This window comes from Endozoicomonas sp. 2B-B (assembly GCF_053470045.1).
In genome coordinates, this window is record NZ_JBLZMU010000001.1 from 1,455,515 (window position 1) to 1,513,185 (window position 57,671).

The 57,671-nt window shown below is 48.2% G+C and carries 32 protein-coding genes (2 of these 32 running past the window's edge); 4 read left to right on the forward strand and 28 right to left on the reverse strand.

Annotated features, from left to right (window positions below):
- The 3 genes from ACOMHB_RS05955 to ACOMHB_RS05965 form a co-directional block, all read right to left on the reverse strand.
- Nucleotides 1-887, reverse strand: the start of a protein-coding gene (locus ACOMHB_RS05955) for a hypothetical protein (protein WP_448215879.1). 1,216 nt of this gene lie to the left of the window's left edge; 887 of the gene's 2,103 nt are visible here — the first part of the coding sequence; it begins with the start codon at nt 885-887; the stop codon falls past the left edge of the window.
- Nucleotides 888-1,057: 170 nt separating this feature from the next.
- A complete protein-coding gene (locus tag ACOMHB_RS05960) occupies nt 1,058-2,701 on the reverse strand; it encodes a hypothetical protein (protein WP_448215880.1) in 1,644 nt (547 codons plus the stop codon).
- Between the two features lie 173 nt (nt 2,702-2,874).
- Nucleotides 2,875-3,246, reverse strand: coding sequence for a hypothetical protein (locus ACOMHB_RS05965; protein WP_448215881.1), 372 nt, complete (start codon nt 3,244-3,246; stop codon nt 2,875-2,877).
- Between ACOMHB_RS05965 and ACOMHB_RS05970 the strand changes: the two genes are divergently transcribed.
- Nucleotides 3,245-4,171, forward strand: a complete 927-nt coding sequence (locus ACOMHB_RS05970; protein WP_422132412.1) for a HipA domain-containing protein — start codon at nt 3,245-3,247, stop codon at nt 4,169-4,171. The two genes, ACOMHB_RS05965 and ACOMHB_RS05970, sit on opposite strands and share 2 nt — an antisense overlap.
- Complete coding sequence (locus ACOMHB_RS05975) at nt 4,156-4,905, forward strand: HIRAN domain-containing protein (RefSeq protein WP_448215882.1); 750 nt, start codon at nt 4,156-4,158, stop codon at nt 4,903-4,905. The genes ACOMHB_RS05970 and ACOMHB_RS05975 overlap by 16 nt, the downstream gene beginning before the upstream one ends.
- An 81-nt stretch (nt 4,906-4,986) precedes the next feature.
- Here ACOMHB_RS05975 and ACOMHB_RS05980 read toward each other — a convergent pair whose 3' ends face one another.
- The 15 genes from ACOMHB_RS05980 to ACOMHB_RS06050 form a co-directional block, all read right to left on the reverse strand.
- Nucleotides 4,987-5,169, reverse strand: coding sequence for a hypothetical protein (locus ACOMHB_RS05980; protein WP_448215883.1), 183 nt, complete (start codon nt 5,167-5,169; stop codon nt 4,987-4,989).
- A gap of 178 nt (nt 5,170-5,347) precedes the next feature.
- A complete protein-coding gene (locus ACOMHB_RS05985; protein WP_448215884.1) occupies nt 5,348-8,461 on the reverse strand; it encodes a hypothetical protein in 3,114 nt (1,037 codons plus the stop codon).
- A 178-nt stretch (nt 8,462-8,639) separates the two neighbouring features.
- Nucleotides 8,640-10,748, reverse strand: a complete 2,109-nt coding sequence (locus ACOMHB_RS05990) for a hypothetical protein (RefSeq protein ID WP_448215885.1) — start codon at nt 10,746-10,748, stop codon at nt 8,640-8,642.
- A gap of 387 nt (nt 10,749-11,135) precedes the next feature.
- On the reverse strand, nt 11,136-13,100 hold the full coding sequence (locus ACOMHB_RS05995) for a hypothetical protein (protein WP_448215886.1): 1,965 nt from the start codon (nt 13,098-13,100) through the stop codon (nt 11,136-11,138).
- 78 nt (nt 13,101-13,178) lie between these two features.
- Complete coding sequence (locus ACOMHB_RS06000; protein WP_448215887.1) at nt 13,179-14,921, reverse strand: hypothetical protein; 1,743 nt, start codon at nt 14,919-14,921, stop codon at nt 13,179-13,181.
- A gap of 143 nt (nt 14,922-15,064) precedes the next feature.
- Nucleotides 15,065-16,861 (reverse strand): hypothetical protein, encoded by a 1,797-nt coding sequence (locus ACOMHB_RS06005; RefSeq protein WP_448215888.1) that lies wholly within the window; start codon nt 16,859-16,861, stop codon nt 15,065-15,067.
- A gap of 141 nt (nt 16,862-17,002) precedes the next feature.
- Nucleotides 17,003-18,799, reverse strand: coding sequence for a hypothetical protein (locus ACOMHB_RS06010; RefSeq protein ID WP_448215889.1), 1,797 nt, complete (start codon nt 18,797-18,799; stop codon nt 17,003-17,005).
- Nucleotides 18,800-19,012: 213 nt separating this feature from the next.
- Nucleotides 19,013-21,367 (reverse strand): hypothetical protein, encoded by a 2,355-nt coding sequence (locus ACOMHB_RS06015; protein ID WP_448215890.1) that lies wholly within the window; start codon nt 21,365-21,367, stop codon nt 19,013-19,015.
- Between the two features lie 198 nt (nt 21,368-21,565).
- Entirely contained in the window at nt 21,566-21,814 is a 249-nt protein-coding gene (locus ACOMHB_RS06020) for a hypothetical protein (RefSeq protein WP_448215891.1), read from the reverse strand.
- Nucleotides 21,815-21,841: 27 nt separating this feature from the next.
- Nucleotides 21,842-23,791 carry a hypothetical protein gene (locus ACOMHB_RS06025; protein ID WP_448215892.1) on the reverse strand — a complete coding sequence of 650 codons (1,950 nt, stop codon included), beginning with the start codon at nt 23,789-23,791 and terminating at the stop codon, nt 21,842-21,844.
- 150 nt (nt 23,792-23,941) lie between these two features.
- The gene (locus ACOMHB_RS06030; RefSeq protein ID WP_448215893.1) at nt 23,942-25,618 is read right to left on the reverse strand and encodes a hypothetical protein; all 1,677 of its coding nucleotides are present in this window, start codon (nt 25,616-25,618) and stop codon (nt 23,942-23,944) included.
- A 150-nt stretch (nt 25,619-25,768) separates the two neighbouring features.
- Nucleotides 25,769-27,862: a hypothetical protein gene (locus ACOMHB_RS06035; protein WP_448215894.1), complete on the reverse strand. Its 2,094-nt coding sequence runs from the start codon at nt 27,860-27,862 to the stop codon at nt 25,769-25,771.
- A gap of 67 nt (nt 27,863-27,929) precedes the next feature.
- Nucleotides 27,930-29,672 (reverse strand): hypothetical protein, encoded by a 1,743-nt coding sequence (locus ACOMHB_RS06040; RefSeq protein ID WP_448215895.1) that lies wholly within the window; start codon nt 29,670-29,672, stop codon nt 27,930-27,932.
- 110 nt (nt 29,673-29,782) lie between these two features.
- The gene (locus tag ACOMHB_RS06045) at nt 29,783-32,401 is read right to left on the reverse strand and encodes a C2H2-type zinc finger protein (protein ID WP_448215896.1); all 2,619 of its coding nucleotides are present in this window, start codon (nt 32,399-32,401) and stop codon (nt 29,783-29,785) included.
- Nucleotides 32,402-32,568: 167 nt separating this feature from the next.
- Entirely contained in the window at nt 32,569-34,821 is a 2,253-nt protein-coding gene (locus ACOMHB_RS06050) for a hypothetical protein (RefSeq protein WP_448215897.1), read from the reverse strand.
- Between the two features lie 126 nt (nt 34,822-34,947).
- Here ACOMHB_RS06050 and ACOMHB_RS06055 point away from each other — a divergent pair, with 126 nt between their 5' ends.
- Nucleotides 34,948-36,225: an IS4 family transposase gene (locus ACOMHB_RS06055; protein ID WP_448218607.1), complete on the forward strand. Its 1,278-nt coding sequence runs from the start codon at nt 34,948-34,950 to the stop codon at nt 36,223-36,225.
- Nucleotides 36,226-36,360: 135 nt separating this feature from the next.
- Nucleotides 36,361-36,681, forward strand: coding sequence for a hypothetical protein (locus ACOMHB_RS06060; RefSeq protein ID WP_422132428.1), 321 nt, complete (start codon nt 36,361-36,363; stop codon nt 36,679-36,681).
- Nucleotides 36,682-36,785: 104 nt separating this feature from the next.
- On the opposite strand, the gene ACOMHB_RS06065 is transcribed toward ACOMHB_RS06060, so the two are convergent.
- From ACOMHB_RS06065 to ACOMHB_RS06110, 10 genes are all read right to left on the reverse strand, one after another.
- On the reverse strand, nt 36,786-39,110 hold the full coding sequence (locus ACOMHB_RS06065) for a hypothetical protein (protein WP_448215898.1): 2,325 nt from the start codon (nt 39,108-39,110) through the stop codon (nt 36,786-36,788).
- Between the two features lie 161 nt (nt 39,111-39,271).
- The gene (locus ACOMHB_RS06070; protein ID WP_448215899.1) at nt 39,272-41,182 is read right to left on the reverse strand and encodes a hypothetical protein; all 1,911 of its coding nucleotides are present in this window, start codon (nt 41,180-41,182) and stop codon (nt 39,272-39,274) included.
- 125 nt (nt 41,183-41,307) lie between these two features.
- Entirely contained in the window at nt 41,308-43,059 is a 1,752-nt protein-coding gene (locus tag ACOMHB_RS06075; protein WP_448215900.1) for a hypothetical protein, read from the reverse strand.
- A 247-nt stretch (nt 43,060-43,306) separates the two neighbouring features.
- Entirely contained in the window at nt 43,307-45,118 is a 1,812-nt protein-coding gene (locus ACOMHB_RS06080; protein WP_448215901.1) for a hypothetical protein, read from the reverse strand.
- Nucleotides 45,119-45,322: 204 nt separating this feature from the next.
- Nucleotides 45,323-47,476, reverse strand: coding sequence for a hypothetical protein (locus ACOMHB_RS06085; RefSeq protein WP_448215902.1), 2,154 nt, complete (start codon nt 47,474-47,476; stop codon nt 45,323-45,325).
- A 161-nt stretch (nt 47,477-47,637) separates the two neighbouring features.
- The gene (locus ACOMHB_RS06090; protein ID WP_448215903.1) at nt 47,638-49,569 is read right to left on the reverse strand and encodes a hypothetical protein; all 1,932 of its coding nucleotides are present in this window, start codon (nt 49,567-49,569) and stop codon (nt 47,638-47,640) included.
- A 177-nt stretch (nt 49,570-49,746) separates the two neighbouring features.
- Nucleotides 49,747-51,954 (reverse strand): hypothetical protein, encoded by a 2,208-nt coding sequence (locus tag ACOMHB_RS06095; protein WP_448215904.1) that lies wholly within the window; start codon nt 51,952-51,954, stop codon nt 49,747-49,749.
- Nucleotides 51,955-52,114: 160 nt separating this feature from the next.
- Nucleotides 52,115-53,977: a hypothetical protein gene (locus ACOMHB_RS06100; protein WP_448215905.1), complete on the reverse strand. Its 1,863-nt coding sequence runs from the start codon at nt 53,975-53,977 to the stop codon at nt 52,115-52,117.
- A 157-nt stretch (nt 53,978-54,134) separates the two neighbouring features.
- The gene (locus tag ACOMHB_RS06105) at nt 54,135-56,204 is read right to left on the reverse strand and encodes a hypothetical protein (RefSeq protein WP_448215906.1); all 2,070 of its coding nucleotides are present in this window, start codon (nt 56,202-56,204) and stop codon (nt 54,135-54,137) included.
- 157 nt (nt 56,205-56,361) lie between these two features.
- Nucleotides 56,362-57,671, reverse strand: the 3' portion of a protein-coding gene (locus ACOMHB_RS06110; RefSeq protein WP_448215907.1) for a hypothetical protein. 742 nt of this gene lie beyond the right edge of the window; only the last 1,310 of its 2,052 coding nucleotides appear in the window; its start codon lies off the right edge, out of view; it ends in the stop codon at nt 56,362-56,364.

Below are 57,671 nucleotides of genomic sequence, written 5' to 3' on the forward strand. Positions count from 1 at the left end.
TCATCAATACCATATACCTGAAATAGTTGGTCAGAAGCCCATTGGAGTTGAATAGCAAAGGGGTCATTTGATGTTTCATTTGCAGGATCAGAATGCCAGATGCAACGATAGCAGAGACAATTATGGGGGCATGAGTTTTGCTCAGGTACTGCTCCTGATAGGCTTGCCAGACTTTCTTCAAAATTCAGCGACCTTTCATCTGGCCCCATGTTTTCGAAAGATGGTCGGAATTTACAAATGCCATGACAGGGGTGGACGAAACAATCTAAACCCAAAGTATGTGCGTGTTGTTGAGGGTCTGCGTAGCCGTCACCGGAGCCAGAAGACAGAGGGTCGGTGAAAGAGCCTGTTTGTTGGCTGGTGGCTTGCGGGGCTTGTTGGCCAGATGACTCTGATAGCTGGCTTTGTTGTTGTGATTGTTGTTGGTCATATCCGGAGCCGTGCATCATAGTGGTGATTGCAAAAGGCTGATTCCCCTGTGTCAACCTCATTTCTGATTGTTCAATCGGTTTAAACAGTGCCGGGTCGGGGTTCCAATAGCTTTCCAAAAGCCAGCCGACAGTGACAATCCCTTCTATTGGTGGCCATGAATAAGCACGGGCACCCACAGAAGAGGCTTTGCTGGTCATGATCAGTTCGAAGACAAGCAACAAATTCGTGGCGTAAAGCAACTGCCGGGAAATCGACTCAATGAGGGTTGCTTTTACTTCGTAACTGAAAAAACTTTGTCGTTTATAATCAGAGGGTAAATCTGATCTTTTAAAGCCATTTTTATCGGTAATATCTGACGGGTTATCCGACAATGCACGTTGGTCTTGATTTATGGAAAAACTCTGCTTTGAAAAAGCTGCATCCTGTTGAAGCTCGACGACATAGCGTCTGGTCAAGGTTTCGGCCTGACAGGCGACAGTCAGCAGAAGTAGCAGCAGAGCTGTCGCAAAGAGTAAGTATTTAATGATTTTATCCTTGCTTCCGGATATACAGAGAGGAAGGATAGATCAAGAAAGCAGGCGTGTTTTTCTGTTAAAAAACCTTCTGCTAAGGGGCGTTACTTACCTTATGGAGGGCTGTGACCGTCTTTCTGGTTGGTATCAACAGGCTTGCGTTTGCGATGTGTTCTTTTGTGAATAGCCAGTGCTTTGGCATTCTTGTAAACTTTTCCACATGGCTGCTGTTGGCCATCCTCGTCGGCCACGATCACATCACAGGTTTTTTGCCCGGTGTGAGTGTTTTTTTTGTGATACCTTAGAGCACTGACATTCTTGTATACCTTTCCGCAAGGTCGCTGCTGGCCATCCTTTCCGATCAGGATTACGTCACAGGTTTTTTGCCCGGTGTGGTGACTGAATTTATGACACGAGAGGGATTGAGCACTCTTGCAGAGTTTCCCACATGTCTGCGGCTGACCATCCTCCCCGACCACGGTCATATCACAGGTTCTTTGTCCGGTGTGGGCGCATTTTTTGTGATTCGACAGGGCGCTGGCATTCATGCAGACCTTTCCGCATAGCCGTTCCTGACCATCCTCTGTGACCATTATGACTTCACAGGTTTGCTGCCCACTGTGGGCCCTTCTTTTGTGATTCGACAGGGCACCGGCATTTTTCGAGACCTCCCCGCATGGTCGCAGTCGGCCATCCTTCCCGACTACCGGCACGAGACAGGTTTTTTTACCGGAGTGGACTTTTCCTTTGTGATTCAAAAGGGTTTTGATACTCCTGTAGACTTTCTCGCAATTCCGTAGCTGGCCATCCTTACCGACTATTGTCAGGTCACAGGTGACTTGCTCTGCAGGGGCGGTTGTATTGACCGGGTTGTCATCAATGCCATCTAACTGAAATAGTTGGCCTGAAGTGCATTTGAGTTCAATGGCAAAGGGATCATTTGATCTTTCATTTTCAGGATCAAAATGCCATATGCAACGAAAGCAGAGACAGTCATGGGGGCATGGGTTTTGTCCGGGTGTTACTTCTGTATAGCTTGCCAGACTTTCTTCAAAATTCAGCCAGCTTTCATCTGGCTCTGTGTTTTCGAAAGATGGTCGGAATTCACAAATGCCATAACAGGGGTATACGAAACAATCTAAACCTAAAGTATGTGTGTCTTGTTGAGGGTCTCCGTAGCCGTCACCGGTGCCAGAAAACAGAGGGCTGGTGAAAGCGCCTGTTTGTTGGCTGGTGGCTTGCGGAGCCTGTTGGCCAGATGATTCTGATAGCTGGCTTTGTTGTTGTGGTTGTTGTTGGTCATAGCCGGAGCCGTGCATCATAGTAGTGATTGCAAAAGGCTGATTCCCTTGTGACAACCTCATTTCTGATTGTTCAATCGGTTTAAACAGCAGTGAGTCGGGGTTCCAATAGCTTTTCAAAAGCCAGCCGACAGTGACAATGCCTTCTGCGGGGAGCCATGAATAAGTAGCACCCAGAGGGGGGGCTTTGCTGGACATGATCAGTTCGAAAGCAAGCAGCAAATTCGTGGCGTAAAGCAACTGCCAGGAAATCGATTCAATGAGGGTTGTTTTTACTTCGTAATTGAGAAATCTTTGTCGTTTATTATCAGAGGGTAAATCTGGTCTTTTAAAGTCGTTTTTGCCGTCAATATCTGACGGTTTATCCGACAGTGAACGCTGGTCTGGCTTTATAGAAAAACTCTGGTTTGAAAAAGCTGTATTCTGTTGAAGCTCAACAACATAACGTCTGGTCAAGGTTTCGGCCTGACAGGCGACAGCCAGAAAAAGTAGCAGCAGAGTTGTCGCAAAGAGTGAGTATTTAATGATTTTATCCTTGCCTCCGGTTGTACAGAGAGGAAGGATAGATCAAGAAAGCAAGCGTGATTATCTTTCAAAAACCTTCTGCCAAGGGTCGTTACTTATTCACATTACCTTATGGAGGGCTGAGACCGTCGTCCATCCTCCCGGACCAGGGTCACATCACAAGTTTGTTGCCCGGTGTGGTGGCGTCTTTTGTGATTCGAGAGTGCCTGGCTATTCTTGAAGACCCTCCCGCAAGGCCGTCGCTGGTCCTTCTCGTCGACCATTATAGCGTTGCAGGTTTGTTGCCCGGTGTGGTATCTGCTTTTGTGGCATGACAGGGCTCGAACATTCTTGCAGACTATTCCGCATGGTCGTGGTTGGCTGTCCTTCCCGAGTATTATAACCTTGCAGGTTTGGTGCCCGGAGTGGCTACTTCCCATGCTAATGAACGGCCAGGTCACCGTTAAATAACCCAAGAAAGCCAGGAACCCCGGCATGACAACACCCTATAAAATCATCGATATCAGGGAGGAGATGGACTCGCCGGAGGATCTCGGCACCAAGGAGAAATCCTGGTATACCTGGCAGAAACAGAAATGGCTGTTTAAAAAGTCACGCCCGTTAACCGGGGAGCACTGGTCGGAAAAGGTGGCAGAGCAACTTTGCGTGCAGTTGGGTATTCCCCACGCCACCTATGAGATGGCCCGCTTTCAGGGCAATATTGGTGTCACCAGCCCAAGCATTATTACTGATCGTACCCGTTGGCGGATGACTTTGGGTAACCAGCTGTTAATGTCCACTGATAACACCTACCCCGGCGATGAACAACAACGGTTTGTCCGGGTCAGAGAACATACGGTGGCACGGGTAATGGGTATTCTTGAAACCGCAAAAAGTGGTATTCTTCCGCCCTTTAAGGAGAAATTCCCCGAGTTTATGGATGCTGCTGGCGTGTTTACCGGCTACCTTATGCTGGATGCACTGATCAGCAATCAGGATCGGCACCATGAAAACTGGGCGGTTTTACTGGACGATGCCAGCGGTAAAAAGTACCTTTGCCCAACTTATGATCACGCTTCCAGCCTTGGCTGCACAGAGCGGGATGATACCCGGCAGAAACGCCTGTCCACAAAGGACCGGGGGTTTTCCGTTGCGGCATACGTCAGGAAAGCCAGTTGTGCACTCTATAGGTCCAAAGCCGACAACAAACCATTGAAAACCATGGATGCTTTTATTATTGCCAAAGAAATGCAGCCCCGGGCTGCAGGCTTCTGGCTGAAAAAACTCAGCTTGCTGTCCGAGGCTGAAATAGGTCAGCTACTACAGCGAATACCAGAGGAGGTAACAACCCCCATAGCCATTCAATTTGCTGAACAAATGATTTTAGAAAATAGAAGGAGTCTACTATGCACACATCGGTAAACAGCGTATTTTTAGCCTGGCAGGACCCGTTAAAAAGAGAGTGGCACCCGGTGGGCAAGTTGACTCGGAACGGCGATCATTACCAGTTTCAATACACTCGGGGAGCTGGCTATAGTGAACGGTTTACACCGTTTACCGGCATGGAGGATTTAACCAAGGTTTATCGGTCTGAACGGTTGTTCCCCCTGTTTGCCAATCGCCTGTTATCAGAACGTCGGCCTGAATATAAGCTTTTATTATCCTGGCTGGGCCTGGAGGGACAAAATTGCCCACTGCTTATCCTGGCCAAAACCGGTGGTACTAAAAGTACTGATAATTTGCAGGTCTTTCCTGAAGTGCAGCAGGATACAACGGGTTCCTTTGAATTCGACTTTTTTGTTCACGGCGTACGCTACGTTACGGACTCCGCCCGTGCTCGTATCAAAACCCTGCAATCCGGCGATCCGCTTCTACTTATGCAGGATATTCAGAACCCGGCAGATCACCAGGCGATCGCTATTCGCACCACCGAGACACCGGAGATTGTTGGTTATTGCCCACGATATCTGGCGAAGGGCATTCATCAATTGATCGGTCAGAGAGCTGATCTCACACTTGCGGTCAACCGGGTTAATGACGATGCGCCTTTGTACTATCAGCTGATGTGCACACTGACAGTGAAGACAGAAGATACAAAACCACAGTGTAAACTTTTTAATGACGAAGGGTTTAAACCCTACTCACCCGCTTTGTGATGATACCGTGAATCATCATGCAAAATATGTGAACTCGACTACCTTTGAAAAAAATGACTTTGGGACTGCAAATACAACCATTTACTGACCACATGTCAGGATGTGGCCGGTCAGCATGATGAGCTTGTTGATAGTTATAAAGCCATTTTTGTCGGCAATATCTGACGGATTATACGACAGCGAACGCTGGTCTGGCTTTATAGAAAAACTCTGGTTTGAAAAAGCTGTATTCTGTTGAAGCTCAACAACATAACGTTTGGTCAAGGTTTCGGCCTGACAGGCGACAGCCAGAAAAAGTAGCAGCAGAGTTGTCGCAAAGAGTGAGTATTTAATGATTTTATCCTTGCCTCCGGATGTACAGAGGGGAAGGATAGATCAAGAAAGCAAGCGTGATTATCTTTCAAAAACCTTCTGCCAAGGGTCGTTACTTATTCACATTACCTTATGGAGGGCTGAGACCGTCTTTCTGGTTTGTATCAACAGGCTTGCGTTTTTGATGTGTTTTTTGGTGCCTGGACAGGGTAATTGCATTCTTGCAAACCTTTCCACATTGCTGCGGCTGTCCATCCTCCCGGACCAGGGTCACATCACAAGTTTGTTGCCCGGTGTGGTGGCGTCTTTTGTGATTCGAGAGTGCCTGGCTATTCTTGAAGACCCTCCCGCAAGGCCGTCGCTGGTCCTTCTCGTCGATCATTATAGCGTTGCAGGTTTGTTGCCCGGTGTGGTATCTGCTTTTGTGGCATGACAGGGCTCGAGCATTCTTGCAGACTATTCCGCATGGTCGTGGTTGGCTGTCCTTCCCGAGTATTATAACCTTGCAGGTTTGGTGCCCGGAGTGGCTACTTCTTTTGTGATTACAAAGGGCTTGGCTACTCTTGCGAACTGATCCGCATGGCCGTCGCTCGCCATCCTCCCCGACCATCATAATCTGGTTCGCATCAACAGGCTTACGTTTTCGATGCATTCTTTTGTGCTTAGACAGGGTATTTTTATTCTTGTAAATCTTTCCACATGGCTGCGGCTGACCATCCTCCCCGACCAGGGTCACATCACAGGTTTTTTGCGTGGTGTGGGTGCTCCTTTTGTGATCTGACAGGACCTGGTAATTCTTGCAGACCCTCCCGCACGGCCTTTGCCGGTCATCTTCGCCGACCAATACAGCGTTGCAGGTTTTTTGCCCGGTGTGGTATCTGCTTTTGTGACATGACAGGGCTCGAGCACTCTTGCAGACTTTTCCGCATGGGCGAGGTTGGCCATTCTCCCCGATCACGGTCGCGTCACAGTTTTGTTCCGGGGTGTGGAAGCTTCTTTTGTGGACCGACAAAGCACTATAATCCTTGCAGAGAGTCCCGCATGGCTGCTGCTGGCCATCTTCATCGGCCACGATCACATCACAGGTTCTTTGCACCATGTGGACGCTTCTTTTATGAATGAACAGTGTTTTAGCGCTCCTGCAGACTTTTCCACATGGGTATGTTTGACCATCCTTCCCGCCCATTATGAAGTCGCAGACTTGTTGCCCGGTGTGACCTTTTTTTTTGTGATCCCGGAGGGTATGTTTATTCTTGTAGACCTTTCCGCATGGTCGCTGCTGGCCATCCTCTGTGACCATTGTGATGTCACAGATTTGTCGCCCGGAGTGCTCTCTTCTTTTGTGATTCGACAGGTCACAGGCACTCCTGCAGATCGTTCCACAAGGTCGTGGTTGGCTGTTCTTCCCGGATATTATAACGTCGCAGGTTTGTTGCCCGGTGTGGGTACTTCTTTTGTGATTACCAAGGTCCCGGTTATTCTTGAAAACCTTTCCGCATGGCCGTCGCTGGTCATCCTCCCCGACCATCATAACGTCACAGGTTTGTTGCCCGGTGTGAGCTCTTCTTTTGTGCTCCTGCAGAATGCTGACACTCTTGCAGACCATCCCGCATGGCCGCAGATGGCCATCCTCATCGGTCACGATCACATCACAGGCTTTTTGCCCGCAGTGATTTCTTTTTTTGTGATCTGACAGGCTATGGGCATTCTTGCAAACCTTTCCGCATGGCCATTGCTGGCCATCCTTCCCGACCATCATAACGTCACAGGTTTCTTGTCCGGTGTGAGTGGTTTCTTTATGGTAGCTCAGAGCGTAGATATTCTTGCAGACCGTTCCGCAAGGTCGCTGCTGGCCATCCTCTGAGACCAGGGTCACATCACAGGTTTTATTTCCGTTGTGTTCTCTGAATTTATGACACGAGAGAGATTGAGAACTTTTGCAGAGTTTCCCGCATGGCCGCTGCTGACCATTCTCCCCGACCACGGTCACATCACAGGTTCTTTGCCCGGTGTGGGCATTTTTTTTGTGATCTTTCAGGGCTCTGACATTCATGCAGACCTTTCCGCATGGCTGTTCCTGACCATCCTCAGTGACCATTATGACTTCACAGGTTTGTTGCCCGGTGTGCGCCGTTATTCTGTGATACGTCAGGGCATTGGCATTTTTCCAGACCTTCCCGCATGGTCGCAACCGGCCATCGTTTCCGACCACGGGCACAAGGCAGGTTTTTTTACCGCAGTGGACTTTTCTTTTGTGATTCAAAAGGGATTTGACACTCTTGTAGACTTTCTTGCAATTCTTTAGCTGGCCATCCTTGTCGACTATTGTCAGGTTACAGGCGACTTGCTCTGCAGGGGCGGTTGTATTGACCGGGTTGTCATCAATGTCATGTACCTGAATTAGTTGGTCAGAAACGCATTGGAGTTGAATGGCAGAGGGGTCATTTAATGTTTCATTTGCAGGATCAGAATGCCAGATGCAACGATAGCATTGACAATTATGGAGGCATGAGTTTTGTCCGGGTGTTGCTTCTGTGTGGCTAGCCAGGCTTTCTTCAGAATTCAACGACCTTTCAGCTGGCTCCATGTTTTCGGAAGATGATCGGAATTTACAAACGCCATGACAGGGCTGGACGAAACAATCTAAACCCAAAGTATGCGCGTTTTTTTGAGGGCCTCCATGGCCGTCGGAGCCAGAAGACAAAGGGCTGGTGAAAGCGCTTGCTGGCTGGCTGGGGGCTTGCTGGCCAGATGACTCTGGTGACTGGCTGTGTTGTTGTTGGCCATAGCCGGAGCTGTGCATCATAGTAGTGATTACAAAAGGTTGATTCCCCAGTGTCAACTTCATTTCTGATTGTTCAATCGGGTTAAACAGTGGTGAGTCGGGGTTCCAATAACTTTTCAAAAGCCAGCCGACAGTGACAACCCCTTCTATCAGTGGCCATGAATAAGAGGTAGTACCCAGAGGAGGGGCTTTGCTGGTCATGATCAGTTCGAAAGCAACCAGCAAATTTGTGGCGTAAAGCAACTGCCAGGAAATCGACTCAACGAGGGTTGTTTTTTCTTCGTAACTAAAAAAACTTTGTCGTTTATCATCAGAGGGTAAATCTGGTATTTTAAAGCCATTTTTGTCAGCAATATCTGACGGATTATACGACAATGAACGTTTGTGTTTTTTTATAGAAAAACTCTGGTATGAAAAAGCTGCATCCTGTTGAAGCTCAACAACATAACGTCTGGTCAAGGTTTCGGCCTGACAGGCGACAGCCAGAAAAAGTAGCAGCAGAGTTGTCGCAAAGAGTGAGTATTTAATGATTTTATCCTTGCCTCCGGTTGTACAGAGAGGACGGATAGATCAAGAAAGCAAGCGTGATTATCTTTCAAAAACCTTCTGCAAAGGGTCGTTACTTATTCACATTACCTTATGGAGGGCTGAGACCGTCTTTGTGGTCCGCATCAACAGGTTTGCGTTTTCGATGTATTCTTTTGTGCTCAGACAGTGCTCTGACATTCTTGTAAACCTTTCCACATGGCTGCTGTTGGCCATCCTCGCCGACCAATATAGCGTTGCAGGTTTGTTGTCCGCTGTGGTATCTGCTTTTGTGACATGACAGGGCTTGAATACTCTTGCAGACCTTTCCGCATGGCCGGGGTTGGCCATTCATTCCGACCACGGTTACGTCACAGTTTTGTTTCACGTTGTGGACGTTTCTTTTGTGGCACAACAAAGCTTTATTATTCTCGAAGAGAGTCGCGCATGGCCGCTGTTGGCCGTCCTGCCCGACCACCATAAGGTCACAGATTTGTTGCCTGTGGGCGTTTCTTTTGTGGTCGTGCAGGATTTTAGCATTCCAGCAGACTTTTCCGCATGGGTGTGTTTGACCATCCTCCCCGACCACCATGAAGTCACAGATTTGTTGCCCGGTGTGGGAGTATTTTTTGTGATGCCAGAGGATCCGTTTATTCTTGTAGACCTTCCCGCATGGCCGCCGCTGGCCATCCTCTGTTACCATTACGACGTCACAGGTTTGTTGCACGGTGTGCTCATTTCTTTTGTGTTCCGACAGGCTTTCGGCACTCCTGCAGATCGTTCCACATACTCGTGGTTGGCTGTCCTCTCTGAGTATTATAAAGTCGCAGGTTTGTTGCCCGGTGTGGGTGCTTCTTTTGTGATCGCAAAGGGCTCGGCTATTCTTGCAAATCTGTCTGCATGGCCGTTGTTGGCCATCTTCCCCGACCATCATAACGTTACAGGTTTGTTGCCCGGAGTGGTCCTGTCTTCTGTGATTGGACAGGGCTTTAGTATTCTTACAGACTTTCCCGCATGTCCGTGGCTGGTTATCCTCCCCGGTTACTGTCTTGTTACAGGTCATTTGCTTGCTGTGAATGCCTCTTTTGTGCTCCGACAGGGTTTTGGCATTCTTGAAGACCTTCCCGCACGGTTGCTTTTGGCCATCCTCCCCGATTAGGGTTAAGTCACAGATTTTTTTCCCGGAATGGACTCTGCCTGCGTGTCCCAACAAGGCTTGTGTACTTCTGAAGACTTTTCCGCAAAGTCGCGACTGGCCACCACGCCCGACCACTATCAGATTACAGCTATATGCAAAATTGCTATCAATGCCATTTGGTTGAAATAGTTGGCCAAAAGCCCATTGGAGTTGAATGTCAGGAGGATCATTCGATGTTTCTTTTGCATTATCAGAATGTCTGATGCAACGATAGCAGTGACTATTGGCCAAATGGGGGCATGAGTTTTCCCAGTGTGTTGCTCCTGCATGGTTTACCAGACTTTCTTCAACATTCAGCGACCTTTGAACGGGGTCCACGTTTTCATAAGATGGCCGAAATTCGCAAACGCCATGACAGGGATGGACGAAACAATCTAAACCCAGAGTGTGTAAGTATTGTTGAGGGTCTCCGGAGCCGTTGCCATAGCCAGAATATTGAGGGTCGAAAAAAGAGCTTGCAGGTTGACTGGTGGCTTGAGGGGCTTGTTGGCCAGATGACTCTGATAGCTGGCCCTGCGGTTGGTTGTTTCCAGAGCCTTGCATCATAGTGGTGATCACAATCGGCTGATCCCACCGTGCCAACATAGATGTCATCTCTTGTTGTTCAATCTGATTAAACATCGGTGAATCGGGGTTCCAATAACTTTTTAAAAGCCAACCGACAACGACAACCGCTTCTACCGGCAGCCATGAATGGGAGGTGGCGTCCACAGGCATGCCTTTGGTGGTCAGGGTCAGTTCATGGGTAGCCAGCAGGTTCGCAGCGTAGAGCAACTGCCAGGATATCGACTCAATAATTGCTGCTCTAATACCGTAACTGTAAGGTTTGTGTCGTTTGACTTCAGGTGGCAGTTTCTTTTCTGAATGGTTGGTTTTATCTGCAATGTCTGGCAGATCATCCGGCAATGTGCGCCGGTGTGTTGTTATCGAAAAGCTCTGGTTTGAAAAACTTGTATCCTGTTGAAGCTCGACAATAAAACCCAATGTCAACGGTTCGGCCTGGCAGACGTCAGAGAGCAGCAACAGCAGCCCCGCAAAGATTGAGTGTTTAATAATTCTATCCCTGCATTCTGGTTTACAGAAAAGAAGGATAGATCAAAATAATAAGTGTGTTTTTCTTTCAAAAATCTTCTCTTTAAGATCGCTAATTAATTCGCTCTAGCAGCCTGTCGGACTTAAGCGTCCGTAGCGAGGATTGCAAGAAATTGAGGATAAAAATCTCTGTTTCTGAGGAGAATAGCGAGCTATTTGACGAAGAAACAGGGATTTTTAGACCAATTTATTGCAACCGCACGACTGCATGGATGCAGGAGCTAGAGCAACGCAGGAGCAGTTGCCGTGTAGGACAGTCTTAAGTCCGACAGGCTGCTAGCTTCTGGAAGGCTGAGGTTACCGTCCTGTTAAAGATCGTTACTTACTCACTTTACCATTTGGAGGACTGAGGTCATCATCCTGGTCCACATCGACAGATTTGCGTTTTAGATGATATCTTCTTTTGTGATCAGAAAGGGTCAGATTATTCTTAAAGACCTTTCCGCATGGCCTCTGCTGGGCGTCTTTTTCAGCCATGATCACGTCGCAGGTTTGCTTCCCACCGTGGACTCTGTTTTTGTGAGCCCAGATGGTATAAGAATTCTTGCAGACCATCCCGCATGGCTGAGGCTGGCCATGTTCTCCAACAATCTTCACGTCACAGGTTCTTTGTAGGCTGTGGTTTCTTTTTTTGTGATCCGACAGGGTTCCAGCACTATTGCAGATCTTCCCACATGGCCGTTGCTGACCATTCTCTCCGACCACTGTTAGGTTACAGGTTTTTTGCCCGCTATGATTCCTTATTTTGTGACTCGAAAGGGCTAAAGCATTTTTGCAGACTCTCCCGCATGGCTGTTGTCGGCCATCTTTCCCAATCACTGTTGCGCCACAGGTTTTTTCCCCGGTGTGGTATCTGGATTTATGAGTCGAAAGGGCTCTAAAATTCTGGCAAACTGCCCCGCATGGCCGCTGCTGACCATCCTCCGCGACCTCTATTTCATCACAGGTTTTTCGTCCGGTGTGGCGTCTGCCTTTGTGATCCGACAGGAAAACAGAGTTCCTGCAGACTTTCCCGCATGGCCGCTGCTGACCATCATTTCCAACCACAGCGACGTTACAGGTTTTTGGCCCACAATGGTATTTGCTTTTATGAGACGTCGGAGATTTGTCGTTTTTGCAAACCACCCCGCATGGTTGTTGCTCGCCACTCTCCCCGACCGCAGTCACCTCACAGTTTTTTTGCCTTGTATGGATTCTTCTTTTCTGATTCGACAGTGCTTGAGTACTTTGAAAGGCTTTCCCGAATTGCCGCAGATGGTCATCTTCCGCGACCACTACCGCGTTGCAGGTTGCTTGCTCGGCTGGAGCCCTTATATCGGTTGTGCCTGCACCCGTTGAGTCCGGGGCGACTCCTTCAAGGTTGCAGCTATTGGCCGGGTTGCCATCAATGTGAAGTGCCTGAGATAGTTCGCCAGAAAAACATTGGAGTCGAATGTCAGGGGAATCATTCGATGTTTCTTTTACAGGATCAGAATGACTGATGCAAAGATAGTAGTGTCTATTGGCCAAATAGGTAGATGAATTTTGTTTGGGAGTTGCTTTTGTAAGGTTTGTCAAGCCTTCAACAGGCGATCGAAATTTACAAACGCCATAACAGGGATGGACGAAACAATCTAAACCAAGAGTATGTTGCTGTTGTTGAGGGTTCTCGTTATCTTCGTCAGAGTCGGAATACAGAAGGCTGGTGAAATAGCCTATCGGATGGCTGGGGGCTGCTGCGGGGGCCTGCAGACCCGATGATCCTGAAGGCTGACCTTGTTGTTGGTTATTTCCAGAGCCAGGCATCATAGTGGTAATCACAAACGGGTGATCCTGACTTATCTCTTGTTGTCGAATCAGATTAAGCAGCAATGAATCCGGGTTCCAATAGCTTTTTAAAATCCAGCCGAAAGCGACAACCGTTTCTACTGGTAGCCACGAATAAGGGGCAGAGCTCAGAAGGGCATCTCTGGAGGTCAGGATCACTTCGAGGGCAACCAGTAGATTCGTGGCGTAAAGCAACTGCCGGGAAATCGACCCAATCAAGGTTGCTTTTACCTCATAATATTTTTGTCGTTTATAATAAGATGGTAAAACTTGTCCTGTATGGCGGCTTGTTTCGGCATTGACTGACGGGTTACCCGATAATCTCTGGTCTTTGTTTAATGGAAAGCTTTGGTTTGGAAAACCTGAATCCTGTTGAAACTCGACCATAAAACGTCTTGTCAACGGATCGGCTTGAGCGGTGGCAGACAGGGAATGTAGTAGTAACAGCGATGCCACAAAAAGTGAGTGTTTAATCATTCTATCCTTGAGTTCCGGTCTACAGAGAGGAAGGATAGATCAAAAAAATAAGCGTGTTTTTCTGTCAAAAGCCTCCTGTTAAATATCGTTACTTACTTTACCTTTTGAAGGGCTGTGGTCATCGTGCTGCTCCAGATCAACAGGCTTGCGTTTTCGATGATATCTACTTTTGTGCTCAGACAGGGATTTAAGATTCCGGTAGACCTTCCCGCATCGTCGCCGCTGGCCATCCTTCGCGACCACCATCGAGTTACAGGTTTGTTCCCCTGTGTGGTCTTTTTTTTTGTGAAACCACAATGCTTGAGCGTTAAGGAAGATTTTTCCGCATGTTTGCGACTCCTGATCTTCTCCAACAATGTGCTCGTCACAGGCTCTTGGTAGGTTGTGGTTTCTTTTTTTGTGTTCCGACAGGGTTCCGGCACTTTTGCAGATCTTCCCGCATGGTTGCTGCCGACCATTCTCTGTGACCATGTTTACGTCACAGGTTTTTTGTCCGCTGTGCTGCTTGCTTTTATGTTCCGAAAAGGCACTGAAATTTTTGCAGACCTTCCCGCATGGCCGTGGCCGACCATCTTTTGTGACCACAGTTACGTCACAGGTTTTTTTCCCGGTGTGGATTCTTCTTTTGTGATCCCAGAAGTCTTTAGGGTTCTTGCAGACCATCCCGCATGACCGCTGCTGGCCATCTTTTGTCACCACTGTTATATCACAGACAGGTTGCCCGCTGTGGTGCCTGAGTTTATGAGATGACAGGGCTCTGGAGTTTCTACAAACCAAGCCGCATGGACGCTGCTGACCATGCTCCCCAACCACAATTACTTCGCAGGTTTGTTGCTTGCTGTGAATGCCTTTTTTGTGTTCCGACAGGGCTCGTGCTGTCCTGTAGACCTTTCCGCATGTTTGCAGCTGGCCACCACTCTTAAACACTATCAAGTTGCACCTATTGGCCGGTCTGTTATTCATGCTATATATCTGAGATTGCTGGCCAGAAGCGTATTCGAATTGAGTAGCAAGGCGGGGATTCGATGTTTCGATTTCAGGATCAGAATACCTGACGCAACGATAACAATGATTATTGACCAGATGCGGGCATGAGTTTCGTGCGGGTTCAGATTCTGCAGGGCTTGCCAGACTTTCGGAAGGTGGTCGGAATATACAAACGCCATTGCAGGGATGGACGTAACAATCTAAACCCAAAGTATGTGAGTGTTGTTGAGGGTCTCGGTTATCTTCGCCGACGCCGGAATACAAAAGGCTAATGAAAGAGCTTAGAGGGTTGGTGGGTGTTTCGGGGGGGGGCTGGTCCGATGCAGCTGATGGTTGATCTTGTGGTTGGTTATGTTCAGAGCCACGCATCATAGCAGTAATCACAAACGGGTGATCCTGACTTATTTCTTGTTGTTGAACCCGATTCAGAAGCAGTGAATCTGGGTTCCAATAGCTTTTTAAAAGCCAACCGACAGCAGCAACCGTTTCTTCCGGTAGCCATGAATAAGGAGCGGGGCTGAGAGAGGTGTCTCTGGTGGTCAGGGTCAGCTCGAAGGCAACCAGCAGATTCGTGGCGTAAAGTAACTGCCAGTAAATCGACTCAATGAGGGTTGTTATTATCTCGTAACTGACACGCTTACGTCGTTTATAATAGGTAGGTAAATCTGGTCCTGCATCGCCGTTTAAGTAGACAATGACTGACGGGCTACCGGACAATAGACGCCGGTCTGTCTTTATTGAAAAGCTCTGGTTTGGGAAACCTGCATCCTGTTGAAGTTCGACAATAAAGCGCCCCGTCAACGGTTCCGCCTGACAGGTGAAAGACAACAACATTAGCAGCAACAGCAGTGCCGCAAAAAGTAAGTGTTCAATAATTCTATCCTTGCATTCCGGTTTACAGAGAGGAAGGATAGATCAAGAAAATAAGAGTGTTTTTCTGTCAAATAGTTTCTGTTAGAGATCATTGCTTTCTTGCTTTACTTTTTCGAGGGCTGAGGATCATCATCCTGATCCACATAAACAGACTTGCGCTTACGATGCGTTCTTTTGTGGTTAGCCAGGGCTCTGGCATTAATGCAAACCAATCCGCATGGCCGCTGTTGGCCATTCTCCCCGACCCATGTTAAGTGACAGGTTCGTTGTCCAGTGTGGAAGCTGCTTTTGTGGCTTGTTAGGGCTACCGCATTCTTGCAGACTGCCCCGCAAGGCTGTGGCTGGCCATTCTGCCCGATCACAGTGGCGTCACAGTTTTGTTGTTCGGTGTGGTATCTTCTTTTGTGATCCGAAAAGGCTCTGGCATTTTGGCAGACCGTTCCGCATGATCGCGGTCGGCCATCCTGACCGACCAGGGTCGCGTCACAGGTTTGTTGCCCGGTGTGGCATCTTCTTTTGTGATCCGACAAGGATTTAGCATTCTTGCAGACTATCCCGCATGGCCGCTGCTGGCCATCCTCCCCAATCACGGTTAGGTCACAGGTTTTTTGACCGGTATGGTAATTGCTTTTGTGCTCTGAGAAGGTTTGAGCGTTTTTGCAGACCTTTCCGCATGTCCGCTGCTGGCCATCCTTCCCGATCACAGTCATTTGACAGGTTTGTTGCCCGTTGAGGTCTCTGCCCCTGCGATGCACCCGGGCCTGAGCATTTTTGCAGATGGTTCCACATGGCCGCTGTTGGCCATCCTCCCGGAACATCATTGAGTCACAGGTTTTTTGCCCGCTGTGGTATCTTCTCTTGTGAGTCGAAAGGGCTATAGCATTCTTGCAGACTTTCCTGCATGGCTGGGGCTGACCATCCTGCCCAATCACGGTTACTTCACAGGTTTGTTGTCCGGTGTGGTATCTTCTTTTGTGATCCGAGAAGGCTTTAATACTCTTGCAGACCATTCCGCATGTCCGCTGCTGACCATCCTTCCTGACCAACGTCAGGTTACAGGTTTTTTGCCCGGAGTGGTGTCTTATTCTGTGATCCGTCAGGGCTTTAGCAGTCTTGCAGACTTTCTCGCATGGCAGCTGCTGGCCATCAGTGCCGACCGATGTTAAGTGACAGGTTTTTTGTCCAGTGTGGAAGCTGCTTTTGTGAGACGCCAGGGCTCCAGCATTCTTGCAGACCACCTGGCAAGGCTGCGGTTGGCCATTCTGCCCGATTACAGTCGCGTCACAGCTTTGTTGTTCGGTGTGGTATCTTCTTTTGTGAGTCCAGAAGGCATAGACATTCTTGTATAACTTCCCACATTGGCGCAGCTGGCCATCTTCATCGACTTCTATCAGGTTACAGATTACTTGCCAGGTGGGCTGAGTTTTATCTGATCGGAATCTACAGGCGCCATGACAGGGATAGACGAAACAATTTAAGCCCAAAGTATGTGAGTGTTGTTGTGGGTCTCCTTTACCGTCACCAGATTCAGAATTCAGGAGACTGGAGACGTAGCCTGTAGCATGGGTGGTGGTTTTTGGGGCTTGATGGCGGGATGATTCTGTTGGCTGACGTTGTTGCTGCTCATGTCCCGAGCCGTGCATTATAGTGGTGGCCCCGGCAGTCAGGATCAGTTCATAAGCAATCAGAAGGTTCGTGGCATAAAGCCCTGGCCACGAAATCAACTCTGACGGGCCCGGTAACCTCAGCTGGTCAGGCTTTACAGAAAAGATCTGCTTTTGAGAACCTGTATTCTCCTCAAACGCGACAATAAAACGTCCTGTCAAAGGTTCGGCCATACACACTGCAGCAAACAACAATAGTAAGAACAGCGGTGCTGCAAAGGGTGAATATTTAATCATTCTATCCTTGCTTTGCGGGTTACAGATGGGAAAGGATAGATCATGAAATGAGCATTTTTTGCAATTTAAGATCTTCTGCAATAAACCAGAGATTTACTGGCAAAACTGAATAAAAGTGCTGATCTCAGATTGTTATTTATTTTACCTTTTGAGGGCTGGGGCATCGTCCTGTTCTCCTGCAGCTGGTTTGCGTTTTCTGTGTATTCTTTTGTGATTATCCATAGCCTTGGCATTCTTGCAGACCTTCCTGCATGTCCGATGCTGGCCATCCTCCCCAACCAATGTTATGTCGCAGGTTTGTTGCCCGCTATGATGTCTTCTTTTGTGATCCGACAGGGCTGGAGCGCTCTTGCAGACCCTCTTGCATGGCTGCTGCTGACCACCCTCCCCGACCACTGTCGCGTCACACGTTTTTTGACTTGTGTGGAATCTGCTTTTGTGCGACGAGAGGGCTCGAGCGCTCTTACAGACCTTTCCGCATGGCTGCTGCTGGCCATCCTCCCCTTCAATGTTTACGTCACAGGTTTTCTGCCCGGTGTGGTAATTGCTTTTGTGCTCTGACAAGGTTTTAGCATTCTTGCAGACCTTTTCGCATGGCCGCTGCTGGCCATCCTCTGTGACCACAGTTGCATCACAGACTTGTTGACCGGTGTGAGTACATCTTTTGTGCATCGAGAGGTCATGAGCACTCTTGCAGACCGTCCCACATGACCGCTGTTGGCCATCCCCTGTGACCACTCTTACATCGCAGACTTTTTGTCCGGAGTGGTATCTTCTTTTGTGAAACGTCAGGGTGTGAGCATTGCGGCAGACCACTCCGCATGGGAGCTGCTGGCCATCCTCTCCAACCAATGTTATGTCGCAGGTTTGTTGCCCGCTATGATGTCTTCTTTTGTGAGTCGACAGGGCTCCGCTATTCTTGCAGAGCTTCCCGCATTGGCGCAGCTTGCCATCCTCCCCGACCAATGTTAAGCAACAGGTTTGTTGTCCAGTGTGGACGCTGCTTTTGTGAACCATCAGGGCTCCAGCATTCTTGCAGACTGCCCCGCAAGGCTGCGGCTGGCCATTCTGCCCGACCACAGTCGTTTCACAGGCCTGTTGTCCGGTGTGGTATCTTCTTCTGTGAGTCGACAGTGTTCGGACATCCTTGTAGAGCTTCCCACACTGGCGCAGCTGGCCATTTTCATCGATCTCTATAACGTTACAGTTTGTCACGTTGAGCTGAGTTTTATTGGCTGTACCAGCACCCACTGACTCTGAAGGGGCCCCGATCACTAACCGGCAACGATAGCAGTGTCTATTGACCAAATGGGGGCATGAGCTTTGCTCGGTCATTTCTCTCGTGTGGACTGCCTCACGATCCGACGTTTTGCTATCGGATGAATCGGATGATGATCGTAATCTACAGGCGCCATGACAGGGATAGACGAAACAATTTAAGCCCAAAGTATGTGAGTGTTGTTCTGGGTCTCCGTTACCGTCGCCAGATTCAGAATCCTGTAGTCTGGTGACATAGCCTGAAGCACGGTTGGTAGCTTTTGGGGCTTGATGGCGGGATGATTCTGTTGGCTGACGTTGTTGCTGGTCATGTCCCGAGCCGTGCATCATAGTGGTGATGACAAACGGGTAATCCTGATTTATCTCTTGTTGCTTAATCGGGTTAAACAGCCATGAGTCCGGGTTCCAATAGTTTTTTAAATGCCAACCGACAGCGATAGCTCCTTCGGCAGGTAGCGATGAATAAGGGGTTTCACCCGCAGTGGTGGCCCTGGTGGTCAGGATCAGTTCATAAGCAATCAGAAGGTTCGTGGCATAAAGCCCTGGCCACGAAATCAACTCTGACGGGCCCGGTGACCTGAGCTGGTCAGGCTTTACAGAAAAGATCTGATTTTGAGAACCTGTATTCTCCTCAAGCGCGACAATAAAACGTCCTGTCAAAGGTTCGGCTTTACAGACGACAGAAAACAACAATAGTAAGAACAGCGGTGCTGCAAAGGGTGAATGTTTAATAATTCTATCCTTGCTTTGCGGGTTACAGATGGGAAAGGATAGATCATGAAATAAGCATGTTTTTCAATCGCAGATCTTCTGCAATAAACCAACGGTTTAATGGCAAAACTGAATAAAAGTGCTGATCTCAGATTGTTATCTTTACCTTTTGAGGGCCGGGGCATCGTCCTGTACTCCTTCAGTTGGTTTGCGTTTTCTGTGTGTTCTTTTATGAACCGACACGGCTTTAGCAGTCTTGCAGACCTTCCCGCAGGATTGCGGCTGGCCATTCTCTGTGACCAATGTCAAGCGACAGGTCTTTTGAGCGGAGTGGACGCTGTTTTTGTGAGACGCCAGGGATCCGGCATTTTTGAAGATTGCCCCGCATGGCCGCAGCCGACCATTCTGTCCGGGAACGGTCACGTCACAAGTTTGTTGCCCGGTGTGCTTTCTTCTTTTGTGATTCGTCAGGGCCACGTCATTCATGCAGATCTTTCCGCATGGTCGCGGCTGACCATCCTCCCCGACCAAGGTTTCGCTACAGGTTTTTTGTATGCTGTGGTATTGCCTTTTGTGATTCTCTATGGCTCTGGTATTGGGGCAGACCACTCCGCATGGCCGCTGCTGACCATTCTCCGTAAACACTGTTTCGTTACAGGTTTTTTGTCCGCTGTGGACTTTGTTTTTGTGATTAAGCAGAGCCAGAGCATTCTTGCAGATTTTCCCACATTGCTGCGGCTGGCCATCTTCCCCGAACACAGTCTTTTGACAGGTTTGTTGCCCTGTGTGATGTCTTTTCTTGTGATGAAACAGGGCTTGAGAATCCTTGCAGATGGTTCCACATGACCGCTGTTGGTCATTCTCCCCGACTATGATCAAGTTACAGGTTTTTTGCCCGGTGTGATACTTGGCTTTGTGAATCTGCAGGGCTTTGGCATTCTTGCAGATACTTCCACATGGACGTTGCAGACCATCCTTCCCGATTACAAGCAGGTGACAGGTTTTTTGCCCGCTGTGGTAGCAGCTTTTATGAACCGCCAGGGCTTGAGCATTCTTGCAGACTTTTCCACATGTCTGCCGCTGGCCATTCTTTCCGATGACATCCAGGTTACAGGTTTGTTGACCGGTGTGAGCAGTTCTTTTGTGATCCCTGAGGGCACGATTATTACTGCAGACCTTTCCGCACGGTTGCGGCTTGCCATCCTTCCCGACTATTGTGGTTTCGCAGGTTTTTATTCCGCTGTGGTCTCTTATTTTGTGATCCGCGAAGGCACGATTATTATTGCAGACCTTTCTGCACGGTCGTGGCTTGCCATTCTTCCCGACCAGGGTCACCTTACAGGTTTGTTGTCTGTTGTGGACCCTGCTTTTGTGAGACCACAGAGATTGAGTATTTTTGAAGGCTCTCCCGCATGGTTGTTGCTGACCATCCTTCCCAACCACCGTCAGGTAACAGTTTCTTCGCCCGGTGTGGGTATTTTTTTTGTGATTAATCAGGGCTTTAGCATTCCGGTAAACCTTCCCGCATGACAGCTGTTGACCATTTTTTCCGATCACTGTCAGGTTACAGATTGCTTGTCTGGCAGGTTCAGTTGCATCGGCTGCCTCTGAACTTATTGTGCATGCGACCCCGTCTGAGTCGACCCAATCTGCATAGTTGCAGCTGTTGATTGGGTTGCCATCAATGTCACGAGTCTGTGGCTGGTATGACAGTGAATGAAGCGGTTGGCCAAAATTGCATAAGAGTTGAGTATCAAGGATACCATTCAAATCTTCGAAAGATGAGTTTTGTTGAAAATCTTCAGTGTCTTCAGGATTAAATCGACCTAAGCAACTGAAACAGTGTCCATTGGCCAAATGATGGCACGCGCCCAGAAAGGGGGCTGCCCTTCTGTGGTTTATCCAACTTTCTATGGAATTGAGCGGCCATTCATTTGACTCTCTGCTATCGAATGATGATCTGAATCGACAAATGCCGCGACAGGTAGAGACGAAACAATTTAAACCCAAAGTATGCAGGTTTGGCTGAAGACCTTCGTCACCGTCTTCATTATCATTGTTCAGGTGGCCAGCAGCGGAAGAGCCTCTATAGTGGGTAGTTGTCTTTTGAGCTTTCTGGCAGGAAGATTCTGATGGCTGGTATTGTTGTTGGTCATCTCCAGAGCCAAACACCACAGTGATGGCGGCGCACGAATGTCTCTGACTCGCCTGTTGTTCAATGAGGTTAAACAGCGATGAATCGAGGCGCCAATAGTTTTTTAGAAGCCAGGCAACAGCAACAACCACTTCTATGAGCAGCCATGAAGAAGTCATGGCACCGAGGGCGGGACCCTTGGTGGTGAAGATCAGTTCGTAGGCAACAAGCAGCTTGGCAGTGTGGAGCCATTGCCACGAGATCGATTCAGGAAAAGTTGTTTTGACTCCGTAATTGCCAGGTTTCTGTCGTTTGCCATTAGGCGGCAAATCTGATCCTGCATTGTCGCTTGTGTCGACAACGTTTGATGGTTTTTCTGACACTGCCTGTCTTGCACACTTTATAGAAAAGCTTCGGTTTGGAAAAGTTGCATTCTGCCCAAGCTCGACAACAAAGCACCTTGTTGACTCTTCAGCCTGACAGACGACAGGAAATGAAACGAGCAGCAATAGTGATGCTGCAAAAAGTGAGTGTTTAATAACTCTATCCTTGTACTCTGCTATACAGAGAGGAAGGATAGGTTATGAAGATAAGTTTGCTTCTTCAGGTATCTGTGAATAAGTGTCAGCACTCAGAGAGGGTGTTCTGGTGATCAGGATCACTTCATAAGCAACCAGAAGATTCGTCGCATAAAGCCATTGCCAGGAAATCGACTTAATGTTGATCGTTTTTACCCTATGTCTTTGATGTCTATGTCGTTTCTTATCCGATGGCAAATCGGATTCTGAATAGTCTTTGGTATCGGTAATGACTGTGGAGATATCTGACAATACGCTCAGGTTTCGCTTTATAGAAAATTAATTCTGATCCGCATCAACAGGTTTGCGTTTTCGATGTTTTCTTTTATGATCCGAGAAGGCTTTAGCATTCTGGCAGATCGTCCAGCATTTCTGTCGCGTGCCATCCCTCCCGATTATGGTTTCCTCACAGATTTTTTTGCTACTGTGGTTCTTTCTTCTGTGATCCAACAGGGCCTGAAAACTGTTAAAAACGGATCCGCACGGCTGCTGTTGGTTATCCTTCCCGCGCACAGTCACGTCACAGGTCTTTTGCCCGGTGTGGTATTTGCATTTATGAGATGACAGAGATTCAGCGTTCTTGAAGATTTTCCCGCATGGTCGCGGCTGGCCATCTTCTCCAGTCACTGGCACAGGACAGGTCTTTTGCCCGCTGTGGAGAGTTCTTTTGTGATGCGTCAGGGCATAAGTATTTTTGAAGACCTTCCCGCATAACTGCGGTTGGCCATTTTCTCCAGCCACTACCACACCGCAGGTTCTTTGGTTAGTGTGCTCTCTTCTTTTGTGATCTGAAAGAGCATTAGCATGCTTGCAGACTCTTCCGCATGGCTGCAGTTGACCATCCACTCCGATTACGGTCTCGATACAGGTTTTTTGCCCGGTGTGGTATTTGCTTTTGTGAATCGAAAGGGCAGTAGTATTCATGCAAACCTTACAGCATGGTTGCTGCAGGCCATTCTTTGTGACCACTGTTGCGTTACAAATTTTCTGCCCGCTGAGGTTTGTGGCTTGTTCTCTGCCTGTCCGGGAAAGATGAAGTGGGTTATGACCCAATTGGGGTGATCCTGTTATTTGTTGTGTTTTTGACGCCCCCGCTGGAAGTCTGAAAGGTTTGCGGACATAGGAATTCCTGATTTTTTTGAGAAGACTATGATCACGCAGATTGAGTAAACCATTGACTATAACCAAATCATCATCAGTGACAGACAAATACTTATGCCTTGGCGCATTATCATGGAGTGGCTGGCCAGAGTTAGACTGTGCTTTCCCTGCATTCATCGAGAGGGTATGGTTGCAGCTGTTTGTCAGGTTGTCATTAACGTCATGGGGCTGAGCTTGATGCGTCTGAGGCAGAAAGGTTTCACCAGGAGTGCATTGGAATTGAAAGGAAAAGCGATCATTGAATACTTTTACAGGCGGTTTTTTTTGTGAGTCTGTAGTGTTTACAGAATCATAGTAGCCTGTGCAACTGAGACCGTGTTTAATTATCAAAGGAGGACATGAGCTTTGTCCGGGTATTGCTCCTGTAGGACCTGTTGAGCTTTTTTCGACATTCAGTGGTGATTCAGCAGGCCTTCTGCTGCTGGCTGATGATCGGAATTGACAAATGCCACGACAGGAATTTACGAAGCAATTCAGACCTAAAGTGTGAGAGTCTTGCTGAGGGTTTCTTTTACCCTCGCCAGAGTCAGAATACAGGTGATTAATGAAATAGCGCTCAGGCTGAGTGGCAGCCTCTGGGGCTTGCTGGCTGGATGATTCTAAAGGCTGGCCTTGTTGTTGGTTATGTCCAGAGCCAAACATTGTAATCATACTCGCAAACGGCTGATCCCACTGTCTCAACATAGATGCCGTCTGTTGTTCAATCGGGTTAAATAACGGTGAGTTGGGGTTCCAGTAGTTTTTTAAAAGCAAACCGACAGCGAAAGCGGCTTCTACAGGTAGCCATGAATAGGGGTTAGCTCTCAGAGGAGTGCCTCTAGTGGTGAGGATCAATTCGTAAGCAATCAGCAGGTTAGTGGTGTAAACCCATTGCCACGAAATAGACTCAATGGGGTTTGGCTTTACCCCGTAAAAGCCTGATCTGTGTCGTTTTCCATCAGGCAGCGAAGCTGATCCTGTGTAGCTGCTTGTGTCAGGAATATCTGAAGGGGTGTAAGGCGTTATAGAAAAGCTCTGGTCTGGAAAACCTCCATTCTGTTCAAACTCGACAATAAAACGGCTTGTCAACGGCTCGGCCTGACAGGCGACGGAAATAGATAGTAGAAACAACGGTGTCGAGAAGAGTGAGTATTTAATAATTCTATCCTTGGATTCTGGTTTACAAAGAGGAAGGATAGATCAAGAAAATAAGTTTGTTTTTCTGCTAAAGAGCTCTTGTTAATCCAGATTCGTATCAACAGGCTTGCGTTTTCGATGTTTTCTTTTGTGCAGTCGCAAGGCTTCAACATTCTTGCAGGCTTTTCCGCATGGTCGCTGCTGACCATCCTCTCCGATCAGGGGTTCGTCGCAGGTTTGTCGTCCGGTGTGGACCCTTTTTTTGTGATTCTTCAGGTATCGAGCATTAGTGAGGACCATTCCGCATGGTCGAAGCAGGCCATCCTCACCGATCACGGTTACGTCACAGGTTTTTTTTCTGCTGTGAAAGTGTTCTTTATGATGCATCAGGGCAATAGTATTCTTGAGGATCTTCCCGCATAGCTTAGGCTGGCCATCCTCCCCAACCATGGTAGCGTTGCAGGTTCTTTGTCCGGAGTGGTATCCGCTTTTGTGATCCGTCAGGGCTTGAGCATTTTTGCAGACTTTTCCACATGGCTGCTGCTGGCCATCTTCCCCAATCACGGTGACTTCACAGGTTTTTTGACCGGTGTGGTCTCTTCTCCTGTGATCTGACAAGGCATTATTATGCTTGCAGACCTTGCCGCATTGTCGTAGCTGACCATCCTCTCCGATCACGGTCTTAAGGCAGATTTTTTCCCCACTGTGGTAAGTGCTTTTGTGAACCGATAAAGCTGCGGCACTCCAGCAGACCTTTCCGCACAATCGCTGCTGGCCATTCTTCCCGACCACCGTTGCTTTACAGATTTTTTGCGTTATGTTGTTTTTGGCTTGCACTGTGTCTTTCTGGGAAAAATGAAGTGGGTTATGACTGAAATGGGTTGATCCCTCTGTTGTTTGTTGTGTTTCTGAAGTCTCCATTGGGGGGTTGAAATGGTCACGCATAAAGGAAATTCCTGTTTTTACGCGAAAACTGTGACAACCAAGATTGAGTAATCCATAGACTATCACCCAATCTTCAGCTGTGAGAGGTAAATGCCTGTGCATTGGCACATCATGATTGACTGAGTCGGCAGGGTCCGCATGTGCTGCTTCTGCATGCCCTGATTGTTTCGGGTTACAGTTATTTGTCGGTTTGTCATTAATGCCATAAGGAGGGCGCGGGCTTTGCCCGAATGTCATTTTTGTGCAGCCTTTCGAACTTTCTTTTAAATTCAGCAGCCATTCAGCAGCTTCTCTGCTTTCGGATGATGGTTGGAATCGACAAACACCGTGACAGGGATGGACGAAACAATTTAAACCCATAGTGTGTGAATACTGTGGTGGGTTTCCGTCACCGTCGTCAGAGTCAGAGTAGGGGCGATGAGTGAAATAGCCTGTATTCTGGATGGTAGCTTTTGGGGCTTGCTGAACGGATGATTCTGAAGGCTGGACCTGTTGTTGGTCATGTCCAGAGCCGAACAGGGTAATGATAATCGCAAACGGCTGATCCTCCTGTGGCAAGATAGATGGCGCTTGTAGTTCAATTGGGTTAAACAACGCTGAGACCGGTTTCCAATAGCTTTTTAGAAGCCAACCGACAGTGAAAACCACTTCGACAGGTGGCCATGAATGAGGGCTGCTGTCTGGAGACACTTCTTTGGTGGTGAGGATCAGTTCGTACGCAGTCATCAGATTAGTGGTGTAAATCCACTGCCACGAGATCGACTGAATTATAGAAAAGCGCTTTTTTGGAAAACTTTCATTCTGTTCAAGCTCGACAATAAATCCACTTTTCAACGGTTCAGTCTGACAGAAGACAGAAAACGAAAGCATCAACAGCGTTGTTGCAAAGAATAAGTGTTTAATAATTCTATCCTTGGATTCTGATATACAGTGAGGAAGGATAGATCAAGAAAATAAGTGTGCCTTTCTATCAAAGAGCTTCTGTTAATCCTGGTCGGCTTCAAGAGGCTTGTGTTTTCGATGCAATCTTTTGTGCTTAGACAGGGCTTTAGCATTTTTGAAGATTTTTGCGCATTGTTGCTGATGACCATCAAGCCCGACCACGGTCATGCTACAGGTTTTTTTCCCACTGTGGGCAGTGCTTTTGTGACTCGAAAGAGCGCCGACATTCTTGTAGGTTCTCCCGCATCGACGCTGCTGACCATCCTCTGCGACCATGGTCAGGTTACAGATTTTTTGTCCGCCGTGGATAGTGCTTTTGTGATTCCAGAGAGACGCAGAATTCCTGCAGGTTGTCCCGCATAGCCGCTCCTGACCATCTTCCCCGAACACGGTCAGGCCACAGATTCTTTGCCCGCTGTGAATACTGCTTTTATGAGTCGAGAGAACTGCAGCGTTCTTGCAGATTACCCCGCATGGCCGCAGCTGGCGATCTTTTCCAAGCACTTTAAATTCACAGGTTTGTTGCCGACTGTGGTTCCTTTTTTTATGGTCAGTCAGGTTTCGAGAGTGCCTGCAGACCTTCCCGCATAGTCGTTGCTGGCCATCTTCCCCGACCAGGATGAAGTCACAGATCTGCTGCCCGCTGTGGTATTGACTTTTGTGGGTGCATAAAGATTGAGCATTTTTGCAGATCTTTCCGCATGGCCGCTGACGACCATCCTCCCCGACCACGGTCACGACACAGGTTTGTTGCCCGGTGTGGTCTCTTTTTTTGTGATCCGACAGTGCTTTGGTACTCTTGCAGGGTATCCCGCATGGCCGCTTGAGGCCACCTTCTCCGATCTCGATTACGTCACAGATTTGTTGCCCGGTGTGGTTTCTCCTTTTGTGACCCAACAGAGTTTGAGCATTCTTGCAGACAGTCCCGCATGGCAGTGACTGGCCATCCTTCCCGTCCACGATCAAATCACAGATTTGTTCTCCAGTGTGGTTTCTTCTTTTGTGACTCGCCAGAGCCTGAGAATTTTTGCAGACCATCCCGCATGGCCGTTGCTGACCATCCACCCCGAGTACTCTCACGAGACAGGTTCGTTTCACGGTATGGTTTCTTTTTTCCTTAGTCGACCTGACTTGTCGGTAATGGGTCGCCCCCCCGAAAGGAAGGCAGCCCGAAGGTGAAGCCCCTGTCCATTGAGTTGTGCCCGCTTGAAAGGTGTTATGGTTTGATGCTGTGAAGTGGGAAAGGGCAGAGGCAATCCCGGTTTTTTCCACAAGGCTATGACTACCCAGATTGAGTAACCCATTGATTATGACCAAATCATCACTGTCTTCGGTTAAATGCCCATGCATTGACACATAATGATTGAGTGGCTGGGCAGGATCAGTATAACTGGCCTCTGCACTCGGTGGATAGGCATTTTCAGACGATGGTCGGAGTCGACAAATGCCATGACAGGGATAGACGAAACAATTTAAACCCAAAGTATGTCGGTTTGGCTTAGGGTCTTCGTTACCGTCAGCAGAGCCAGAATGCAGCGGGCTGGTGAAAGAGCCTGTTCGTTGGGTGATAGCATTTGCCGCCTGCTGGCCAGATAATTCTGATGACTGATAGTGTGTTGTATGTTGTCCAGGGCCAGGCATCATAGTGGTGATCATAAACGGGTCACTTTGACTCGTCTCCTGTCGTTCAATCGGCTCAAACATGGGTGATTCGGGGTTCCAATAGCTTTTTAAAAGCCAACCGGCAGCGATAACAGCTTCTACAGGTACCCATAAACAGGATAGAGGGGGCTCTCTGGTAGTCAGAATCAGTTCGAAAGCAACCAGCAGATTTTTGGCGTAAAGCCATTGCCACGAAATCGACCCAATGAGGGATGTTTTAAACCCGTAACTGAAAGGTCTGTGTCGTTTTTTATCCGATGGGAAATGAGGTTTCGCATAGCCGTTTTTGTCGGCAATGTCTGATGGGTTTCCCGACAATGTAAGCTGGTCAGGTTTTACAAAAAAGTTCTGGTTTGGAAAGTCTGTATTCTGCTCAAACTCGACAATAAAAAGTCGTGTCAACGTTTTTGCATGACAGATGACAGACAATGACAGTAACAGCAATGCTACAAACAGGTAATGTTTAATAATCAATACTTGCTTTCTGGTTTACGCAGAGGAAGGATAGATCACCACATCTGAGAGCGGGTATTATTTCAGTTCAAGGGCTGAGATCATCGTTCTGGTCCAGATTAACAGGCTTGCGTTTTCGATGTACTCTTTTGTGTTCATAAAGGCCTCCGGCATTACTAAAGACTTTCCCACATTGCCGCTGCTGGCCATCTTTCCCGATCAGAGTCTCGTAACAGGTTTTTTGCCCGCTGTGGATAGTGCTTTTGTGAGTCGACATAGCGGCAGCATTTTTGCAGATTTTCCCGCATTGACGTTGTTGACCATCCTTCCCGACCACAGTTATATAACAGGTTTTTTTTCCACTGTGTTCTCTTCTTTTGTGTTCCGCCAGGGCTTTAGTATTCTTGCAGAGCTTCCCGCATGGCCGCTGCTCGCCATCCTGCGAGACCACTGTTTCAGCACAGACTTTTTGTCTCGTGTGATATCCGTTTTTGTGAGCTGACAGAAGTGGAGCATTCTTCAAAACCATCCCGCATGGCCGCAACTGTCCATCCTCCGCGATCACGGTCATATCACAAGTTTTTTGTCCGGTGTGGTCTCTCCTTTTGTGATATGTGAGGCCTTGAACACTCTTGCAGATCAATCCGCATTTCCGCTGCTTGTTATCCTTGTCGACCACAGACACGTCACAGGTTTTTTGACCAGTATGGTTTCTGCTTTTGTGATCCGCCAGAGTCCGAGCATTCTTGCAGAGCTTCCAACATAATCGTTGCTGGCCATCTTCCAGGATCACTGTCTCGTCACAGGTTATTTGCCCGGTGCAGTCTTCTCTTTCTTGATTCGAGCTGGCTTTTTCATAATGGCAAGCCCCACCAAAAGGAAGGTAGCCCGAAGGTGAAGCCCCTGACCATTTAACTTCGTCCGTTTTAGAGGTTTCAGGATTTGATCTCGTTAATACAACCTTACCGGGTGCTTCGACAAGGCCATGATTACCCAGATTGATCAGCCAATTAATTATGACCCAATCGTCAGACTTGACAGGCGAATGCCCGGGCATTGTCAGATCATCATTCAGTTTCCGGGCAGACTCAGTACAGTTGGCCTCTGCACTTATTGAATGTGCATTATCGGATGATGATCGGAATCGACAAATGCCGTGACACGGATAGACGAAACAATTTAAATCCAAAGTATGTCGATGTGGTTGAGGATCTTCTTTACCGTCTCCAGAGTCAGAATGCACGGGGTTGATGAAAGAGCCTGAAAGTTCGCTGTTGGCTCCTGGAGCTTGCCGGACGGGTGATTCTGTTGGCTGATATTGTGGTGGGTTATGTTCAGAGGCAGTCATCATGGTGGTGATCGCAAAGGGATGATTTTGACTCACATCTTGTTGTTCTGTCGGGTTGAACAGCAGTGAATCCGGATTCCAATAGTTTTTTAAAAGCCAACCAACAGCGATAACCACTTCAAATGGCAGCCATGAATAATGGCTTGAACTTTGTGGTATGTCTCTGGTGGTGAGGATCACTTCGTGAGTAACCAGTAGATTTGTCGTATAAAGCCATTGCCACGAAATTGACTCAATTAGGGTCGTTTTTACCTCGTAACTGTCTGGTCTATGTCGTTTGTCATCCAATGGCAAATCGTGTTCAGGGTAGCTGTTTGTGTCGGCAATGTCTGATGGTTTGCTCGACGATGCAGGCCAGTCTGGGCTTATAGAAAAGTTCAGGTTTGGAAAATCTGCATTTTGTTCAAGCTCGACAATAAGGTGTCTTGTCAACGTTTTGGCCTGGGAAATGACAGACAACGACAGCAACAGCAGTGTTGCCAAGAGAGAATGTTTAATAATTCTATCTCTGCCTTTTGGTTTGAAGAGAGGAAGGATAGATCAAGAAAATAAGTGTGTTTTTATGTTTTGCTCATTGAAGGGCGGTTGTCCGTTCAAGGAGTGATACCATCGTCCGGTTCAACATCGACGGCCTTGCGTTTTCGATGTGTTCTTCTGTGATTGTATAGGACTCTGGCATTCTTGAAGATTTTTCCGCATTGTCGCTGCTGACCATCTTCCCTGATCACGGTTACGTCACAGGTTTTTGGCCCGCTGTGGAGATTGCTTTTGTGATAGGAAAGAATTGCAGCATTGTTGCAGATTGTCCCGCATCGCCGCTGCTGACCATCCACCCCGATAACAGTTAGGTTACAGGTTTGTTTTCCGCTGTGGTTTATTCTTCTGTGACCGATCAGGGCTACCGCATTCTTGCAGACCTTTCCGCATCGCCATTGCCGACCATCTTCCCCGACAACGGTCAGGTCACAGGTTTTTTGCCCTGTGTGGTCTCTTCTTTTGTGATCCGAAAGGTCTTGGACACTCCTGCAGGTTTTCCCGCATGGTCGTTGCTGGCCATCCTCTCCGATTACGGTCACGCGACAGGTTTTTTGTCCGCTGTGGATTTTTCTTTTGTGATTCGTCAGGGCTTGAGCATTATTGAAGGTCTTGCCGCATGTCCGGTGCTGGCCATTGTCTCTGATTATGGCCATGCCACAGGTTTTTTGTTCGCTGTGGACTTTTCTTCTGTGTTGCGCCAGATTTCGAGAACTATTGAAGGTCTTACCGCATTGCCGCAGCTGATCATCTCCATCGAACGCGATCACACTACAGGTGTGTTGCCCATTGTGGTAACTGCTTTTGTGATATGACAGGGCTTGATAGCTATTGTAGACTGTTCCGCACGACCGCAGCATACCATCCTCCCCGACCAGGGTCAGGCTACAGGTTTTTTGCCCGCTGTGAACTTTTTTTTTGTGGTCCGACAGGGTTCTGACACTGCTAAAGACCAATCCGCATGGTCGCAGTTGATTATCTTCGCTGACCAGAGTTGCGGTACAGGTTTGTTGGCCGCTGTGGTATCTGCTTCTGTGAGATGTCAGGGCTTGAAGATTCTTGCAGCCTTTCCCGCAAGGCTGCGACTGACCATCCTCTCCGATAATGGTCTCTTCACAGGTTTTTGGACCGGAGTGGAGGCCCCTTTTGTGATTGCTCAGAACCGCAAGATTCTTGAAGATCCTCCCGCACGGCCGCTGTTGACCATTTTCTCCGACTACGGTCACGGTACAGGTTTGTTGCCCAGTGTGCTTTCTTCTTTTGTGGTCCGACAGCATAACGGCACTCTTGCAGACCTTTCCGCATAGCTGAGGCTGACCATCCTCCATATAGACTGGCTGGTCGCAGGTTTTTTTTTCGGTATGGGCATTTCTTTTGTGATCCGATAGCGCTCTGGTACTGCTGCAGACCTTCCCGCATGGCTGTTGCCGACCATTTTCCCCGACCACAGTTATCTGGCAGCTTTGTTGCCCGGTGTGACTTTTTCTTTTGTGGTCCGTCAGGGCTTGGGCATTCTTGCAGACTGTCCCGCATGGCTGTTGCTGACCATCTTCGCCGATCACAGTGACGTGACAGACTTTTTGACCGCTGTGGATTCTTCTACGGTGGTTCGACAGGACATAACTATTCTTGCAGACTGCCCCGCAGGGCTGCGGCTGACCATCTTCTCTGATTACTATTGTTTCACAGACTTTTTGCTCGCTGTTGGTTGTGACTTGTGCTGTGGCTGTCTCGATAAAAGGAGTCTCGCAAAGAGTATGTTGGTTAAGATCAAGTCGGTATGATTCAATGGTTGTTGGTTGTGCTTCTGAATGATTAAGTTTAACGAAAATCCCTTCTTCTTCGAGAAGATATTGTGGGTCGAACAGTGCATTAATGTCGCCAAAATCACTGGTGTTCCAGGGCATGCTCCCCGGGTATGTCAAATCATTTCTGAATGACCCGGCAAAGTCATTTATATAAGCTACCTCGTCTATAGGTAGGCTTTCTTCGGGCTTTGGCGGCCATTCAGCGGACTCTCTGCTATCGGATGAGTGTCGGAGTCGACAAGTGCCATGACAGGAATTGACGAAACAATTTAACCCCAAAGTATGTCGATGTGGTTGAGAGTCTTCGTTACCGTCGCCAGAGTCAGAATGCAGGGGATAATTATAAGCTCCTGTGAGCTGGCTGGTGGCTTCTGTGGTTTGTTGGCCGGATGATTGTGAGCGCTGATATTGTGATGGGTTGTGTTCAGAACCGGACATCATAGAGATGATCGCAAGTCTGTGATTTTGACTCGCCTGTTTTTGTTTAATTGGCTTAAACAGCAGTGAATCAGAGTTCCAATAGCTTTTGAAAAGCCAGGCAGCAGCGACAACTGCTCCTGCAGGTAGCCATGAATAAGGAGTGGAGTACTGAGGAGCGTCTTTGCTAGTCAGAATCATTTCGTAAGCAGCCAGCAACTTCGTGGCGTAGAGCCATTGCCACGAAGTCGACTCAATGAGTGGCATTCTCATCCCGTAACTGTCAGGTCTGTGTCGTTTGTCATCTGATGGCAAAACAGGGTCTGCATAGCCGTATGTGTCGGCAATGTCTGACGGGTTGCCCGACGATGTTTGCCGGACAGGCTTTATAGAGAAGTTCTGGTTTGGAAAATCTGTGTTCTGTTCAAGCTCGATAATAAAATGTCTTGTCAACGATCTGGCCTGACAGATGACAGACAATGACAGTAACAGCAATAGCAGCGCTGCAAAGATTGAGTGTTTAATAATTCTGTGCCTGCCTTCTGGTATACAGAGAGGAAGAATAGATCAAGTAAACAGGCGTGTTCTTTTGTCTTTCTCATGAAAGGGCAGGTCTCTGTTCAAGGACTGAAGTCATCGTCCCGGCTGTCATTAACAGGGTTGCGTTTTCGATGTGTTCTTTTGTGATCCCGCAGAGCTTGAGCATTCTTGCAGATCTTCCTGCACAATCGCTGTCGACCATCCTTCCCGACCATGTTCAAGTCACAGGTTTTTTGTCCGCTGTGGACACTGCTTTTGTGAGTCGACAGAGCAGCGGGATTCTTGCAGATTGTCTTGCATGGCCTCTGCATTCCATCCTCCCCAACCAGGGTCAAGTTACAGGTTTGTTGCCCACCGTGTTTTCTTCTTTTGTGGTCCGACATGACTTTGGCACTCTTGCAGGGCTTCCCGCATGGCTGCTGCATGCCATCTTCCCCGACCACGAGCATGTCACAGGTTTGTTGCCTTGTGTGGTTTCTTCTTTTGTGATCCGCCAGGCTCTGAGCATTCTTGCAGAGCATCCGGCATGGTCGTTTCTGGCCACTTTTTGTGACCACGGTTACGGAACAGGTTCTTTGCCCGCTGTGGATAAAGCTTCTATGAGCCGAAAGGGCATGAGCATTCTTGAAGACCCGCCTGCACGGCTGCAGTTGGCCATCTTTCCCGATTAGGGTTGCGTCACAGATTTTTTGCCCGCTGTGACTTATTCTTTTGTGTTCCGCCAGGATTTGACTACTTTTGCAGACCTTTCCGCATTGACAAGGTTGACCATCCTCCCCGAGCACTGTCTCGCCACAGATTTTTTGCTCGGAGTGGTGTCTTCTTTTGTGATCCGAGAGAGCTTTAATATTGTTGCAGACCTTTCCACAGAGTTGCGGTTGGCCATCCTTCCCGAGCACTGTCTGGGCACAGGTTTGTTGTCCGGTGTGATGTCTTCTTTTGTGATCTGACAGGGCTTTGATGCTTTTACAGACTTTTCCACAGAATTGCGGTTGGCCATCCTCGCCGAGCACCGTCTCGCAACAGGTTCGAGGCCCCGAGTGGTGTCTTCTTTTGTGATCTGACAGGGCTTTGATACTGCTGCAGACTCTTCCACATAGTCGTTGCTGACCACCTTCCCCAAGCAGTTTGTCGACACAGATATGTTGCCCGGAGTGGTATCTTTTTTTTTGATCCAAAAGGCCTTGTTGGCAATGGTTAGCGCCTGTGTAAGGGAGACAACCCGAAGATGAAGTCTCTGCCGATTCAATGTCGTCCGTCTGAGAGTCTTTATCGTCTGATGTCGTGAATATAATCTTATCAGCTGCTGCCTGGGCTGTTCGGGAAGGATGAATCAGGTTTTGATTCCATTGGGTTGATGCTGTTGTTTGTTGTGCTTCCAAAGTTTCTGCCGGGGGAGTGCAATGGATTAGCGAAATGGAAAACGGGTTTTTTTCGGCAAGACCATGACTACCCAGATTGAGTAACCCATTGATTATGAGCAAATCATCGGTGGTGACGGGTAAATGCCAAAACATCGTCAGTGGTCGGGTTTTTACAGTACAGGCGGCCACTGCACTCAATGAATGTGCATTATCGAATGATGGTCGGAATCGACAAACACCATTACAGGGATAGACGAAACAATTTAAACCCAAAGTATGTCGATGTGATTGAGGGTCCTCGTTATCGTCATCGAAGCCAGAATGCCTGGGGCTGGTAAAAGACCCTTCGGGATAGGGGGTGGTTCTCGGAGCCTGTTGGCCAGATGCTTGTGAAGGTTGATATTGTGATGGGTTGCGTTCAGAACCAGGCGTCATAGTGATGATCGAAAGCGGGTCATTTATACTCGCCTCCTGTTGTTCATAAGGGTTGAATAAGGATGACACAGGGTTCCGATAGTTGTTTAAAAGCCATCCGACAGCTACGACCGCTTCCAGGGGTAATGATGAATAAAGGTTGAACCCCGTCGGGGCGTCTTTGGTGGTCAGGATCAGTTCAAAAACAACCAACAGATTTGCGGCATAAAGCCATTGCCACGAAATCGATTCAATAAGGGGCGTTTTCAGCCCGCAACTGCAAGTTTTCTGTCGTTTTTTATCTGATGACAAACTGGGTTCAATACTACCGTTTTTGTCGGCAATGTCTGACAGGGGGCCTGGCAATATATGCAAGTCGTTTTTTATCGAAAAGTGCTGTTTAGGAAAATCAGCATTCTGTTCAAGCTCGACAATAAAACGTCTTACCAATGGCTTGGCCTGGCAAATGACCGACAACGACAGCAACAGCAGTGTTGCAAAGAGAGAGTGTTTAATAATTCTATCTCTGCCTTCTGGTCTACTTAGGGTAGACATTAAGCTCAAAAAAGCTTCATTTCCAGCGGCAGAACTCACCTTGAACAGCCAAAATAAAGCTTCGCGAAAAGTATCAAGGCTGAACAAGATGAGTATCGCAAATAGTAGACTAGTTCAAAAAAACTGCTGACGTGTTTCGACCGGTCTGAACTTCTCAGTATGGCGGAACAGCTTGGTTTTACTATACGACAGCGAGATATCCGCCCCTTGGACTTTATCCTTTCACTGATTGATGCCCTTGCTGGTGATGGAAACTGCGATACTCAAGCCGATCTCCACCGTAAATTTAATGAGTTGACGGGGCTGAATGTCTCCTATCGTTCCTGGGCAAATCAAGCTAAAAAAGACGCGATGCCTGCTCTTGTCCTCTGGCTATGGGTGCAGTGTCTGGAAGTCTTTACCCGCAAAGTCATGGCGTTTGATGAGGACAGTCCATTTTCAGAGTTCGAGCACATTCTGATTCATGACGGCTCATCGCAGGCTGTCTACAATGCCCTAAAGGAAACATTTCCCGGCAGGTTCTCAACGGTCAGTCCTGCTGCTGTAGAACTTCATACGACAATGGATCTTCTTACCAACAATCTGGTGCGCGTGCAGCTCACTGAAGATACCCGTTCAGAAAGAGACTGTCTGCCACCACTGCCAACCTCCATGGCTAATATCCTGATGCTGATCGATGCCGGTTATTTTGAGTTGGAACGCTTTGCTGCCATTGATGATCGGGAAGGTTCTTTTATCTGCAAGGCACCTCAGAGTATCAACCCGACGATACTCAGCGCAGTACGGGAGGATGGCAAAAATCTGAATCGCTACAAAGGGAAAAAACTTAAGGAAGTGTTGTCTGGCTTCCCTAAAGATCAATGCCTCGACCTGGATGTAGAATGGCCAGGATTCAAAGCCTGGCCATATCGTTTGGTTGTCCGCTGGAATGACAGGAAACTGAAATGGGTATTCGTTGTAAGCAACCTTAACCGGGTTGAGTTCACCCTGAATGAAGTACTTCAGGCCTATCGTCTACGATGGCAAATAGAGCTTATCTTCAAAGAGATCAAGTCCTATTCAGGGTGGCATCGTTTTAACACTAAATCAGCGACACTGGTGTTTAGCCTGATTCTGATGTCCTTCGTGGTTGTGACGTTGAAAAGGTATCTTGCCCATGCTGCACAGGCGAACCTCTATGAAAGTGGAGCCATTGAAGAAATCTCGACGCATAAGGCGATGAAAAGTGGAACCCGACTGTTTGGTAATGTCATTTTATCCCTTATGAATGCAGGAAAGTCTCTGCTCTCACATACAAGGAAGCTGCTCAACTTCTGGGCAGATAATGCGAAACGTGAACACCCTGCACGAGATGGTTGTTCAGGGCGTACAAGATTAGGTCTTTGTGCTGTGGGTGGGGCTTAATGTCTACCTTAAGTTCTGGTCTACAGAGAGGAAGGATAGATCAAGAAAATAAGTGTGTTTTTGTATCTTCCTCGAGGAAGGGGGAGTTTTTGCTATTCTCAATTTTCAAACAAAAAACCACATGGGACTGGCAGTATGAGCCTTGAGTCAAGAGTCACGGTACTGGAAGAACAACAAGACAAATGGGAGAAAGTGACCGCAAGCTTAAGCGATAGCTTATCGTTTATGCTTCGGTCATATCAGCAATTAGAGATTCACCTGAAAATACATGATCGGAAATTTGACAAGATTGACCAACGTTTTAAGGAGGTTGACCAGCGTTTTAAGGAGGTTAATCAACGTTTTAAGAAGGTTGACCAGCGTTTTGACAAGATTGAAAACTATTTAGAGGATCATGACCGTCGTTTTGACAAGATTGAAGACATGCTAATCCAGATCTTCAATAAGCTCGCGTAGCACAAACCTCACAGGACAGTCAGTACGAGTCTTGAGGCAAGAATCACGTTACTGAGAGCATCGGGAACACTTCCGTCGTTCCCGGCTTCACTCCCGTCATTGCCTCACTTCACATCAACAGGCTTGCGTTTTCGATGTGTTTTTTTGTGATTCGACAGCTCAAAGGCATGTTTGTATACCTTCCCACAAAGTCGCTGCTGGCCATCTTCCCCGATCACGGACAGGTTACAGGTTTTTTGCTCGGTGTGGTCTCTTCTTTTATGGTCCGACAGGGCCTGAGTATTTTTGCAGACCATTCCGCATGGCCGTTGCTGGCCATTATTCCCGGCAATGGCCAGGCTACAGATTTTTTGCCCGCTGTGGTATCTGGTTTTGTGAGATGACAGAGAGTTACTATTACCGAAGACCCTCCCGCATGCCTGCTGCTGGCCATCTTCTCCCACCACGATCCTGTCACAGGTTTGTTGTCCGCTGTGGACTCTGCTTTTGTGATCCAGAAGGGCTTGAGCACTACTGCAGACCGAACCGCATAGTTGCTCTATGCCATCCTCTGTGAGCACTTTTACGGCACAGGTTTTTTGACCGCTGTGGGCGCTGCTTTTGTGAGACGACAGTGATTGTAAATTCTTGAAGACCTTCCCACATAGCTCTCGCTGGTTGCCCTTCCCAAGCCAGGCTAGGTCACAGATTTGTTGCCCGCTGTGAGCTACTCTTTTGTGATACAACAGGGCCTTGGCATTTTTGCGGACTTTCCCGCATGGCCGCAGCTGGCTATTTTTTCCGGCCACGGTCTGGTTGCAGGTTTGTTGTTCGCAGTGGAGTATTCTTTTGTGATTCATCAGGGCATAAGCATTCTCGCAGACTGTTCCGCATGGCTGCTTTTCGCCATCCTCCCTGACTACTGTTACGACACAGGTTTTTTGTCCGGTATGGTATTGGCTTTTGTGAGATGAAAGTACTTTTTTATTCTTGCAGACCTTTCCGCATTGCCATCGCTGACCATCTTTCCCGGCTACGGTCATCTCGCAGGTTTTTTGCCCGGTATGGGTTCTTTTGTGGGATGACAGAGCTTTAGCGCTCCTGAAGAGCTTCCCGCATGGCTCTTGCTGGCCATCTTTCCTGATCATGATCTCGTTACAGGTTTCTTGTCCGGCGTGGTCCCTGTTTTTGTGATTACACAAGTCTAAAGCATTTTTGAAGACCTTTTCGCATGGCCGTTGCCGGTCATCCTTCCCGGTCACAATCTCGTCACAGGTTTTTTGTCCGCAGTGGTATCTTCTTTTGTGTGACATCAGGGCCTGTAGATTCTTGCTGAGCACTCCGCATGGCCGCCGCTGGCCATCCTCCCCGATCACGGTAAGGTTACAGGTTCGTTGCCCGGTGTGAACTTTTCTTTTGTGATCCGACAAGGCGTATTTACCCTTGTAAACCTTTCCACATAGCTGCAGTTGGCCATCCTTCCCGACCAGGGGCAGGTTACAGGTTTGTTGCCCGCAGTGGAGTGATCTTTTGTGGACCGCCAGGGCGCGAGCATTCTTGCAGACCTTCCCGCATGACGACTGTTGCTCATTCTTCCCGAACACTATCATGTTGCAGATTAATTGCCCGGCATTGCCAGTTGTATGGGCTACCTCTGTATTCTCTGAGTCTGAGGCGACCCCGTCTGAGGCGACGCCATTTTTAAAGTTGCAACGATAACAGTGTGCATTGGCCAAATGAGAGCATGAGCTCTGTCCGGGTATTGATCCTGTGTGGTCTGTTGAACTTTTGGATGAATCCAAAGATTGTCGGAATTGGCAAATGTCAATACAGGGATGGACGAAACAATTCAGACCCAAAGTATGTGAGTGCTGTTGAGGGTTTTCGTTACCGTCGGCAGAATCATAATAAAGAAGTTGAGTGAAATAGCTTTTAGGGAAGGTGATGGTCTGTCGGACTGGCTGGCCGGATGATTCTGATGGTGTGGTTTGTTGTGAGACATGTTCAGAGCCAGCCATCACAGTGGTGATCGCAAACGGATGATCCTGAATCGCCTTTTTTTGTTCAATCGGGCTAAACAGCGTTGAATTGGGGTTCCAATAGCTTTTTAAGAGCCAACTGACAGTGATAGCCGCTTCTGAAGGCAGCCATGAATAAGCGTTTCGCCATAGAGAGCTGTCTTTGCTGGTCAGGATCAGTTCATAAGCAATCAGTAGGTTAGTGGTGCAGAGCCATTGCCACGAAATCGAGTCAATGAAGGTGGTTTTCACTCCGTAACTGTCAGGTTTATGTCGTTTGTTATGGGATGGCAACCCGGGCTCTGCATAGCCGTGTTCGTCGACAATGCCTGACGGAGGGCCCGACAATATACGCAAGTCGTGTTTTATAGCAAAGTGCTGTTTGGGAAAATCAGCATTCTGTTCAAGCTCGACAATAAAACGTCTTACCAATGGCTTGGCCTGGCAAATGACGGACAACGACAGCAAGAGCAGCGCTGCAAAGAGAGAGTGTTTAATAATTCTATCTCTGCCTTCTGGTGTACAGAGAGGAAGGATAGATCAAGAAAATAAGTGTGTTTTTGTAACTTTCTCATGAAAAGGAAGTTGTCCATTCAAGGATTAAGGTCATTGTCTAAATTCACATCAAAAGGCTTGCGTTTTCGATGAATTCTTTTGTGATTCGACAGGGCTTGGAGATTTTCACAGACCTTCCCGCACGGCCGCTGCTGACCATCCTCCCCGATCACTGTCACTTCACAGGCTTTTGGCCCGCTGTGGTCTCTTCTATAGTGATTCGTCAGGGTTCTGGCATTCTTGCAAACCTTTCCGCATGGTCGTTGCTGTCCATCCTCAACGACCACCGTTGCGTCACAGGTTTTTTGCCCGCTGTGGATTTTGCTTTTGTGATCCCGCAGGGCATGGGCACTCTTACAAACCCTCCCACATGGTCGCTGCTGACCATCTTTCTCGACCACTGCCACATCACAGGTTTTTTGCCCGCTGTGAACTTTGCTTTTGTGAACCGAGAGGATTGAAGCATTCTTACAGACCGTCCCGCATGGCCTCTGCTGGCCATCCTTCCCGACTAATGCCTCGTCACAGGTTTGTTGCCCGGAATGGAAGATGCTCCTGTGAATCCCAATGGCTACGAGATTCTTGCAGGTCATACCGCATGGCCGCGACTGGCCATCCTCACCAACCACGGTTGTGTTACAGGTTTGTATCCCGGTGTGCTCTTTTCTTCTGTGATAAGACAGAGCCTGAAAATTCTTGTAGATCTTCCCGCATGGTTGCTGCAGGCCATCCTCTGTGACCAGGGTCGCTCTACAGGTTTGTTCCCCGCCGTGGTTTTTGCTTTTGTGATTCCAAAGAGATTGAGCATTCTTGCAAACCATGGCACATACCCGCTTTCGGCCATCCTCCCTGACCACAGTAAAGTCACAGGTTTTTTGCCCGCTGTGGACGATTTTTTTGTGAGCGTAGAGGGCTTGAGCATTCTGGCAGGTCATCTTGCATGGCCGCCGTCGTCCGTTCTCCCCGGCCACGGTTAGCTCACAGGTTTTTTGCCCGGTATGGTAACTGCTTTTGTGAGATGAAAGTGCTCTTTCATTCTTGGCGACCTTCCCGCATTGCTGCAGTTGGCCATCCTTTCCGACTAATAACTCTCTGCAGATTGTTTGCCGCGGGGAATTAGTTGTATCGGCCAGAAGAGTAACCTTTGAGTTCAGGGCGATCCCGTCTAAGGCGATCCCGTCTAAGGCGACCCCGTCTAAGGCGACCCCGTCTGTAGAGTCGAAGCTATCAAATTGTGTATTAGTTTGATGGGGGGTTGAGCTTTGTTCGAGTGTTGCGCCTGTGTGGTCTGCAGAACTTTCTCGACATTCCAGCGCTCCGCTATCGGATGAATCTGAAGATTTTCGGAATTGACAAACATCATTACAGGGATGGACGAAACAATTTAAACCCAAAGTATGTGAGTGTTGTTGAGGGGCTTCGTTACCGTCATCAAAGTCAGAATACAGTAGACTGGTGAAATAGCCTATAGGGTAGGTTGTGATTTGCGGGGCTTGTTGGATGGATGATTCTGAGGGCTGGGCCTGTGCTTGATTAGGTTCTGAGCCAGGCATCATAGTGTTGATCGCAAACGAGAGATCCACCTCTGTCAACATAAATCTCGCTTGTTGTTCAAGAGGCATAAACAACGCTGAATCAGGGGACCGATTGCTTTTTAAAAGCCAACCAACAACGATAATCGTTTCTACAGATAGCCATGGATAAAGATTGGAGCTTAAAGAGGCGTCTTTGCTAGACAGGATCAGTTGAAGAGTAACCAGAAGGTTCGCGGCGTAAAGCCATTGCCATGAAATCGAGTCAATGAAGTTTATTTTTATTCTGTGATTGTCATTTCTGTGTCGTTTGTCATCCAATGGTAAATCAGACACTGTATGGTCGTTTGATCCGACAATAAAAGGCTCTGTCAACGGCTCGGCCTGACAGAAGACAGATAATGACAGTATCAGCAACAGCAGTGCTGCAAAGCATGAGAGTTTAATAATTCTATCCTTGCCTTCTGATTTACCAAGGGGAAGGATAGACCAGGGAAGTAAGTGTGTTTTTGTGCCTTACTCATAAAAGAGCGGGTGTCAGTTCAAGGACTGAGGTCATCTTGCTGGCCCACATCAAGAGGCTTGCGTTTTCGATGTCTTCTTTTGTGCTCCGAGAGAGCATGAGCATTCTTGCAGATCTTACCGCATTGCTGCAGCTGACCATCCTCTCCGAGTACTATTAAGTCACAGTTTTTTTTCCCGGTGTGGATTCTTCCTTTGTGATCCATTATGGCTTTGGCATTTTTGAAGACCTTCCCACACGGCCGCGACCGACCATCCTTTCCCATTACTGGCATGTCGCAGATTTGTCGCCCGGTGTGGAATATTCTTTTGTGTTCCCGGAGGGCTCTGGTGTTGTTGCAGACCTTCTCGCATGCCCACTGCTGACCATCCTCTCCAGCCACGGTCACGTTACAGGTTTTCCGCTCGCAGTGGTTGCTGCTTTTGTGCTCCGAGAGGGCATGAGAATTCTTGCAGACTTTTCCGCATGCTCGCTGCTGGCCATTCTCAGCAACCACTATCACGTCACAGTTTTTTTGCCCGGTGTGGAAGTAGTTTTTGTGAGATGACAGTGATCGATAACTCTTGCATACTTTTCCGCACGGCTGCGGCTGGCCATCATCCCCGATCACGGTTATGCCGCAGGTTTGTTGTGTGCAGTGATCTTTTGATTTGTGGTGCATCAGGGCAGCATTATTGATGCATACCTTTGCGCATGGCCGCTCTTGGCCATTCTCACAGATAACGTTTACGTAACAGGTTTTTTGCCCGGTGTGGTATCTGCTTCTATGAACCGTCAGAGATCGAATACTCTCACAGATTTTTCCACATGGTCGCTGTTGGCCATCTTCCCCGATTATGTTTACGACACAGGTCTGTTGCCCACTGTGGACAACGCTTTTGTGATACCACAGAGTTTTGGCATTCTGGTAGGACGCTCCGCATAGCTGCGGCTCGTTATCCTCCCCAGTCACTATTGCGTCACAGGCTTTTTGCCCGGTGTGGTATCCGCTTATGTGAGACAAAAGAATTTTTTTATTCTTGTAAACCTTCCCGCATTGTCGGAGCTGGCCATCCTCCCCGAACATTATCACATTACAAGTTGCCTGCTGGGCAGGGCTGGTGGCATTACTGGCCAGTTGGGGGCATGAGCTTTGTCCGGATGTTACTTCTGCGTAGCCTGTTGAACTTTCTTCACAAACCAACCCTGCGCTACTGGATGGATCTAAACATTGTCGGAATCGACAAACACCATTACAGGGAGAGATATAACAATTTAAACCCAAAGTATGCAGTTGTCCTTCAGGGTCTTCGTTACCTTCGTCAGAATCTGAATACAGGAGGCTGGTGTGATAGCCTCTAATGTGAGTGGTGGCTTGCAGGGCACGCTGGCCAGATGGTTCTGATGGCTGATATTGAGGTTGATCCTGCTCAGAACCAGGCATCATAGTGTTGATTACAAACGGGCGATTTTGACTCGCCTCTTGTTGTTCAATCGGGTTAAACAGAGGTAAATAGCGATTCCAATAATTTTTTAGAAGCCAACCGGCAGTGGTAACCGCTTCCAAAGGTATCCATGAATAGCGGTTTGAGCGAAGAGGGGCGTCTCTGGTGGCTAGAGCCAGTTCGTTAGCAATCAGCAGATTCGCAGTGTAAAGGCATTCCCACGAAATCAACTCAGTGAGAGGCATTTTTTCTCCGTAAATATAAAAACTCTGTCGTTTTTTATCCGTTGGCAATTCGTGTTCTGCGTGGCCATTTGTGTCGGCAATCTCTGAGGATTTTTTTGGCAATGTGTAGCGGTCACCATTTATAGAAAAATTCCCGTTTGAAGAGCCTGTATTTTGTTCAGGCTCGACAATAAAATGACTTGTACATGCTTCGGCCTGATAAACGACAGGTAATAAAAGCGTCAGAAGAAGTGCCGCAAAGAGTGAGTGTTTAATAATTCTATCCTTGCCTTCTGGATTACAGAGAGAAAGGATAGATCAAGAAAATAAGTGTGTTTTTGTGTCTTACTCATAAAGGCCGGGTGTCAGTTCAGGGAGTGAGGTCATCGCCCTGGTCCGAATCAACAGACTTTCGTTTTCGATGTCTTCTCTTGTGATTCGACAGGTCTTGATTACTCTTGCAGACCCTCCTGCATGGTCTCTGCTGACTATCCTCTGCGACCACTGTCATATCACAGATTTGTTGTCCTGAGTGGACTTTTTTTTTGTGATACCTCAGGGCTAGAGCATTCATACAGACCGTCCCGCATGGCCGCTGCTGACCATTCTTGCCGACTATTACCACGTCACAGGTTTGTTGCCCAGTGTGGACACTGCTTTTGTGATGCGAAAGGGCTTGAGCATTTTTGTAGACCTTCCTGCATGGCCGCTGTTGGCCATCCCCACCAACCACGGTCACATCACAGGTTTGTTGCCCGGTGTGGTATGTATATTTATGAACTGAAAGAGACTGAGCATTCTTTAAGACTTTCCCGCACTCTCGCGCGTGGCCGCCTTTCCCGACCACGGTTACATGACAGGTTTGTTGCACGGTGTGGAAGGATCTCTTGTGATACGACAAGGCTTGAGCATTCCTGCAAACCTTTCCGCATGGACGTAGTTTGCCATTTTCCCCGACCACGTTCACGTTACAGGATTGTCGCCCTGAGTGGAAGTTGCTTTTGTGACATGACAGGGATAGGGCATTCTTGTAAACCTTCCCGCATGACTGCGGTTGGCCATCTTCGCCGATCACGGTTACGTTACAGGCTTCTTGAGCAGCGTGCTTTCGTGATTTGTGCTGTTTCAGGGCAAAATAACCTATGCAGATCGTCCCACATGGTCGCCGCTGGCCATCCTCATCAACCACGACTAAGTCACAAGGCTTTTGCCTGGAGTGGTATTTGTATTTATGATACGTAAGGCTTCTAGTGTTTTTGTAGACCCTCCCGCATAGCCGCTCCTGGTAGTCCTCCCCGACTACCGTTGCGTCACAGGTTTTTTGTCCAGTGTGATATGTGCTTTTATGAACCGACAGGACTTTTGCATTCTTGTAGGCCATTCCGCATTGTTGCAGCAGGCCATCCTTCCCTAACACTACCACGTTGCAAGTAATTTGCCCGGCGGGGCTGGTGTTATCGGCTGCCACTTCTGCTATTGAGTTGGTGATGACCCCGTCTGAGGCAACCCCGTTTACGCTATTAGACGGATCGGAAGATTGTCGAAATCGACAAACACCGTTACAGGGATAGATAAAACAATTTAAACCCAAAGTATGCAGGTACTGTTCAGGGTCTTCATCACTGCCGCCAGAGTCAGAATACAGGTGGCTGGTGTAATAGCCTTTAAAGTGAGTATTGACTTGCTGGGGATGCTGCGCTGATGATTGTGATGACTGATATTGTGGTCGGTCCTGTTCAGAGCCAGCCATCATAGTGGTGATGGCAAACGGGTGATGTTGACTCGCCTCTTGTTGTTCAATTGGGTTGAACAGCAGTGAGTCGGGGTTCCAGTAGTTTTTTAAAAGCCAGCCAAGAGTGATAATCACTTCCAGAGGCAGCAATGAACAAGGGGTTGGGGATTGAGAGGTGTCTTTGGTGGTCAGGATCAAATTATAAGTAACCAGCAGATTCGTAGCGTATAGCCAATGCCAGGAAATCGACTTAATGAGGGGCTTTTTTACCCCGCAGTTGTAAGTCTTACGTCGTATCTTGTCAGGTGATGAATAGGGTTCCGTGTAGCCGTTTGTGTCGGCAATGTCAGGCGGTTTATCTGACAAGGTTTGTTGGTCGAGCTTTATAAAAAAATTATGGTTTGAACAGTCTGCATTCTGTTCAGGCTCGATAACAAAGCATATTGTCAAGGGTTCAGCCTGACAGGCGACAGACAAAGACAGTAACAGCAGTGCTGGAAAGAGTGAGTGTTTAATAATTATATCTCTGCCTTCTGGTTTAAAGAGGAAATGATAGATCAAGAAAATTTTTCTGGAGAGTTATGTATTCCCACGCAGAGCGAAGGTGCGGGTTTTTGGAGTTTTGCGACACTCCCTTAAAGTGCGGGTATCAGCTCAAGGAGTGAGGTTATTGAGTTGGTTCACATAAACAGGCTTGCGTTTTTGATGTCTTCTTTTGTGCTCCGAGAGGGCATGAGCATTCTCGCAGACCTTCCTGCATTGCCACAGCAGACCGTCGTCCCCGACCAGGGTCATGCCACAGGTTTGTTGCCTAGTGTGGACGCTGCTTTTATGAGCCGACAGATATTGATCGTTTCTGAAGGCCTTTCCGCACGGCTGCTGCAGGCCATTCTTTCCAACCACTGTCATAGTGCAGGTTTGTGGCTCACTGTGGTCTCTTCTTTTGTGATTCGACAAGGCTTTAGCATTCTGGCAGACCTTTTCGCATGGCTGTGGTTGGCTATCCGCACCAATTATTGATAGGTCGCAGGTTAGTCGCCCTCTGTGGATGCTGCTTTTATGACACGATAGAGATTGAGCACTCCTTAAAACCTTCCCGCATGGCCGCTGCTGGCCATCCTCCATGATCACGGTTACTTCACAGGTTTGTTGCCCGGTGTGGTGATTGTTTTTGTGATTCGACAAGGCTTTAGCATTCTTGCAGATCGTTCCGCACGGCCGCAGCTGGCCATCCTCCTCGATAACGGTCATATCACAGGTTTGTTGACCGGTGTGGAAATTACTTTTGTGATTCAACAAGGCTTTAGCATTCCGGCAGACCGTTCCGCATGGCCGTGGTTGGCTATCCGCACCGATTACTGATAGGTCACAGGTTTGTTGCCTGGTGTGGATACTGCTTTTATGAGCAGACAGAGATTGAGCACTCCCTAAAACCTTCCCGCACGGCCGCAGCTGGCCATCCTTGGCGACCACGGTTATTTCACAGGTTTTTTGCCCGGTGTGGTAATTGTTTTTGTGATTCGACAAAGCTTTAGCACTCTGACATAACGTTCCGCATGGCCGCAGCTGGCCATCCTCCCCGACAACGATCGCATCACAGGTTTGTTGCTTGCTGTGGAAATTTCTTTTGTGATTAGACAAGGCTTTAGGATTCTGGCAGACCCTTCCGCATGGCTGTGTCTGGCCATTCTCCCTGACAACGGGCTCATAACAGGTTTTTTGCCCGTAGTGAGTGCTGATTTTATGAATTGACAGATCGACAGCATTCTTGAAGACCTTCCCGCACTGCCGTTTCTGGCCATCTTCCCCGATTACGATCAAGTTGCAGGTTTTTTGCCCGCTATGGTATCTGTGTTTGTGACTCGACAGGGCTTGAGTATTTTTGCAGACCTTCCCACAGGGTCTTGGCCGGCCATCCTCTCCGACTGATGTCAGGACACAGGCTTTTTGCCCGGTATGGTATCTGCTTCTGTGAAACAACAGATATTTTTTATTATTGAATACTTTCTTGCATTGCCGCACCTGACCATCATCTCCGACCTGGATCACGCTACAAGTTGCCTGTCCGGCAGGGAGCCTTGAGTCGGCTGCCCCTGCAACCATAGAGTTTGACGCGACACCGTCTACAGACGTACAACCAAAGCAGTGTGTATCAGCGAAATGGGGGTATGAGTCTGATACAGGGGGTGATCCAGTGTTGTCTGTCGAACTTTTTTCACAAACCAGCGCTCCGCTATTGGATGGGTCGTAAGATTGTCGAAATCGACAAACACCGTTGCATGGATAGATAAAACAATTTAAATCAAAAGTATGCAGGTATTGTCCAGGGTCTTCATTACCGCTGCCAGAGTCTGAATACAGAAGGCTGGTGTAATAGCCTGTAATATAACTAGCCGCATGTGGGGTATGCTGACCCGATGATTGTGATGGCTGAAATTGTGGTTGGTCCTGTTCAGAGCCAGGCATCAGAGTGGTGATGGCAAACGGGTGATTAGGACTCGCCTCTTGTTGTTTGATGGGATAAAACAACTGTGAGCCCGGGTTCCAATAATTTTTTAAAAGCCAGCCGACAGTGATAACTGCTTCCAGAGGTAGCCAGGAAATCGACTCAATCAGGGTCGTTTTCATCTCGTTATTGTAAAGTTTGTGTCGTTTTTCATCAGGCGGTGAATCGGGTTCTGTATAACCGTTTGTGTTGGCAATATCAGACGGGCTGTCTGACAAAGTTCTTCGGTCAAGCTTTATAAAAAAATACTGGTTTGAAGAATCTGCACTTTGTTCAGGCTCGATAACAAAGCATTTTGTCAAGGGGTTAGCCTGACAGGTGACAGACAACGACAGTAACAGCAGTACAGCAAAGAGTGAGTGTTTAATAATTCTATCCCTGTCTTCTGGCTTACAGAGAGGAAGGATAGATCAAGAAAATAAGAGTGTTTTTGTGTCTTTCGTATGAAAGGGCGGGAGTCAGATCAAGGGAGACCGTTCAGATTCGTATTAACAGATTTGCGTTTCCGATGTGTTTTTTTGTGATCCGAGAAGGCTTGAGCATTTTTGCAGACCTTTCCGCATGGTTGCGGCTGGCCATCCTTATCAATCAGGGGCAGTTCACAGGTTTTTTGACCTGAGTGGTAATTGCTTTTGTGAGACGACAGTGATGCTAAATTTTTGAAGACCTTTCCGCATGCCCGCTGCTGACCATCCTTATCAACCAGAGTCAGTTCACAGGCTTTTTGCCGTGAGTGGCAGTTGCTTTTGTGAGATGAGAGGGCTTTGGCACTATTGCAGACTTTTCCACATGGTTGCGGCTGGCCATCCTGATCAATCAGGTTCAGTTCACAGGTTTTTTGCCCGGTGTGGGTGCCGCTTTTGTGAGACGACAGTAATGCTAAATTTTTGAAGACCCTCCCGCATGCCCGCTGCTGGCCATCCTCCCCGAGGACAGTCATGCCACAGGTTTTTTTCCCGCTGTGGTAACTGTTTTTGTGACTCCACAGGGCTTCAGCATTCTTGCACACAGTTCCGCATGGTCGCGGCTGGCCATTATCTCCAATCACTGTAAATTCGCAGATTTTTTTCTCGCTGTGAGCGCTGTTTTTGTGAAACGACAGTGATCGTGAAGTCTTGAAAACCTGACCGCATAGTCGCAGCTGGCCATCTTTCCAGAGCACGGTCAAATTACAGATTTTTTGCCCGGTATGGTATGCGCTTTTGTGAGATGACAGGGCTTGAGCATTCTTGCTGACTTTCCCGCATGGTCGCTGCTGGCCATCCTCCCCGACCACAGTCACACCACAGGTTTTTTGTCCGATATGATCGGTGTTTTTGTGATTGTACAGGGCTCTGTTATTCTGGCAGAGCAATCCGCATGGCTGAGGTCGGCCATCCTCGCCGGTTACCGTATAGTCACAGGTTTTTTTTCCGCTATGGTACTTGCTTCTGTGAGATGACAGAGCTCTGGCATTTTTGCAGACTTTCCCGCATTGTCGCTGCTGGCCATCCTCCCCTGATACTATTTCATTGCACTTTGTTTGCCCTGCAAGGTGAGTTGGATCAGCTGATCCTGCTCCCATTAGGTTAAGGAAAACCCCGTCTGAGGCGACCCCGTCTGAGGCGACCACGTCCAGGGCGACCCCGTCTTCAAATTTATAAAGATAGTAGTGTGTATTTGCCGAATAGGGACATGAGTCTGGTTCTGGGTTTGTCTCTGTGTGGTCTGTCGAACTTTCTTCAAAAGCCAACGCACCGCTATTGTATGGATTGGAAGATTGTCGGAATTGACAAATGCCATGACAGGGATAGATATAACAGTTTAAACCTAAAGTATGCGAGTGTTGTTCAGGGTCTTCGTTACCGTCGTTAGAGTCAGAATAAAGGAGGCTGTAGAAATAGCCTTTAATATGAGCGGGGGGCTGTTGGCCGGGTGATTCTGATGGTTGGCCTTGTTGCGGAGCATGTTCAGAGCCAGCCATCATAGCGGAAATTGCAAACGGGGGGGGCTGACTCGCTTCTTGTGGTTCAATCGGGTTATACAGGGATGAATAGGGATTCCAATCGCTTTTTAAAAGCCAACCCACAGCGATAACTGTTTCTTCAGGTATCCATGAATAAGGGCTTGAGCTTAAAGGGATGTCATTGGTGGTCAGAAACAGTCCATAAGCAACCAGCAGATTCGTAGCATAAAACCACTGCCACGAAATTGACTGAATGAAGAACGTTTTCAACCTGTAGCTGTCAGGTCTGTGTCGTTTGTCATCAAGCTGTGAATAGGGTTCTGCATAGCCGTTTGTGTCGACAATGTCCGTTGTTTTGCCTGGCAATACCCTTCGTTCAAGCTTTATAAAAAAGTTCTGGTTTGGAAAATTTGCATTCTGTTCAAGCCCGACAATACAACGTCTTGTCAAAGGTTTAACCTGGCAGGTGACAGACAGCGACAGTATCAGCAGTGCTGCAAAGAGTGAGTATTTAATGATTCTATTCTTGTATTCAAGTCTACAGAGAGCAAGGATAGATCAAGCAAGCAAGCAAGCAAGCAAGTAAGTATGTTTTTGTGTTTTCCCAATGAAAGGGCCGGTTTCAGTTCAAAGTGTCAGGTAATCGTTCCGGTCCGCATCAAGAGACTTGCGTTTTCGATGTGTTCTTTTGTGCTTCGACAGGGCTTGAGTATTCTTGCAGCCCTTCTCGCATGATCGCAACAGACCATTTTTGTCGAGCACGTTTAAGTCACAGGTTTCTTGTCTGGTGTGATATTTGCTTTTGTGAGCCGACAGAGATGCAATACTGCGGAAGATCCTACCGCACGGCCGCTGCTGGTTATCCTCCCCGACTGTGATGAATTCACAGGTTTGTTGCCCGGTGTGATGATTGCTTTTGTGATTCGACAGGGCTTTGGCATTCTTGCAGACTGTCCCGCATGGCAGAGGCTGGCCATTCTTCCCAATCAGAGTAGCTTCGCAAGTTTGCTGCTCGGTGTGGACGCTGCTTTTGTGAGACGACAGTGATGATACATTTTTGAAGACCTTCCCGCATCTTCGCAGCTGACCACCCTCTCCGAGCACAGTCATGCCACAGGTTTTTTTACCGGTATGGTAATTGCCTTTGTGATTCGACAGAGCTTTGGCATTATTGCAGACTACTCCGCATGGCCGCGACTGGCCATTCTCTCCAATCACTGTAAATTCACAGGCTTTTTGTTCGGTGTGGGCCCTTCTTTTATGATTCGAGAGGGCCATAGCATGCTTGAAGAGCTTCCCGCATGGTTGCGGCTTACCATCCTTTCCGACCACATTTTCTTCACAGTTTTTTTGCCCGGAGTGTACTCTGCTTTTGTGATCCCATAGGGCTTTAGCATTCTTGCATATCATTCCGCAGGTTCGTGGCTGTCCATTCTCCCCGACTTCTGTCACGGGACAGTTTTGTTGCCCGCTGTGATATCTGCTTTTGTGATCCCATAGGGCTTTTGCACTCTTGAAGGTCATCCCGCACGGCCGCGGCTGGCCATCCTCACAGAGTATGGTCAAGTCACAGCTTTGTTGTCTGGTGTGGTATTTGCCTTTGTGATACGACAGGGCTGGAATATTCTTGCAGACTGTCCCGCATGGCCGTGACTGGCCATCCTCCCCGACGACTCTTACGTCACAGGCTTTTTGCCCGGTATGATATTGGCTTTTGTGATTCGACAGGGAATGAGTATTCTTGCAGACCTTCCGGCATGGATGCAGCTGGCCATCCTCCCCAAACACGTTGATATCACAGGCTTGTTGCCCGGTATGGGTGCCGCTTCTGTGAGATGACAGTGATCGTGCATTCTTGAAGACCTTCCCGCAAGGCTGCAGCTGGCTATTCCCCCCGAGCACAGTCAAGTCACAGGTTTTTTGTCTCGTGTGAGCTATTCTTTTGTGATCCCACGGGGCCTGAGCACTCTTGCAGTGAATCCCCCATGGTTGTGGCTGTTCATCCTCCCAGAGTACGACCATTTCACAGGTTTTTCTCTCATTGTGGGTGCTGCTTTTATGAACCGAGAGAGATTCAGCATTCCTGAAGATCTTCCCACATTGTCGCAGCTGGCCATCATCTGCGATCAGGATCACGTTACAGGTTGCTTGTCCGACCGGGGGAGTTGTATCGGCTGCCCATGCAACCATTGAGTCTAAGGCGACTCCGTCTGAGGCGACCCCATCTACCCTATTGGAAGGGTCGGAAGATTGTCGAAATCGACAAACACCTTTACAGGGATAGATAAAACAATTTAAACCCAAAGTATGCAGGTGTTCTTGAGGGTCTTCATTACCGCTGCCAGAGTCAGAATACAGAGGGCTGGTGTAATAGCTTGTAATATGAGTAGCGGCCTGTGGGGTATGCTGACCCGATGATTGTGATGGCTGATATTGAGGTTGGTTCTGTTCAGAACCGTTCATTATAGTGGTAATGGAAAACGGGTGATTTTTTAAAAACCAGCCGACAGTGATAACCGTTTCCAGAGGTAACCATGAATAAAGGGTTGGGCATAGAAAGATGTTTTTGGTGGTCAGGATCAGTTCATAAGCAACCAGCAGATTCGTAGCGTATAGGCAGTGCCAGAAAATCGACTCAATAAGGGTGGTTTTCATCCCGTAATTGGATGGTTTGTGTCGTTTTTTATCAGGCGGTGAATCAGGTTCCGTATGGCCGTTTGTATCGGCAATGTCAGACGGGGTGCCTGACAATGTTCGTCGGTCAAGCTGTATAAAAAAATTCTGGTTTGAAAAATCTGCATTCTGTTCAAGCTCGATAAGAAAGCATCTTGTCAAGGGTTTAGCCAGGCAGACGACAGACAACGAAAGCAAAAAGAGTGCCACAAAAAGTGAGTGTTTAATAAATCTATCCTTGCTTTCTGGTTTACAGAGAGGAAGGATAGATCAAGAAAATAAGTGTGTTTTTTTGTTTCTGACACCAGAGGTGGTTATCAGCTCAAGGAGTGGGGTCATTGTCCTGATTCGCATTAGCAGGTTTGCGTTTTCGATGCATTCTTTTGTGATCCGTCAAGGCTTTGAGACTCTTGCAGATCTTCCCGCACGACCGCAGTTGGCCATCCATCCCGACCAAGGCCTCCTTACAGGTTTTTTTCCCGGAGTGGCATTGGGCTTTGTGATCAGACAGGGCTCTAGCATTCTTGCAGGCCTTCCCGCACTGGCATGGCTGTCCATCCACCCCGATCACGATTTCCATACAGATTTTTTGCCCGCTGTGATACTTGTGTTTGTGATCCAGGAGGCTTTTTGCACTCTTGTAGGTCTTCCCGCACGGCCTCGGCTGGCCATCCTCACAGAGCATGGGCAAGTCACAGCTTTGTTGTCCGGTGTGAGCTCTTCTTTTGTGATCCGACAGGGCCTGGGCATTCTTGCAGATCGTCCCGCATGGTTGTGGTTTCTCGTCCTCCCCGGGTACGGTCAAGTGACAGGTTTTTTGCCCGCTGTGGATGCTGCTTTTATGGGCCGACAGAGATTGAACATTCCTGAAGACCTTCCCACATGGTCGCAGCTGGCCGTCCTGCCCAGGCACGTTCACATCACAGCTACGTTGCCCCTTGTGGAAGTTGCTTTTGTGAGTCGACAGGACTCTGGCATTCTGGCAAATCATCCCGCATGGCCGTGGCTGGCCATACTCCCCGATGACTCTCAGGTTACAGATTTTTTGCCCGCTGTGGTATTTGTATTTGTGACTCGACAGGGCTTGAGCATTCTTGCAGACCTTCCCGCATGGATGCAGCAGGCCATACTCCCCAATCAGGTTGGCATCACAGGTTTTTTGCCTGGTGTGAGCGCACCTTTTGTGACTTGACAGGGCTCTGGAATTTTTGAAGACCAATCCGCATGGCCCAGGCTGGCAATCCTCACCGATTTTTGTTACATCACAGGTTTTTTTTCCACTGTGGACTTTGCTTTTATGTCCAGACAAGGCTTGACCGCTTTTGAAGACCTTACCACAGGGTCGCAGCTGGTCATCTTTTCCGAATAATGTTTCGACACAGGTTTTTTGCCCGGTATGGTATTTGCCTTTGTGAAGCGACAGCTTGTGTTTATTCTGAAATACCTTACTGCATTGCCGCACCTGACCATCATCTCCGATCTGGATCACGCTGCAGGTTGCCTCTCCGGTAGGGGCCGTTGTATCGGCCCAATGAGGGTATGAGTCTGATACGGGGGGTGATCCAGTGTTGTCTGTTGAACTTTTTTCACAAACAGGCGTTCCGCTATTGGATGAATCTGAAGATTGTCGAAATCGACAGACACCGTTACAGGGATGGATAAAACAATTTAAATTCAAAGTATGCAGTTGTTGTTCAGGGTCTTCATTACCGCTGCCAGAGTCAGAATACAGGAGGCTGGTGAAATAGCCTGTAATATGAGTAGTAGCCTGCGGGGGAAGCTGACCCGATGATTGTGTTGGCTGATATTGCGTTTGGTCCTGTTCAGAGCCGGGCCTCAGAGAGGTGATGGCAAACGGGTGATCAGGATTCGCCTCTTGTTGTTTACCGGGATTAAATAACTGTGAGTAGGTGTTGCGATAGTTTTTTAAAAGCCAGCTGACAGTGAGAACTGCTTCCAGAGGTAGCCATGAATAAGGGGTTGGGTATTGAAAGGTGGTTTTCATCCCGTAATTGTCAGGTATATGTCGTATTTTATCCGGAGGTAAATCGGGTTCCGTATAGCCGTTTGTACCGGAAATGTCAGACGGGTTGCCTGACAATGTTCCTTGGTCAAGCTTTATAAAAAAGTTCTGGTTTGAAAAATCTGCATTCTGTTCAAGCTCGATAACAAAGCATCTTGTCAAGGGTTTAGCTTGGCAGATGACAGACAACGATAGTAACAGAAGTGCCGCAAAGAGTGAGTGTTTAATAATTCGATCCCTGTCTTCTGATTTACAGAGAGGAAGGATAGATCAAGAAAATAAGTGTGCTTTTGTGGCTTCCTCATGAAAGGGGGGCAGTTCAAGGAGTGAGGTCACCGTTCCGGTCCCAATCAACAGGCTTGCGTTTTCGATGTATTCTTTTGTGATTCGACAGGGCTCTAACACCCTTGCAGATCCTCCCACACGACTGTGGTTGGCCATCCACCCCGACCACGGTTTCCTCGCAGGTTTTTTGCCCGCTGTGGTATTTGCTTTTGTGATACGTCAGGGTTGGAATATTCTTGCAGACTGTCCCGCATGGCCGTGACTGGCCATCCTCCCCGACGACTCTCACGTCACAGGTTTTTTGCCCTGTGTGATATTGGTTTTTGTGATTCGACAGGGAATGAGTATTCTTGCAAACCTTCCCGCATAGATGCAGCAGGCCGTCCTCCCCAACTACTTTTACGTCACAGGTTTTTCGCCCTGTGTGGTATTTGTATTTGTGATACATCAGGGCTCGAATATTTTTGCAAACTGTCCTGCATGGATGTGGCCGACCATCCTCCCTGACGACTCTTATGTCACAGGTTTTTTGCCCGCTGTGATATTGGTTTTTGTGATTCGACAGGGCTTGAGCATTCTTGCAGACCTTCCCGCATGGGTGCAGCTGGCCATCCTCCCCAAGCACGTTGGCATCACAGATTCCTTGTCTGGTGTGGACGTACCTTTTGTGACTTGACAGGGCTGTGGCATTCTCGCAGATTTTCCCGCAGGGTCGCAGCTGGCCGTCCTCGCCGACCACGGTTTTATTACAGGCTTGTTGCTTGCCATGCGTGCTTCTTCTGTGATATGTCAGGGCTGGAATATTCTTGCAGACTTTCCCGCATGGCCTTGGCTGGCCATCCTCTGCGATCATGGTTATTTCACAGGTTTGTCGTCCGGAATGGATGGCGCTTCTGTGAAATGACAGTGATGGTGCATTTTGAAAGACCTTCCCGCAGCGCCGCAGCTGGCCGTCCTCGCCCACCACGGTTTCATTACAGGCTTGTTGCTCGCCGTGCACGCTCCTTTTATGATACGTCAGGGTTGGAATATTCTTGCAGACTTTCCCGCATGGCCTTGGCTGGTCATCCTCTCCGATTATGGTTTTTTCACAGGTTTGTCGCCCGGAATGGACGGCGCTTCTGTGAGATGACAGTGAATGTGCATTCTTGAAGACCTTCCCGCAAGGCTGCAGCTGGCCATTCTCCCCGAGCATAACCAAGTTACAGGTTTGTTGTCTCGTGTGAGCTATTCTTTTGTGATTCAACAGAGCCTGGGTAGTCTCACAGAGAGCCTCGCATGCTTGTGCCTGTCTATTCTCCCTGAGCACGCTTAAGTCACAGGCTTTTTGCCCGCTGTGGGTGTTGCTTTTATGAACCGACAGAGATTGAGCACTACTGAAGACCTTCCCGCATTGTCGTAGCTGGCAATCATCTCCGACCAGGATCACGTTGCAGGTTGCTTGTTCGACAGGTGGAACTGTATTGGCTGCTCCTGCTACGATTGAGTCTATGGCGACCCCGTCTAAGGCGACCCCATTCACACTATTGGGTGGATAGGAAGATTGTCGGAATCGACAAACACCGTTACAGGGATAGATAAAACAATTTAAACCCAAAGTATGCAGGTCTTGTTCAGGGTCTTCATTACCGCTGCCAGAGTCGGAATACAGAAGGCTGGTGGAGTAGCCTGTAACATAGTTAGTGGCCTGTGGGGTATGCTGACCCGATGATTGTGATGGCCGATTTTGAGGTTGATTCCCTTCAGAGCCAGTCATCAGAATGATGATGGCAAACGGGTGATCAGGACTCGCCTCTTGTTGTTTAGTGGGATTAAATAACTGTGAGTTGGGGTTCCAGTAGTTTTTTAAAAGCCAGCTGACCGTGAGAACTGCTTCCAGAGATAGCCATGAATAAGGGGTTGGGTATTGAAAGGTGATTTTCATCTCGTAATTGTCAGTTTTGTGTGGTTTTTTATCAGGCGGTGAAGCAGGTTCTTTATAGCCGTTTGTGTCGGTAATGTCAGGCGGGTTGCCTGACAATGTTCGTCGGTCAAGATTGATAAAAAAATTCTGGTTTGAAAAATCTGCATTCTGTTCAAGCTCGATAACAAAGCCTCTTGTCAACGATTTAGCCTCGCAGATGACAGACAGCGACAGTAACAGCAGTACCAAAAAGAGTGAGTGTTTAATAATTCTATCCCTGTCTTCCGATTTACAGAGAGGAAGGATAGATCAAGAAAATAAATGTGTTTTTGTGGCTTCCTCATGAAAGGGCGGCAGTTCAAGGAGTGAGGTCATTGCTCCGGTACTTATCAACAGGCTTGCGTTTTCGATGTATTCTTTTGTGATTCGAAAGGGCCCTGGCATTCTGGCAGACCACTGCGCATGGCCGTGGCTGTCGATCCTCCCCGACTAGTGTCAGGTTACAGATTTTCTGTCCGGTGTGAACTGTGCTTTTGTGCACGTACAGGTCTTGAGTGCTTTTGCAGACCTTCCTGCATGAACGCAGCTCGCCATCTTCTCCTACCATGGTCGTATAACAGATTTGTTGCCCGCTGTGGACTCTGCTTTTATGAGATGACAATTTTTTGGCGTTATTGCAGACCACTCCACATGGCCGCGGCTGTCCATCCTCCCCGACGATTGTCACGTTACAAGTTTTTTGCCCGCTGTGGTATTGGTTTCTGTGAGTCGACAGGGCTTGAGTATTCTTGCAGAGCTTCCCGCATGGGTACAGCTGGCCATCTTCCCCAACCACGTTGGCATAACAGGTTTGTGGTCTGGTGTGAACGAGCCTTTTGTGATCCCGAAGGGCCTGAGCATTCTTGCAGAGCGTCCCGCATGGTTGTGGTTGCTCATCCTCCCCAAATACGGTCAAGTCACAGGTTTTTTGCCCGCTGTGGATACACCTTCTGTGAGATGACAGTGATTGTGGATTCTTGAAGACCTTCCCGCAAGGCTTTAGCTGACCATCCTCGCCGATCTCCGCCGCATCACAGGTTTTATGCTCAGCATGAACGCTGTTTTTGTGATTGAGCAGGGCTCCGGAATTCTTGCAGAGCAATCCGCATGGCCTTGGCTGACCATCCTCCCCGAAGACTCTTACGCGACAGGTTTTTTGCCCGCTGTGGTATCTGTATTTGTGACACGACAGGGCTTGTGCACTCTTGCAGACCTTCCCACATGGGTAAAGCTGGTCATCCTCACCAACCAGGTTGGCATCGCAGGTTTTTAAGCTGCAGTGGACGCTCCTTTTATGACTCGACAGGGCTGCGGCATTCATGAAGACCATTCCGCATGGCCTTGACTGACCATCCTCCCCGAACACAATCACGACACAGGTTTTTTGCCCGGAGTGGCAAGATATTTTGTGATTCGACAGGGCTTGAGCGTTCTCGCAGACCTTCCCACAGAGGCGCGGCTTGCCATTCTTGATGACTAATGTTATATCGCAGGTTTTTTGCCCGGTATGGTATTTGCTTTTGTGAGACCAAAGTACTTTTTTATTCTTGAAGACCTTTCCACATTGTCGCAGCTGGCCATCATCTGCGATCAGGATCACGTTACAGGTTGCTTGTCCGACCGGGGGAG

Coding starts and splice junctions, on each gene's coding strand:
- ACOMHB_RS05965 (WP_448215881.1), bottom strand. CDS start 3,246: ATGCCGGGGTTCCTGGCTTTCTTGGGTTATTTAACGGTGACCTGGCCG.
- ACOMHB_RS05970 (WP_422132412.1), top strand. CDS start 3,245: ATGACAACACCCTATAAAATCATCGATATCAGGGAGGAGATGGACTCG.
- ACOMHB_RS06050 (WP_448215897.1), bottom strand. CDS start 34,821: ATGTCTACCCTAAGTAGACCAGAAGGCAGAGATAGAATTATTAAACAC.
- ACOMHB_RS06005 (WP_448215888.1), bottom strand. CDS start 16,861: ATGATTAAATATTCACCCTTTGCAGCACCGCTGTTCTTACTATTGTTG.
- ACOMHB_RS06000 (WP_448215887.1), bottom strand. CDS start 14,921: ATGTTGTTGTCTTTCACCTGTCAGGCGGAACCGTTGACGGGGCGCTTT.
- ACOMHB_RS05995 (WP_448215886.1), bottom strand. CDS start 13,100: ATGATTAAACACTCACTTTTTGTGGCATCGCTGTTACTACTACATTCC.
- ACOMHB_RS05975 (WP_448215882.1), top strand. CDS start 4,156: ATGCACACATCGGTAAACAGCGTATTTTTAGCCTGGCAGGACCCGTTA.
- ACOMHB_RS06060 (WP_422132428.1), top strand. CDS start 36,361: ATGAGCCTTGAGTCAAGAGTCACGGTACTGGAAGAACAACAAGACAAA.